The sequence below is a fragment of the Modestobacter excelsi genome (genome assembly GCF_005930495.1).
GTDB lineage: Bacteria > Actinomycetota > Actinomycetes > Mycobacteriales > Geodermatophilaceae > Modestobacter > Modestobacter excelsi.
On sequence record NZ_SJEX01000016.1, the window covers coordinates 1 to 55,256 of the forward strand.

66 protein-coding genes (1 of these 66 running past the window's edge) are annotated in these 55,256 nt (G+C 71.9%); 57 read left to right on the forward strand and 9 right to left on the reverse strand.

Annotated elements, in window-relative coordinates; translation table 11 throughout:
* Window positions 1–258: 258 nt before the first annotated feature.
* From rplJ to FHL80_RS07860, 5 genes are all read left to right on the forward strand, one after another.
* Window positions 259–888, forward strand: a complete 630-nt coding sequence (rplJ, locus tag FHL80_RS07840; RefSeq protein ID WP_138732892.1) for a 50S ribosomal protein L10 — start codon at window positions 259–261, stop codon at window positions 886–888.
* Between the two features lie 16 nt (window positions 889–904).
* A complete protein-coding gene (gene rplL / locus FHL80_RS07845; protein ID WP_138732893.1) occupies window positions 905–1,294 on the forward strand; it encodes a 50S ribosomal protein L7/L12 in 390 nt (129 codons plus the stop codon).
* 522 nt (window positions 1,295–1,816) lie between these two features.
* Window positions 1,817–5,311 carry a DNA-directed RNA polymerase subunit beta gene (gene rpoB / locus FHL80_RS07850; protein ID WP_216870524.1) on the forward strand — a complete coding sequence of 1,165 codons (3,495 nt, stop codon included), beginning with the start codon at window positions 1,817–1,819 and terminating at the stop codon, window positions 5,309–5,311.
* A gap of 94 nt (window positions 5,312–5,405) precedes the next feature.
* The gene (locus FHL80_RS07855) at window positions 5,406–9,305 is read left to right on the forward strand and encodes a DNA-directed RNA polymerase subunit beta' (protein ID WP_138732894.1); all 3,900 of its coding nucleotides are present in this window, start codon (window positions 5,406–5,408) and stop codon (window positions 9,303–9,305) included.
* Window positions 9,306–9,443: 138 nt separating this feature from the next.
* The gene (locus tag FHL80_RS07860; RefSeq protein WP_246078535.1) at window positions 9,444–10,631 is read left to right on the forward strand and encodes an IS30 family transposase; all 1,188 of its coding nucleotides are present in this window, start codon (window positions 9,444–9,446) and stop codon (window positions 10,629–10,631) included.
* 142 nt (window positions 10,632–10,773) lie between these two features.
* Here FHL80_RS07860 and FHL80_RS07865 read toward each other — a convergent pair whose 3' ends face one another.
* The 3 genes from FHL80_RS07865 to FHL80_RS07875 all read right to left on the reverse strand — a co-directional run bounded on the left by FHL80_RS07865 (window position 10,774) and on the right by FHL80_RS07875 (window position 13,120).
* Complete coding sequence (locus FHL80_RS07865) at window positions 10,774–11,817, reverse strand: LLM class F420-dependent oxidoreductase (RefSeq protein ID WP_138732896.1); 1,044 nt, start codon at window positions 11,815–11,817, stop codon at window positions 10,774–10,776.
* A gap of 79 nt (window positions 11,818–11,896) precedes the next feature.
* A complete protein-coding gene (locus FHL80_RS07870) occupies window positions 11,897–12,112 on the reverse strand; it encodes a hypothetical protein (protein ID WP_138732897.1) in 216 nt (71 codons plus the stop codon).
* 18 nt (window positions 12,113–12,130) lie between these two features.
* On the reverse strand, window positions 12,131–13,120 hold the full coding sequence (locus FHL80_RS07875; protein ID WP_138732898.1) for a chymotrypsin family serine protease: 990 nt from the start codon (window positions 13,118–13,120) through the stop codon (window positions 12,131–12,133).
* 633 nt (window positions 13,121–13,753) lie between these two features.
* Between FHL80_RS07875 and rpsL the strand changes: the two genes are divergently transcribed.
* From rpsL to truA, 36 genes are all read left to right on the forward strand, one after another.
* Entirely contained in the window at window positions 13,754–14,128 is a 375-nt protein-coding gene (gene rpsL, locus FHL80_RS07880) for a 30S ribosomal protein S12 (RefSeq protein ID WP_012950487.1), read from the forward strand.
* A gap of 1 nt (window position 14,129) precedes the next feature.
* On the forward strand, window positions 14,130–14,600 hold the full coding sequence (rpsG, locus tag FHL80_RS07885) for a 30S ribosomal protein S7 (RefSeq protein WP_026844857.1): 471 nt from the start codon (window positions 14,130–14,132) through the stop codon (window positions 14,598–14,600).
* An 87-nt stretch (window positions 14,601–14,687) separates the two neighbouring features.
* A complete protein-coding gene (fusA, locus tag FHL80_RS07890; RefSeq protein WP_138732899.1) occupies window positions 14,688–16,787 on the forward strand; it encodes an elongation factor G in 2,100 nt (699 codons plus the stop codon).
* Window positions 16,788–16,883: 96 nt separating this feature from the next.
* Entirely contained in the window at window positions 16,884–18,077 is a 1,194-nt protein-coding gene (tuf, locus tag FHL80_RS07895) for an elongation factor Tu (protein WP_014742860.1), read from the forward strand.
* A 122-nt stretch (window positions 18,078–18,199) separates the two neighbouring features.
* On the forward strand, window positions 18,200–18,505 hold the full coding sequence (rpsJ, locus tag FHL80_RS07900) for a 30S ribosomal protein S10 (RefSeq protein ID WP_014742859.1): 306 nt from the start codon (window positions 18,200–18,202) through the stop codon (window positions 18,503–18,505).
* A 14-nt stretch (window positions 18,506–18,519) separates the two neighbouring features.
* On the forward strand, window positions 18,520–19,185 hold the full coding sequence (gene rplC, locus FHL80_RS07905) for a 50S ribosomal protein L3 (protein WP_138732900.1): 666 nt from the start codon (window positions 18,520–18,522) through the stop codon (window positions 19,183–19,185).
* Window positions 19,182–19,982, forward strand: a complete 801-nt coding sequence (gene rplD / locus FHL80_RS07910; protein ID WP_246078536.1) for a 50S ribosomal protein L4 — start codon at window positions 19,182–19,184, stop codon at window positions 19,980–19,982. The genes rplC and rplD overlap by 4 nt, the downstream gene beginning before the upstream one ends.
* Complete coding sequence (rplW, locus tag FHL80_RS07915) at window positions 19,979–20,281, forward strand: 50S ribosomal protein L23 (protein ID WP_014742856.1); 303 nt, start codon at window positions 19,979–19,981, stop codon at window positions 20,279–20,281. Before rplD ends, rplW begins: the two co-directional genes overlap by 4 nt.
* Window positions 20,282–20,350: 69 nt before the next feature.
* Window positions 20,351–21,184 (forward strand): 50S ribosomal protein L2, encoded by an 834-nt coding sequence (gene rplB / locus FHL80_RS07920; RefSeq protein WP_138732901.1) that lies wholly within the window; start codon window positions 20,351–20,353, stop codon window positions 21,182–21,184.
* A 23-nt stretch (window positions 21,185–21,207) separates the two neighbouring features.
* Window positions 21,208–21,489, forward strand: a complete 282-nt coding sequence (gene rpsS / locus FHL80_RS07925) for a 30S ribosomal protein S19 (RefSeq protein WP_014742854.1) — start codon at window positions 21,208–21,210, stop codon at window positions 21,487–21,489.
* Window positions 21,490–21,512: 23 nt separating this feature from the next.
* Window positions 21,513–21,977, forward strand: coding sequence for a 50S ribosomal protein L22 (rplV, locus tag FHL80_RS07930; RefSeq protein WP_138732902.1), 465 nt, complete (start codon window positions 21,513–21,515; stop codon window positions 21,975–21,977).
* Window positions 21,977–22,891, forward strand: a complete 915-nt coding sequence (rpsC, locus tag FHL80_RS07935) for a 30S ribosomal protein S3 (RefSeq protein WP_138732903.1) — start codon at window positions 21,977–21,979, stop codon at window positions 22,889–22,891. The genes rplV and rpsC overlap by 1 nt, the downstream gene beginning before the upstream one ends.
* 4 nt (window positions 22,892–22,895) lie before the next feature.
* Window positions 22,896–23,312 (forward strand): 50S ribosomal protein L16, encoded by a 417-nt coding sequence (gene rplP / locus FHL80_RS07940; protein WP_138732904.1) that lies wholly within the window; start codon window positions 22,896–22,898, stop codon window positions 23,310–23,312.
* Window positions 23,312–23,545, forward strand: coding sequence for a 50S ribosomal protein L29 (gene rpmC, locus FHL80_RS07945; protein ID WP_014742850.1), 234 nt, complete (start codon window positions 23,312–23,314; stop codon window positions 23,543–23,545). The genes rplP and rpmC overlap by 1 nt, the downstream gene beginning before the upstream one ends.
* Window positions 23,542–23,832, forward strand: coding sequence for a 30S ribosomal protein S17 (gene rpsQ / locus FHL80_RS07950; RefSeq protein WP_138732905.1), 291 nt, complete (start codon window positions 23,542–23,544; stop codon window positions 23,830–23,832). Before rpmC ends, rpsQ begins: the two co-directional genes overlap by 4 nt.
* A 199-nt stretch (window positions 23,833–24,031) precedes the next feature.
* Window positions 24,032–24,400, forward strand: a complete 369-nt coding sequence (gene rplN / locus FHL80_RS07955; RefSeq protein ID WP_026844850.1) for a 50S ribosomal protein L14 — start codon at window positions 24,032–24,034, stop codon at window positions 24,398–24,400.
* A 2-nt stretch (window positions 24,401–24,402) separates the two neighbouring features.
* Window positions 24,403–24,750, forward strand: a complete 348-nt coding sequence (gene rplX / locus FHL80_RS07960; protein ID WP_246078537.1) for a 50S ribosomal protein L24 — start codon at window positions 24,403–24,405, stop codon at window positions 24,748–24,750.
* A 5-nt stretch (window positions 24,751–24,755) separates the two neighbouring features.
* Window positions 24,756–25,340: a 50S ribosomal protein L5 gene (gene rplE, locus FHL80_RS07965; RefSeq protein WP_138732906.1), complete on the forward strand. Its 585-nt coding sequence runs from the start codon at window positions 24,756–24,758 to the stop codon at window positions 25,338–25,340.
* Window positions 25,341–25,376: 36 nt separating this feature from the next.
* Entirely contained in the window at window positions 25,377–25,562 is a 186-nt protein-coding gene (locus tag FHL80_RS07970) for a type Z 30S ribosomal protein S14 (protein ID WP_014742845.1), read from the forward strand.
* 202 nt (window positions 25,563–25,764) lie between these two features.
* A complete protein-coding gene (gene rpsH / locus FHL80_RS07975) occupies window positions 25,765–26,175 on the forward strand; it encodes a 30S ribosomal protein S8 (RefSeq protein WP_014742844.1) in 411 nt (136 codons plus the stop codon).
* Window positions 26,176–26,190: 15 nt separating this feature from the next.
* Window positions 26,191–26,730 carry a 50S ribosomal protein L6 gene (rplF, locus tag FHL80_RS07980; RefSeq protein ID WP_138732907.1) on the forward strand — a complete coding sequence of 180 codons (540 nt, stop codon included), beginning with the start codon at window positions 26,191–26,193 and terminating at the stop codon, window positions 26,728–26,730.
* The gene (gene rplR / locus FHL80_RS07985; protein ID WP_138732908.1) at window positions 26,730–27,146 is read left to right on the forward strand and encodes a 50S ribosomal protein L18; all 417 of its coding nucleotides are present in this window, start codon (window positions 26,730–26,732) and stop codon (window positions 27,144–27,146) included. The genes rplF and rplR overlap by 1 nt, the downstream gene beginning before the upstream one ends.
* Before the next feature lie 52 nt (window positions 27,147–27,198).
* Complete coding sequence (gene rpsE, locus FHL80_RS07990; protein ID WP_014742841.1) at window positions 27,199–27,837, forward strand: 30S ribosomal protein S5; 639 nt, start codon at window positions 27,199–27,201, stop codon at window positions 27,835–27,837.
* Window position 27,838: 1 nt separating this feature from the next.
* Window positions 27,839–28,021: a 50S ribosomal protein L30 gene (gene rpmD / locus FHL80_RS07995; protein WP_138732909.1), complete on the forward strand. Its 183-nt coding sequence runs from the start codon at window positions 27,839–27,841 to the stop codon at window positions 28,019–28,021.
* Window positions 28,022–28,037: 16 nt separating this feature from the next.
* On the forward strand, window positions 28,038–28,484 hold the full coding sequence (gene rplO, locus FHL80_RS08000; RefSeq protein WP_138732910.1) for a 50S ribosomal protein L15: 447 nt from the start codon (window positions 28,038–28,040) through the stop codon (window positions 28,482–28,484).
* 143 nt (window positions 28,485–28,627) lie between these two features.
* Complete coding sequence (gene secY, locus FHL80_RS08005) at window positions 28,628–29,938, forward strand: preprotein translocase subunit SecY (RefSeq protein WP_138732911.1); 1,311 nt, start codon at window positions 28,628–28,630, stop codon at window positions 29,936–29,938.
* A complete protein-coding gene (locus FHL80_RS08010; protein ID WP_138732912.1) occupies window positions 29,938–30,561 on the forward strand; it encodes an adenylate kinase in 624 nt (207 codons plus the stop codon). Before secY ends, FHL80_RS08010 begins: the two co-directional genes overlap by 1 nt.
* A gap of 82 nt (window positions 30,562–30,643) precedes the next feature.
* Window positions 30,644–31,450: a type I methionyl aminopeptidase gene (gene map, locus FHL80_RS08015; RefSeq protein ID WP_138732913.1), complete on the forward strand. Its 807-nt coding sequence runs from the start codon at window positions 30,644–30,646 to the stop codon at window positions 31,448–31,450.
* A gap of 292 nt (window positions 31,451–31,742) precedes the next feature.
* Complete coding sequence (infA, locus tag FHL80_RS08020) at window positions 31,743–31,964, forward strand: translation initiation factor IF-1 (RefSeq protein ID WP_012950459.1); 222 nt, start codon at window positions 31,743–31,745, stop codon at window positions 31,962–31,964.
* 67 nt (window positions 31,965–32,031) lie between these two features.
* The gene (gene rpmJ, locus FHL80_RS08025; RefSeq protein WP_014742835.1) at window positions 32,032–32,145 is read left to right on the forward strand and encodes a 50S ribosomal protein L36; all 114 of its coding nucleotides are present in this window, start codon (window positions 32,032–32,034) and stop codon (window positions 32,143–32,145) included.
* Between the two features lie 14 nt (window positions 32,146–32,159).
* Window positions 32,160–32,534 carry a 30S ribosomal protein S13 gene (gene rpsM / locus FHL80_RS08030; RefSeq protein WP_026844841.1) on the forward strand — a complete coding sequence of 125 codons (375 nt, stop codon included), beginning with the start codon at window positions 32,160–32,162 and terminating at the stop codon, window positions 32,532–32,534.
* A gap of 125 nt (window positions 32,535–32,659) precedes the next feature.
* Window positions 32,660–33,067 (forward strand): 30S ribosomal protein S11, encoded by a 408-nt coding sequence (gene rpsK / locus FHL80_RS08035; RefSeq protein ID WP_026844840.1) that lies wholly within the window; start codon window positions 32,660–32,662, stop codon window positions 33,065–33,067.
* A gap of 35 nt (window positions 33,068–33,102) precedes the next feature.
* Window positions 33,103–33,729, forward strand: a complete 627-nt coding sequence (gene rpsD / locus FHL80_RS08040; protein WP_138732914.1) for a 30S ribosomal protein S4 — start codon at window positions 33,103–33,105, stop codon at window positions 33,727–33,729.
* Window positions 33,730–33,873: 144 nt separating this feature from the next.
* The gene (locus FHL80_RS08045; RefSeq protein ID WP_014742831.1) at window positions 33,874–34,941 is read left to right on the forward strand and encodes a DNA-directed RNA polymerase subunit alpha; all 1,068 of its coding nucleotides are present in this window, start codon (window positions 33,874–33,876) and stop codon (window positions 34,939–34,941) included.
* Window positions 34,942–35,119: 178 nt separating this feature from the next.
* Entirely contained in the window at window positions 35,120–35,914 is a 795-nt protein-coding gene (rplQ, locus tag FHL80_RS27050) for a 50S ribosomal protein L17 (RefSeq protein WP_138732915.1), read from the forward strand.
* A gap of 28 nt (window positions 35,915–35,942) precedes the next feature.
* A complete protein-coding gene (truA, locus tag FHL80_RS08055; protein ID WP_138732916.1) occupies window positions 35,943–36,788 on the forward strand; it encodes a tRNA pseudouridine(38-40) synthase TruA in 846 nt (281 codons plus the stop codon).
* 30 nt (window positions 36,789–36,818) lie between these two features.
* On the opposite strand, the gene FHL80_RS08060 is transcribed toward truA, so the two are convergent.
* Entirely contained in the window at window positions 36,819–37,481 is a 663-nt protein-coding gene (locus FHL80_RS08060) for an SDR family oxidoreductase (protein ID WP_138732917.1), read from the reverse strand.
* 9 nt (window positions 37,482–37,490) lie between these two features.
* Entirely contained in the window at window positions 37,491–38,099 is a 609-nt protein-coding gene (gene mobA, locus FHL80_RS08065) for a molybdenum cofactor guanylyltransferase (RefSeq protein WP_138732918.1), read from the reverse strand.
* Between the two features lie 23 nt (window positions 38,100–38,122).
* On the opposite strand from mobA, the gene fdhD reads away from it, so the two are divergent.
* Entirely contained in the window at window positions 38,123–38,971 is an 849-nt protein-coding gene (gene fdhD / locus FHL80_RS08070; RefSeq protein ID WP_246078538.1) for a formate dehydrogenase accessory sulfurtransferase FdhD, read from the forward strand.
* Window positions 38,972–39,148: 177 nt separating this feature from the next.
* Here fdhD and FHL80_RS08075 read toward each other — a convergent pair whose 3' ends face one another.
* The 3 genes from FHL80_RS08075 to moeA are packed head-to-tail and all read right to left on the reverse strand — an operon-like array spanning window position 39,149 to window position 41,330.
* Window positions 39,149–39,643 (reverse strand): MogA/MoaB family molybdenum cofactor biosynthesis protein, encoded by a 495-nt coding sequence (locus FHL80_RS08075; RefSeq protein WP_138732920.1) that lies wholly within the window; start codon window positions 39,641–39,643, stop codon window positions 39,149–39,151.
* Window positions 39,640–40,128 (reverse strand): cyclic pyranopterin monophosphate synthase MoaC, encoded by a 489-nt coding sequence (gene moaC, locus FHL80_RS08080; RefSeq protein ID WP_138732921.1) that lies wholly within the window; start codon window positions 40,126–40,128, stop codon window positions 39,640–39,642. Before moaC ends, FHL80_RS08075 begins: the two co-directional genes overlap by 4 nt.
* On the reverse strand, window positions 40,125–41,330 hold the full coding sequence (moeA, locus tag FHL80_RS08085; protein WP_138732922.1) for a molybdopterin molybdotransferase MoeA: 1,206 nt from the start codon (window positions 41,328–41,330) through the stop codon (window positions 40,125–40,127). Before moeA ends, moaC begins: the two co-directional genes overlap by 4 nt.
* Window positions 41,331–41,413: 83 nt before the next feature.
* Here moeA and FHL80_RS08090 point away from each other — a divergent pair, with 83 nt between their 5' ends.
* The 14 genes from FHL80_RS08090 (at window position 41,414) to tsaD (ending at window position 53,732) form a co-directional block, all read left to right on the forward strand.
* The gene (locus FHL80_RS08090) at window positions 41,414–41,899 is read left to right on the forward strand and encodes a beta-class carbonic anhydrase (protein ID WP_138732923.1); all 486 of its coding nucleotides are present in this window, start codon (window positions 41,414–41,416) and stop codon (window positions 41,897–41,899) included.
* Between the two features lie 175 nt (window positions 41,900–42,074).
* Entirely contained in the window at window positions 42,075–42,518 is a 444-nt protein-coding gene (gene rplM, locus FHL80_RS08095) for a 50S ribosomal protein L13 (RefSeq protein ID WP_138732924.1), read from the forward strand.
* Window positions 42,515–42,934: a 30S ribosomal protein S9 gene (rpsI, locus tag FHL80_RS08100; RefSeq protein WP_138732925.1), complete on the forward strand. Its 420-nt coding sequence runs from the start codon at window positions 42,515–42,517 to the stop codon at window positions 42,932–42,934. The genes rplM and rpsI overlap by 4 nt, the downstream gene beginning before the upstream one ends.
* Window positions 42,935–42,945: 11 nt before the next feature.
* The gene (glmM, locus tag FHL80_RS08105; RefSeq protein WP_138732926.1) at window positions 42,946–44,289 is read left to right on the forward strand and encodes a phosphoglucosamine mutase; all 1,344 of its coding nucleotides are present in this window, start codon (window positions 42,946–42,948) and stop codon (window positions 44,287–44,289) included.
* A 58-nt stretch (window positions 44,290–44,347) separates the two neighbouring features.
* A complete protein-coding gene (gene glmS / locus FHL80_RS08110; protein ID WP_138732927.1) occupies window positions 44,348–46,210 on the forward strand; it encodes a glutamine--fructose-6-phosphate transaminase (isomerizing) in 1,863 nt (620 codons plus the stop codon).
* A gap of 122 nt (window positions 46,211–46,332) precedes the next feature.
* Window positions 46,333–46,710 carry a holo-ACP synthase gene (locus FHL80_RS08115; protein WP_138732928.1) on the forward strand — a complete coding sequence of 126 codons (378 nt, stop codon included), beginning with the start codon at window positions 46,333–46,335 and terminating at the stop codon, window positions 46,708–46,710.
* Window positions 46,707–48,137, forward strand: a complete 1,431-nt coding sequence (locus FHL80_RS08120; RefSeq protein WP_138732929.1) for an NAD(P)H-hydrate dehydratase — start codon at window positions 46,707–46,709, stop codon at window positions 48,135–48,137. Before FHL80_RS08115 ends, FHL80_RS08120 begins: the two co-directional genes overlap by 4 nt.
* 26 nt (window positions 48,138–48,163) lie before the next feature.
* Window positions 48,164–49,315, forward strand: coding sequence for an alanine racemase (gene alr / locus FHL80_RS08125; protein ID WP_138732930.1), 1,152 nt, complete (start codon window positions 48,164–48,166; stop codon window positions 49,313–49,315).
* The gene (locus tag FHL80_RS08130) at window positions 49,315–50,517 is read left to right on the forward strand and encodes an alpha/beta fold hydrolase (RefSeq protein WP_138732931.1); all 1,203 of its coding nucleotides are present in this window, start codon (window positions 49,315–49,317) and stop codon (window positions 50,515–50,517) included. The genes alr and FHL80_RS08130 overlap by 1 nt, the downstream gene beginning before the upstream one ends.
* Window positions 50,518–50,535: 18 nt before the next feature.
* Window positions 50,536–51,162 carry a uracil-DNA glycosylase gene (locus FHL80_RS08135; protein WP_138732932.1) on the forward strand — a complete coding sequence of 209 codons (627 nt, stop codon included), beginning with the start codon at window positions 50,536–50,538 and terminating at the stop codon, window positions 51,160–51,162.
* Complete coding sequence (gene tsaE, locus FHL80_RS08140; protein WP_138732933.1) at window positions 51,159–51,614, forward strand: tRNA (adenosine(37)-N6)-threonylcarbamoyltransferase complex ATPase subunit type 1 TsaE; 456 nt, start codon at window positions 51,159–51,161, stop codon at window positions 51,612–51,614. The genes FHL80_RS08135 and tsaE overlap by 4 nt, the downstream gene beginning before the upstream one ends.
* 11 nt (window positions 51,615–51,625) lie before the next feature.
* Window positions 51,626–52,252 carry a tRNA (adenosine(37)-N6)-threonylcarbamoyltransferase complex dimerization subunit type 1 TsaB gene (tsaB, locus tag FHL80_RS08145; RefSeq protein WP_138732934.1) on the forward strand — a complete coding sequence of 209 codons (627 nt, stop codon included), beginning with the start codon at window positions 51,626–51,628 and terminating at the stop codon, window positions 52,250–52,252.
* Window positions 52,253–52,254: 2 nt separating this feature from the next.
* On the forward strand, window positions 52,255–52,701 hold the full coding sequence (gene rimI, locus FHL80_RS08150) for a ribosomal protein S18-alanine N-acetyltransferase (RefSeq protein ID WP_342777328.1): 447 nt from the start codon (window positions 52,255–52,257) through the stop codon (window positions 52,699–52,701).
* On the forward strand, window positions 52,698–53,732 hold the full coding sequence (gene tsaD / locus FHL80_RS08155) for a tRNA (adenosine(37)-N6)-threonylcarbamoyltransferase complex transferase subunit TsaD (protein WP_138732936.1): 1,035 nt from the start codon (window positions 52,698–52,700) through the stop codon (window positions 53,730–53,732). Before rimI ends, tsaD begins: the two co-directional genes overlap by 4 nt.
* A gap of 17 nt (window positions 53,733–53,749) precedes the next feature.
* Here tsaD and FHL80_RS08160 read toward each other — a convergent pair whose 3' ends face one another.
* Window positions 53,750–55,102, reverse strand: coding sequence for a THUMP-like domain-containing protein (locus FHL80_RS08160; protein WP_246078540.1), 1,353 nt, complete (start codon window positions 55,100–55,102; stop codon window positions 53,750–53,752).
* 104 nt (window positions 55,103–55,206) lie between these two features.
* Between FHL80_RS08160 and groES the strand changes: the two genes are divergently transcribed.
* Window positions 55,207–55,256: the start of a co-chaperone GroES gene (groES, locus tag FHL80_RS08165; protein ID WP_014742799.1), read on the forward strand. 259 nt of this gene lie beyond the right edge of the window; only the first 50 of its 309 coding nucleotides appear in the window; it begins with the start codon at window positions 55,207–55,209; its stop codon lies beyond the right edge, outside the window.

The following is a 55,256-nucleotide window of genomic DNA, read 5'->3' on the forward strand; positions in this document are numbered from 1 at the left end:
ACGGGGGATGGCGTACCCTGGGCGCTGTTCCCCCCAAGACCGCATGGTCGTCGCACGCCCGCGTGCGATCGAAGGTCCGGAGTTCCGGACGACCCGCGCAGGTGGACGGTACGACGAACGCGTCGTGGCCCGGGCTCGCCCCGGAACCCGGCCCGTCCTTCGCCCCGTGCGCTCTGCGCCGGGGCGTTCCTCGTCTCCGGGCCCTGATCGCCCCGGGCGCACGCCGCCGGTGGTCGCCCGACAGACGAGAGGAGGCCCATGCCCACGCAGGCGAAGGCCGCGGTGATCGAGGAGATCACCGAGCGGTTCAACAACTCCAGCGCGGCCGTGCTCACCGAGTACCGCGGGCTGACCGTGGCGCAGCTGACCCAGCTGCGCCGTTCCCTCGGTGCGGGCAGCAGCTACGCCGTCGTCAAGAACACCTTGACGAAGCGGGCCGCGGACTCGGTCGGTCACACCGACCTGGCTCCGCTGCTCACCGGTCCCACCGCGATCGCCTTCATCGAGGGCGACCCGGTCGAGGCCGCGAAGGCCATCCGCGACTTCAGCCGCGCCCACCCCCTGCTCGTCATCAAGGGTGGCGTGGTCGAGGGCCGCACGGTCGACGCAGCCGAGGTCTCGCGCCTCGCCGACGTCGAGCCCCGTGAGGTCCTGCTGGCCAAGCTGGCCGGCGCGATGAAGGGCAACCTCACCAAGGCCGCCGGGCTGTTCCAGGCCCCGCTGTCGCAGGTCGCCCGGCTGGCCGCCGCGCTGCAGGAGAAGAAGGAGTCCTCCGAGGGCGCCTCTGCTCCGGCCGCCGGGGACGCCCCGACCGGCGATGTTGCTGCTGCTGACACCACCCCCAACACGACCGATGCTGCCGCGGACACCGCGGTCAGCACCGACTGACCCCCAAGGAGACACCATGGCCAAGCTCTCTTCCGACGAGTTGCTCGACGCCTTCAAGGAGATGACCCTCCTGGAGCTGTCCGACTTCGTGAAGCAGTTCGAGGAGACCTTCGACGTCACCGCCGCTGCCCCCGTCGCCGTCGCGGCCGCCGGCCCCGCCGGTGGCGGCCCGGCTGATGAGGCCCCGGCCGAGCAGGACGAGTTCGACGTCGTCCTCGAGGCTGCCGGCGACAAGAAGATCCAGGTCATCAAGGAGGTGCGCACGCTGACCTCGCTCGGCCTCAAGGAGGCCAAGGACCTGGTCGACAACGCGCCCAAGCCGGTGCTGGAGAAGGTCGCCAAGGACGCCGCCGAGAAGGCCAAGGCCTCCCTCGAGGGCGCCGGCGCGACCGTCACCGTCAAGTGACCCCCTGCCCGGCTCACTGAGCCGGGCACCGCACCACCCCGCACGTCGACAGGGGCCGTCCTCCTCCCGGAGGGCGGCCCCTGTCGCGTGCCGCACCACCGCCGCGCGAGCCGGGACCGGCGACACCCGCGCGGCGCGACTGTCCGTACGAGCAGCGCACTGGCATCATCTGCTGCGACCGACCTCGCTCCGTCCGCTCCTGGCGGCCCGGCCCTCCTCGCGGAGGTGTCCGCCCGCCCCGGTGCCGGTGGGCGCCGGCCACCCGCCAGGGCGGGTCCCGGGCCGCTCCGGCAGCCGACGTGGACACCGGCGCGCAGCAGGGGTAGGGTTTCCTGTTGCGCTGCCCTCTGACTGCCAACCCGCCGACACGGGTCACCAGGGGTGCCCGGGAACGGCTCCGGGTCACCTCGTGTTGACGCCTCTGGCGGGACTGGCATCCGCGGTCAGCCTCGCCGATACCGACGACGACCCAGGACGAAAAGCACCCGCCCGCACGTCGTGAGGTCCTTGGAAGGACGCATCTTGGCAGGCTCTCGCCCCACCAGCACCACCACCACTGATCCCAGCACCACCCCGGTCGACGTCCAGCCCGGTCCCCGCACCGGCGGCGCCGACCAGCAGAAGATCCCCGGCGCCCCGCTCCGCGTCTCGTTCGCCAAGATCCGCGAGCCCCTCGAGGTCCCCGACCTCCTGGCCCTGCAGACGGCCTCCTTCGACTGGCTGGTCGGCAGCCCGCAGTGGAAGGCCACCCTCGCCCCCGAGGAGCAGGCCGACGCCGTCGGCGGTCTGGCCGAGATCCTCGAGGAGATCTCGCCGATCGAGGACTTCAGCGGCTCGATGTCGCTGTCCTTCTCCAACCCGCGCTTCGAGGACGTCAAGGCGTCCCTCGAGGAGTGCAAGGACAAGGACATGACCTACGCGGCGCCGCTGTTCGTCACCGCCGAGTTCATGAACAACACCACCGGTGAGATCAAGAGCCAGACGGTGTTCATGGGCGACTTCCCGATCATGACGAGCAAGGGCACGTTCGTCATCAACGGGACCGAGCGCGTGGTCGTCTCCCAGCTGGTCCGCAGCCCGGGCGTCTACTTCGACAAGACCCTGGACAAGACCTCGGACAAGGACGTCTACAGCGCCAAGGTCATCCCAAGCCGCGGTGCGTGGCTGGAGTTCGACGTCGACAAGCGCGACACGGTCGGCGTCCGGATCGACCGCAAGCGCCGTCAGCCGGTCAGCGTCCTGCTCAAGGCCCTCGGCTGGACCGAGGACCGCATCCGCGAGCACTTCCAGTGGTCGCCCACGATGCTGGCCACCCTGGAGAAGGACCACATCGCCGGCCAGGACGAGGCGCTGCTGGACATCTACCGCAAGCTGCGCCCGGGCGAGCCGCCGACGCGTGAGTCGGCACAGGCGCTGCTGGAGAACCTCTTCTTCAACCCCAAGCGCTACGACCTGGCCAAGGTCGGCCGCTACAAGGTGAACAAGAAGCTCGGTGTGGAGGTCCCGCAGGGCACCTCCACGCTGACCGAGGACGACATCGTCGCCACCATCGAGTACGTCGTGCGTCTGCACGCCGGCGAGCCCGAGCACGGCGTCGACGACATCGACCACTTCGGCAACCGTCGCCTCCGCACGGTCGGCGAGCTGATCCAGAACCAGATCCGGGTCGGCCTGTCCCGCATGGAGCGCGTCGTCCGCGAGCGGATGACCACCCAGGACGTCGAGGCGATCACGCCGCAGACCCTGATCAACATCCGGCCGGTCGTCGCCTCCATCAAGGAGTTCTTCGGCACCAGCCAGCTCTCGCAGTTCATGGACCAGACCAACCCGCTCGCGGGTCTGACCCACAAGCGCCGCCTGTCGGCGCTGGGTCCGGGCGGTCTGTCCCGTGAGCGCGCGGGCATGGAGGTCCGCGACGTGCACCCGAGCCACTACGGCCGGATGTGCCCGATCGAGACCCCTGAGGGCCCGAACATCGGCCTGATCGGCTCGCTGTCCTCGTTCGGCCGGGTGAACCCCTTCGGGTTCATCGAGACGCCGTACCGCAAGGTGGAGAACGGTCAGGTCACCGACCAGATCGACTACCTCACCGCGGACGAGGAGGACCGGTTCGTCGTCGCCCAGGCCAACTCCCCGCTGGACGCGCAGGGCCGCCTCGCCGAGGAGCGGGTCCTGGTCCGTACCAAGGGCGGTGAGGTCGACTACCTCGCTCCCGAGAACGTCGACTACATGGACGTCTCGCCGCGGCAGATGACCTCGGTCGCGACGGCGATGATCCCGTTCCTCGAGCACGACGACGCCAACCGCGCCCTGATGGGCGCGAACATGCAGCGTCAGGCCGTCCCGCTGCTGCGCAGCGAGGCGCCGCTGGTCGGCACCGGCATGGAGCTGCGTGCCGCCGTGGACGCCGGCGACGTCGTGGTGGCCGAGAAGGCCGGTGTGGTCGAGGACTCCACCGCCGACTACGTCACCGTGATGGCCGACGACGGGACCCGGCAGACCTACCGGCTGCTGAAGTTCCGTCGCTCGAACCAGGGCACCTCGATCAACCAGAGCCCGGTCGTCCAGGAGGGCCAGCGGGTCGAGGTCGGTCAGGTCGTCGCCGACGGTCCGTGCACCGACGAGGGCGAGATGGCGCTGGGCAAGAACCTGCTCGTCGCCTTCATGCCGTGGGAGGGCCACAACTACGAGGACGCGATCATCCTGTCGCAGCGCCTTGTGCAGGACGACGTCCTGTCCTCGATCCACATCGAGGAGTTCGAGGTCGACGCCCGCGACACCAAGCTCGGTGCCGAGGAGATCACCCGGGACATCCCGAACGTCTCCGAGGAGGTCCTCGCCGACCTCGACGAGCGCGGGATCATCCGGATCGGTGCCGAGGTCGTCCCCGGCGACATCCTCGTCGGCAAGGTCACGCCCAAGGGCGAGACCGAGCTGACCCCCGAGGAGCGGCTGCTGCGGGCGATCTTCGGTGAGAAGGCCCGCGAGGTCCGCGACACCAGCCTGAAGGTCAAGCACGGTGAGTCCGGCAAGGTCATCGGCGTCCGGGTCTTCTCCCGCGAGGACGGCGACGAGCTGCCCGCCGGCGTGAACGAGCTCATCCGGGTCTACGTGGCCCAGATGCGCAAGATCAGCGATGGCGACAAGCTGGCCGGCCGCCACGGCAACAAGGGCGTCATCTCCAAGATCCTCCCGCAGGAGGACATGCCGTTCCTCGAGGACGGCACGCCGGTCGACATCGTGCTCAACCCGCTGGGCGTGCCCGGCCGGATGAACGTCGGCCAGGTCCTGGAGACCCACCTCGGGTGGATCGCCAAGCAGGGCTGGCAGGTCGAGGGGACGCCGGAGTGGGCGGCCAAGCTGCCGGGCGCTGCGCGCCAGGCCGCTCCGGGCACCCGCACCGCCACGCCGGTCTTCGACGGTGCCAAGGAGGACGAGATCATCGGCCTGCTCGGCTCGACGATCCCGAACCGCGACGGCGACCGGATGGTCAAGGAGACCGGCAAGGCGCGGCTGTTCGACGGCCGTTCCGGGGAGCCCTTCCCCGAGCCGATCTCGGTGGGCTACGTCTACATCCTGAAGCTGCTGCACCTGGTCGACGACAAGATCCACGCCCGTTCGACCGGGCCGTACTCGATGATCACGCAGCAGCCGCTGGGTGGTAAGGCGCAGTTCGGTGGCCAGCGCTTCGGTGAGATGGAGTGCTGGGCGATGCAGGCCTACGGCGCCGCGTACGCGCTGCAGGAGCTGCTCACCATCAAGTCCGACGACATCCTCGGCCGGGTCAAGGTCTACGAGGCGATCGTCAAGGGCGAGAACATCCCCGAGCCGGGCATCCCGGAGTCGTTCAAGGTGTTGCTCAAGGAGCTCCAGTCGCTCTGCCTGAACGTGGAGGTCCTCTCCGGCGACGGCCAGGCGATCGAGCTGCGCGACACCGACGACGAGGTCTTCCGGGCCGCGGAGGAGCTGGGCATCGACCTGTCCCGCCGCGAGCCGTCGTCCGTCGAAGACGTCTGATCGGCGGCCGGCCGGCCCTGGGCGACCAGGGCCGGCCGGCACCACACCTTTTCGAAACGAAGCGAAGAACTAGCCCCGGAAAGGGGTACATCGAGTGCTCGACGTCAACTTCTTCGACGAACTGCGCATTGGTCTGGCCAGCGGAGACGACATCCGCCAGTGGTCGCACGGTGAGGTGAAGAAGCCCGAGACCATCAACTACCGCACCCTCCGTCCGGAGAAGGACGGTCTCTTCTGCGAGAAGATCTTCGGTCCCACCCGGGACTGGGAGTGCTACTGCGGCAAGTACAAGCGCGTCCGCTTCAAGGGCATCATCTGCGAGCGCTGCGGCGTCGAGGTCACCCGCGCCAAGGTGCGTCGTGAGCGGATGGGCCACATCGAGCTGGCCGCGCCGGTCACCCACATCTGGTTCTTCAAGGGCGTCCCCTCGCGTCTGGGCTACCTGCTCGACCTGGCGCCCAAGGACCTCGAGAAGATCATCTACTTCGCTGCGTACATGATCACCTCCGTCGACGACGAGGCGCGTCACCGCGACCTGCCGACCGTCGAGGCCGAGATCAGCGCGGAGAAGCACAACCTCGAGTCCCGCCGCGACGCCGACGTGGAGGCCCGCCAGCAGAAGCTGGAGGCCGACCTCGCCGAGCTCGAGGCCGAGGGTGCCAAGTCCGACGTCCGCCGCAAGGTGCGCGAGGGCGGCGAGCGCGAGATGCGCCAGCTGCGCGACCGCGCCCAGCGGGAGATCGACCGCCTCGAAGAGGTGATGGACACCTTCCGCAAGCTCGAGGTCAAGCAGCTCATCGCCGACGAGGGCCTCTACCGCGAGCTGCGCGACCGCTTCGGTGAGTACTTCGAGGGCGGCATGGGCGCCGCGGCGCTGCAGAAGCTGCTCGCCGGCTTCGACCTCGACGCCGAGGCCGTCTCGCTGCGCGAGACGATCCGCAGCGGCAAGGGCCAGCGCAAGCTGCGGGCCCTCAAGCGGCTCAAGGTCGTCGCGGCGTTCCAGCAGACCCAGAACTCGCCCATGGGCATGGTGCTGGACTGCGTGCCGGTCATCCCGCCGGACCTGCGCCCGATGGTGCAGCTCGACGGTGGCCGCTTCGCCACCAGCGACATGAACGACCTGTACCGCCGGGTGATCAACCGGAACAACCGGCTCAAGCGACTGCTCGACCTGGGCGCGCCGGAGATCATCGTCAACAACGAGAAGCGGATGCTCCAGGAGTCCGTGGACGCGCTGTTCGACAACGGTCGGCGCGGCCGTCCGGTCACCGGTCCGGGCAACCGCCCGCTGAAGTCCCTGAGCGACCTGCTCAAGGGCAAGCAGGGCCGGTTCCGGCAGAACCTGCTGGGCAAGCGGGTCGACTACTCCGGCCGTTCGGTCATCGTCGTCGGCCCGCAGCTCAAGCTGCACCAGTGCGGTCTGCCCAAGCAGATGGCCCTGGAGCTGTTCAAGCCCTTCGTGATGAAGCGGCTGGTGGACCTCAACCACGCGCAGAACATCAAGTCCGCCAAGCGGATGGTGGAGCGCGCGCGGCCGGTCGTGTGGGACGTGCTCGAGGAGGTCATCACCGAGCACCCGGTGCTGCTGAACCGTGCACCGACGCTGCACCGTCTGGGCATCCAGGCCTTCGAGCCGCAGCTGGTCGAGGGCAAGGCCATCCAGATCCACCCGCTGGTCTGCACCGCCTTCAACGCGGACTTCGACGGCGACCAGATGGCGGTGCACCTGCCGCTGTCGGCCGAGGCGCAGGCCGAGGCCCGCGTCCTCATGCTGTCCAGCAACAACATCCTGAGCCCGGCCGACGGTCGTCCGATCACCGCGCCGACCCAGGACATGGTGCTCGGCCTCTACCACCTCACGACCCTCACCGGGTCGGCCGAGCTGGCCGAGGGCGAGCGGGCCCGGGCCTACGCCACGACCGCCGAGGCGATCATGGCGTTCGACCAGGGCGCGCTGGGCCTGCAGGAGCGGGTCACCATCCGGCTGGACGAGGTCTTCGGCGTCGACAACGGGCCCAACGACCCGTGGGTCGCCCCCGAGGACTGGGAGCCCGGTCAGCCGGCGCTCATCTCGACCAGCCTGGGCCGGGTCCTGTTCAACGAGGCCCTGCCCGAGGACTACCCGTTCGTCAACTACCAGGTGCCGAAGAAGGCGCTGGGCGCGATCGTCAACGACCTCGCCGAGCGCTACCCCAAGGTGCAGGTGGCGGCGACGCTGGACGCCCTCAAGTCGGCCGGCTTCCGCTGGGCGACCCGGTCGGGCGTCACGATCGCCATCGACGACGTCGTGACCCCGCCGGTCAAGCAGTCGATCCTGGACCGGCACGAGGACGAGGCCCGCAAGATCGAGCGCCAGTACGAGCGCGGCGTCATCACCGACGCCGAGCGTCGCTCCGAGCTCATCGAGATCTGGACCCGCGCCCGGGCCGAGGTCAGCCAGGCCATGGTGGACAACTTCCCCACCACCAACCCGGTCTGGGTCATGGTCAACTCCGGCGCCCGCGGCAACATGATGCAGATCAGCCAGATCGCCGGCATGCGCGGCCTGGTGGCCAACCCGAAGGGCGAGATCATCCCGCGGCCGATCAAGGCCAACTTCCGGGAGGGTCTGTCCGTGCTGGAGTACTTCATCTCCACGCACGGTGCCCGCAAGGGCCTGGCGGACACCGCGCTGCGGACCGCCGACTCCGGGTACCTCACCCGCCGGCTGGTCGACGTCTCGCAGGACGTCATCATCCGCGAGGAGGACTGCGGCACCGAGCGTGGCGTGATCATGCCGATCGGCACCGTGCTCGACGGCAAGGTCACCCGCGATGCCCACGTGGAGACCAGCGTGTACGCCCGTGCGCTGGCCGCCGACGTGGTCGCCGCCGACGGCACGCTGATCGCGCAGGCCGGCGCCGACCTGGGCGACGTCCTCATCGCCCAGCTGGTCGACGCCGGGGTGTCCGAGGTCAAGGTCCGCTGCGTGCTCACCTGTGAGTCGCTGCTGGGCACCTGCGCCACCTGCTACGGCCGCTCCCTCGCGTCCGGCAAGCTGGTGGACGTCGGCGAGGCGGTCGGCATCATCGCCGCCCAGTCGATCGGTGAGCCCGGGACCCAGCTGACGATGCGCACCTTCCACACCGGTGGTGTGGCCGGTGCGGACATCACGCACGGTCTGCCGCGTGTGGTGGAGCTCTTCGAGGCCCGCGTCCCCAAGGGCAAGGCCCCGATCGCCGAGCTCGCCGGCACCGTCCGGATCGAGGACGGCGACCAGTTCCGGAAGCTGACCATCACCCCGGACGACGGCTCCGACGAGGTCGTCTACGACAAGCTGTCGCGTCGCTCGCGGCTGCGGGTCGAGGACGGCGGCCACGTCGAGGTCGGCGAGCAGCTGACCGAGGGTGCGGTCGACCCGCACGAGGTGCTGCGGATCATGGGCCCGCGCGAGGTGCAGCTGCACCTCGTCCGCGAGGTCCAGGAGGTATACCGCAGCCAGGGTGTGTCGATCCACGACAAGCACATCGAGGTGATCATCCGGCAGATGCTGAAGCGGGTGACCATCATCGACTCGGGTGCGACGGAGTTCCTGCCCGGTGCGCTGGTCGAGCGGACGATCTTCGAGACCGAGAACCGTCGGGTCGTCTCCGAGGGTGGCGAGCCGGCCTCGGCCCGCCCCGTCCTGATGGGGATCACCAAGGCGTCGCTGGCGACGGAGTCGTGGCTGTCCGCGGCCTCGTTCCAGGAGACGACCAAGGTGCTCACCGACGCCGCGATCCAGGGCAAGAGCGACAGCCTGCTCGGGCTCAAGGAGAACGTGATCATCGGCAAGCTGATCCCGGCCGGTACCGGGATCAGCCGCTACCGGAACATCACGGTCGAGCCCACCGAGGAGGCTCGCGCCGCCGTCTACACCATGGCCGGCTACGACGACGGGCAGTACTACAGCCCAGACGTCTTCGGTCAGGGCACCGGCGAGGCCGTCCGGCTCGAGGAGTACGACTGGCGCTGATGCGCTGAGTGAGTGACAGAAGGGCCCCGCACGCGCTGGCGTGCGGGGCCCTTCTGCGTTCCCGCCGTGCCCCAGGTTTGGATCAGGTCACTCGATGTCAGGCGGTCGTCGCATCACCCCGGCTGCGGGATGTGATGCGTGGTTGCGACACGGGCGAATCAGCGGGTGTTCTGGGCGGGGATCGCTGAGGGGTTGCCGACGGCGGCGGCCTCTGCGCGGGCCCGGGTAGGTGGGCAGCGCGGTAGGCGGTGGTTCCGGGAAGCTGGTGGAGTGCCACCGCTGGAGATCACTGAACCCTCGGGCCGGTTCCTGTCGTTGAGCGAGCGTGAGGAGATCGCGGTCGGGCTGGCCGCCGGCCGCAGCGCCAGGCAGATAGCCGAGCAGATCGGACGGGCTCCCTCCACGGTCAGCCGGGAGCTGGCCTCATGGGAGCAGGCCCATCCCGACCGGCCCTACCGGGCGGTGCCGGCCCAGACCGATGCCGAGGCCCGCGGGGCACGGCCCAAGCCGTTCAAGCTCGCCCACGAGCCGCTGCGGGAGCGGGTGCAGGCCGATCTGGAGCGCCGGTACTCACCGCGGCAGATCGCGATGCGGCTGGCCGCGGAGTTCCCCGACGAGCCGGCGATGCGCCCCTCGCACGAGGCGATCTACCAGGCGCTGTACGTGCAGGGCCGGGGTCTGCTGCGCCGGGAGTTGACCGCGTGCCTACGCACCGGGCGGGCGATCCGCCGCCCCCGCCACCGGGTCGATGGGCGCTCCGATCCCGACCGCCGCATCCCCGGCAAGATCATGATCAGTGAGCGGCCGGCCGAGGTCGCCGACCGGGCGGTGCCCGGGCACTGGGAAGGCGACCTGATCGCCGGTGCCGCCAACAAGTCCTTCATCGGGACCCTGGTGGAGCGCACCACCCGCTTCTGCCTGCTGCTGCACCTGCCCGGCCGCAAGGTCGACCCCCTGGCCCTGCAGGAGGCCATCGTGGCCGGCATCGGCCAGCTGCCCAAGCACCTGCGGCTGTCCCTGACCTGGGACCAAGGCCTGGAGATGCGCCGGCACGCCGAGATCACCCTCGCCGCGGACCTGCCGATCTACTTCTGCGACCCGCACTCACCCTGGCAACGCGGCAGCAACGAGAACACCAACGGACTGCTCCGCCAGTACTTCCCCAAAGGCACCGACCTGTCGGTGCACACCCCCACCGACCTGGCCGTGGTCGCCGCCGAACTCAACGGCCGACCCCGCCAGACCCTCGGCTGGCGGACCCCCGCCGAGGCCCTCAACGACCTACTCTCACCACCTCAACCAACCGGTGATGCAACGACCACCTGAACTCACCTCACCTGATCAAAGGGCGTCCTCCCGCACCAACGCCGGTGCAGGGGGACGGGCGGTGATCAGGTCACCTGATCACTGCCGACCGACGACCGCCCACCCTGCCGTCACGTGACGCAAGGGCCGGCGGCGGGCGCGATCAGCGGTCGGCGAGCTCGCGCATCTTCTCGACGGTGCGCAGCCGGTTCTCCGGGCTGTCGTCCATCGGCTGCAGGTTGATGGTGGTGACCCCGGCCGCGGCGAAGGCCGCGATCCGCTCGGCGACGTGGGACTCCGGGCCGATGAGCGAGGTGGCCCGCACCAGGTCCTCGGGGACGGCGGCCGCGGCCTCGTCCTTGCGCCCGGCGAGGTAGAGCTCCTGGATGGTCTCCGCCTCGGCCTCGTAGCCGTAGCGGCGGGCGAGGTCGTTGTAGAAGTTCTTGCCCTTGGCGCCCATGCCACCCACGTAGAGGGCGATCCCCGGGCGGACGGCGTCGAGGAGGTGCTCGACGTCCTCGCCGATCGCGACCGGCACGCCGACGACGACGTCGAGCGCGCCCAGTGCCGCGTCCCGCTTGGCGGTCCCCGCCGCGATCGACGCGCCCCAGACGTCGGCCGCCCGCTCGGGGTGGAAGAAGATCGGCTCCCACTTCTCGGCGATCTCGGCGGCCAGTTCGACGTTCTTCGGCCCGAGCGCGGCCAGCAGCACCGGGATCCGCTCGCGGACCGGGGTGTTGATCAGCTTCAGTGGCTTGCCCAGCCCGGTGCCCCGGTCGGCCGGCAGCGGCACCGTGTACTTCGCGCCCTCGTGGACCAGCCGTTCCCGGCGCCACACCTGCCGGCAGATCTCCACGATCTCCCGGGTGCGCTGCAGCGGGGCGTCGTAGGGGACGCCGTGCCAGCCCTCGATGACCTGCGGGCCCGACGCCCCCAGGCCCAGGGTGAAGCGGCCACCGGAGACGAAGTCCAACCCGGCGGCGGTCATCGCGATCAGCGCCGGAGTGCGGCTGTAGATCGGGAAGATGCCGCTCATCAGCTCCACCCGCTCGGTGACGGCCGCGAGGTAGCCCAGCTGGCTCACCGAGTCGAACGTGTAGACCTCGGCGACCATCGCGACGTCGAGCCCGGCGGACTCCAGGTCGCGGATCTCCGCCGCGGTCTCCTTGAAGTCCCCGCTGTAACTGGCCTGGATCCCGATGCGCATCAGCGGAGGTTACCGGTCTGCCGGCCCCCTGCAGAGGCCCGCCGCCAGCCTGCGAGCGGTGGCGGCAGGGGATCCTCCGTCAGAGGGGGCGGACCGTGCCGATCACGTGCGTCACGACGCGGACGCCGTCGACGTCCCGGGGGACCCGGGTGCCGACGCCGGCCTCGGTGAGGTCCACCCGCACCACGTACTCCGCGTCCTGCCGTGCCAGACCCACGGCGGCGACGCCGGGATCGGTGGCGAGGCGCTGGGCCAGGGCGGACTTGGCGGCCCGGGCAGCGGCACGGTCGGTCATGGCCCCATGATGCGCCCCTCAGCCCGCGCTGGACACCCACTCCACCCCGAGCTCGCGCAGCACCGTGGCCAGCGGGTTGGCGAAGGTGACCCCGCCGCCGGCGCTGCCGCCCTCGGTGGAGCCGGCGAACAGCAGGCCCAGGGGTGCGCGGTCGCGGCTGCGCCAGATCACCGAGCCGCTGTCCCCGCCGGCGCTGAAGGCCCCGGTGAGGCCCTCGATCTCCACCTGGTCGTCGAAGGTGTGCACGCCGTCGTCGTACTGCACGCCCACGCCGTCGACCTCGACGGCGGTGATCCGGCCGCGGGTGTGGCCGGTCGTCCGCCCCAGCTTCTCCACCAGCTCGTCGGGGTCCACGTCGTCCGGGACGGCGACGTCGGCCAGCAGGGCGCCACCGGGGTAGTCGGAGGGGTCGCCGTCGACGCCGGGGTCCAGCGCGGCGACCGCGGCGTCCACCAGGTTGCCGGGGTCGGCGCTGAGCCGGACGAAGGCCGCCAGCGTCCCGATCCGGTCCGTGGGTGTCCCGCCGTCGGCCACGCCCGGCTGCAGCACCGGGTCGCCCTCGGTCGCCGCGTCGCTGACGGCCAGCACGTGGTTGTTGGACAGGACCAGCAGGCCGTCGGTGCCCGGCCGGCGGACGAACCCGCCCAGGGTGCCCGCCGTGACGTCCGGGTGGCTGACCGACAGGCCTGGTCGCAGAGGGCGCACCCGCTGCTGGAGCTCGGCCGGGGTGTACCCGGTGGGGGAGGTGAACGGGCGCACGGGCCCTATCACCCGGACGTCGACCTCCTCCCGGGCAGCAGCGTCCAGGCCGCCCAGCACGACGTCGGCGTCCGCCTGCTCGATCAGCCGGATGGCCAGGTGCACCTGGCCGCGACCCACCGGCGCGAGGCCCAGCGCGACGCCGCTCCACCTGGTGGCCCCGCCGAGGGAGCTGACGACCGCGGTGGGCGCCTCGGTCAGCCGCTGGGACAGTCGGGCCTTCAGTTCGCGGGCGGAGTCGGGGAGCACGGCGGTACCTCCGGGCAGCTGGGCGTGGTCACGGCCTGGGAGCGGGTCGTGAGCGGTTCGACACCGACGGTAGGGCCGGGGTCCGACAGGAGCGACGGGAGCGCGAGGCAGCCCGACCGGCGGGCGTGCGCGTGGTGCTCCTCACCGCGGACGTCGTCCGGTACGTTCCCGACAGGGACCTCCCGCGTGGCGACGACCCACCCGGGAATGGCCCACCGCCGGTCGTGGTTGGTACGCGACAGACCGGCTGGTCCGGTGCGCGGCCACACCTCGACCCGGCTTTGACCGGGTCGAGAGGGCCGGGTACTGTGGTCAGCTGTGCCCAGGGTGTCCTGGGCCTGCTCCTGCTCGCGGTGCACCTCGACGCTCACCGGTCCTCGCGACCGGCCGGCCGACAGGGGCCACGCCCGTCCACGACGGGGCCACTGCAAGGTGGTGTGGCCGCGCCGAGTGGCGAGGGGTGACGAGTCCGGCTCGATCAGCTGGCCGGTTCTCGCGAGGGGCGACACGCCCGAGCGCGGGGGCCGGACGGTGGGTCACGGCCAGAATCGGACGGGCCGGGCGACCGGGCACACACAGGCACGCACCACATCCACAGCACGACCCAGCGCAGGTAGGAGATCCAGGCCACCCATGCCCACGATCAACCAGCTGGTCCGCAAGGGCCGCGAGGACAAGGTCGAGAAGACCAAGACCCCGGCGCTCAAGGGTTCTCCCCAGCGCCGCGGGGTGTGCACCCGCGTGTACACCACGACCCCGAAGAAGCCGAACTCGGCGCTGCGCAAGGTCGCCCGCGTCCGGCTGACCAGCGGCATCGAGGTGACCGCCTACATCCCGGGCGTCGGCCACAACCTGCAGGAGCACTCCATGGTGCTCGTGCGCGGCGGCCGCGTGAAGGACCTGCCGGGCGTGCGCTACAAGATCATCCGTGGCTCGCTGGACACCCAGGGCGTCCGCAACCGCAAGCAGGCTCGCAGCCGGTACGGCGCGAAGAAGGAGAAGAGCTGACATGCCTCGCAAGGGACCCGCTCCCCGTCGTCCGCTCGTCGCCGACCCGGTGTACCAGTCGCCGCTGGTGACCCAGCTGGTGAACAAGGTGCTCGTCGACGGCAAGCGCTCGGTCGCCGAGGCGATCGTCTACGGCGCCCTCGAGGGCGTCCGTGCCAAGAACGACACCGACCCGGTCGTCACGCTCAAGCGCGCGCTGGACAACGTCAAGCCGGCCCTCGAGGTCCGCAGCCGCCGTGTCGGTGGTGCGACCTACCAGGTGCCGATCGAGGTCCGCGCCTCCCGCAGCACGACCCTCGGCCTGCGCTGGCTGATCCAGTACAGCCGCGGCCGTCGCGAGAAGACGATGACCGAGCGCCTCATGAACGAGCTGCTGGACGCCAGCAACGGTCTGGGCGCCGCGGTCAAGCGTCGCGAGGACACCCACAAGATGGCCGAGTCCAACAAGGCCTTCGCGCACTACCGCTGGTGACCTCAGTCCACCAGCAGCCGCTGCCCGCGGTGACCCCGGGCGATCCCCGAGCACCGCGCGCGGACGAGAAAGAAGAGGAGTGACGTAATGGCCCAGAACGAGGCCCAACTCGCCAAGACCCGCAACATCGGGATCATGGCGCACATCGACGCCGGCAAGACGACGACGACCGAGCGGATCCTCTTCTACACCGGTATCAACTACAAGATCGGTGAAGTCCACGACGGCGCGGCCACGATGGACTGGATGGAGCAGGAGCAGGAGCGCGGCATCACCATCACGTCGGCCGCGACGAAGTGCTCGTGGAACGGCCACGACATCAACATCATCGACACCCCCGGGCACGTCGACTTCACCGTCGAGGTCGAGCGGTCGCTGCGGGTGCTCGACGGTGCGGTCGCGGTCTACGACGGTGTCGCCGGTGTCGAGCCGCAGACCGAGCAGGTGTGGCGTCAGGCCGAGAAGTACGGCGTCCCGCGCATGTGCTTCGTCAACAAGCTGGACCGCACCGGTGCTGACTTCTTCCGCTGCGTGGACATGATGGTCGAGCGGCTCGCCGCCAACCCCCTGGTCCTGCAGCTGCCGATCGGCGCCGAGGCCGACTTCATCGGTGTCGTGGACCTCGTCCAGATGCGCGCCCTCACCTGGCGCGGCGAGACCGCGATGGGCGAGGACTACGCGATCGAGGAGATCCCGGCCGAGCTCGCCGACCAGGCCGCCGAGTACCGCGAGAAGCTGCTCGAGAACATCGCGGACTTCGACGACTCGCTCATGGAGGACTACCTCGGTGGCGAGGAGATCGGCGTCGACCGGCTGAAGGCGGCCATCCGCAAGGCCACCATCGCCGGCCAGGTCAACCCGGTCCTCACCGGCACCGCCTTCAAGAACAAGGGCGTGCAGCCCCTGCTCGACGGTGTCGTGGACTACCTGCCCAGCCCGCTGGACATCGAGGCGATCGTCGGCACCGCGCTCGACGGCGAGACCGAGGTCCTGCGGCACGCCGACGAGAACGAGCCGTTCTCGGCGCTGGCCTTCAAGATCCAGACGGACCAGCACCTGGGCAAGCTCACCTACATCCGGGTCTACTCCGGCAAGCTCGACGCGGGTTCCCCGGTGCTGAACAGCACCAAGGACCGCAAGGAGCGGGTCGGCAAGATCTACCAGATGCACGCGAACAAGCGCGAAGAGCGTGCGGGCGTGGGCGCCGGCGAGATCGTGGCCGTCAACGGGATGAAGCAGACGACGACGGGTGACACCCTCTGCGACCCGCAGAGCCCGGTGATCCTCGAGTCGATGACCTTCCCGGCGCCGGTCATCTCGGTGGCCATCGAGCCGAAGACCAAGGGCGACCAGGAGAAGCTGGGCACCGCGATCCAGAAGCTCGCCGAGGAGGACCCGACGTTCCAGGTCCGCCTGGACGAGGAGACCGGTCAGACCGTCATCTCCGGCATGGGCGAGCTCCACCTGGAGATCCTGGTCGACCGGATGCGTCGCGAGTTCCGCGTCGAGGCCAACGTCGGCAAGCCGCAGGTCGCCTACCGCGAGACGATCCGCAAGCGGGTCGAGAAGGTCGACTACACCCACAAGAAGCAGACCGGTGGGTCCGGCCAGTTCGCGAAGGTCCAGGTCACGATCGAGCCCCTCGAGGTCGCGGCCGACGGCCCGACCTACGAGTTCGTCAACGCCGTCACCGGTGGTCGCATCCCGCGGGAGTACATCCCCTCGGTCGACGCCGGCATGCAGGACGCCATGCAGTTCGGCATCCTGGCCGGGTACCCGCTGGTCGGCGTGAAGGCGACGCTGGTCGACGGTCAGTACCACGAGGTCGACTCCTCGGAGATGGCCTTCAAGATCGCCGGCTCGATGGTCTTCAAGGAGGCCGCACGCAAGGCCAGCCCGGCCCTGCTCGAGCCGCTGATGGCCGTCGAGGTCGTCACCCCCGAGGACTACATGGGTGACGTGATCGGCGACCTGAACTCCCGCCGCGGGACCATCCAGGCGATGGAGGAGCGCTCCGGCGCCCGCGTCGTCCGGGCCCTGGTGCCGCTGTCGGAGATGTTCGGCTACGTGGGCGACCTGCGCAGCCGCACCCAGGGACGGGCGAGCTACACCATGGTGTTCGACTCGTACGCCGAGGTCCCGGCCAACGTCGCCAAGGAGATCATCGCCAAGGCGACTGGCGAGTAACCACCAGTCGGCCGCGGGCCCAGCCCGCGGCCGGCCAGCACCGCCCGCACCCTCAGACTCGCGCACGACTGCGAACCACACGAAGAGAGGAACCCAGTGGCCAAGGCCAAGTTCGAGCGGACCAAGCCGCACGTCAACATCGGCACCATCGGGCACATCGACCACGGGAAGACGACGCTGACGGCGGCGATCACCAAGGTCCTGCACGACAAGTACCCGAACCTCAACGAGGCGTCCGCGTTCGACCAGATCGACAAGGCGCCCGAGGAGAAGGCCCGTGGGATCACGATCTCGATCGCCCACGTGGAGTACCAGACCGAGAACCGGCACTACGCGCACGTCGACTGCCCCGGGCACGCCGACTACATCAAGAACATGATCACCGGTGCCGCGCAGATGGACGGCGCGATCCTGGTGGTCGCGGCGACCGACGGCCCGATGCCGCAGACCAAGGAGCACGTCCTCCTGGCCCGCCAGGTCGGCGTCCCCTACATCGTCGTGGCGCTCAACAAGGCCGACATGGTCGACGACGAGGAGATCCTCGAGCTCGTCGAGCTCGAGGTCCGTGAGCTCCTCAGCGAGTACGAGTTCCCGGGCGACGACGTCCCCGTGGTCCGCGTCTCCGCGCTGAAGGCCCTCGAGGGCGACGCCGAGTGGGGCGACAAGCTCATGGAGCTCATGGACGCCGTCGACTCGGCCATCCCCGAGCCCGAGCGCGAGATCGACAAGCCGTTCCTCATGCCCGTCGAGGACGTCTTCACCATCACCGGCCGCGGCACCGTCGTGACCGGTCGCGTGGAGCGCGGCATCGTCAAGGTCTCCGAGGAGATCGAGATCGTCGGCATCCGCCCGACCTCGTCGAAGACGACGGTCACCGGTGTCGAGATGTTCCGCAAGCTGCTCGACCAGGGCCAGGCCGGTGACAACGTCGGTCTGCTGCTGCGCGGCATCAAGCGCGAGGACGTCGAGCGCGGTCAGGTCGTCGTGAAGCCGGGCTCCATCACCCCGCACACGAACTTCGAGGGCTCGGTCTACATCCTCTCGAAGGACGAGGGCGGCCGGCACACGCCGTTCTTCAACAACTACCGCCCGCAGTTCTACTTCCGCACCACGGACGTCACCGGCGTCGTCACGCTGCCCTCGGGCACCGAGATGGTCATGCCCGGCGACAACACCGAGATGACGGTCGAGCTGATCCAGCCCATCGCCATGGAGGAGGGCCTCCGGTTCGCCATCCGTGAGGGTGGCCGCACCGTCGGCGCCGGCCGGGTCGTCAAGATCAACAAGTGACACCCTGACGGGCGGCGGCCGCTGGTCGGCCGCCGCCCGTCACCCGGGTCGGGAGACCCGACCCCCGGGTCAACAGACCCACACGTACTTTCACAACCGATCGGCAGGAGCGAAGACAACCGATGGCGGGACAGAAGATCCGCATCCGGCTGAAGGCCTACGACCACGAGGCGATCGATGCCTCGGCGCGGCGCATCGTGGACACGGTGACGAAGACCGGAGCGCGCGTCGTCGGCCCCGTGCCGCTGCCGACGGAGAAGAACGTGTACTGCGTCATCCGCTCGCCGCACAAGTACAAGGACTCGCGCGAGCACTTCGAGATGCGTACGCACAAGCGGCTCATCGACATCCTCGACCCGACGCCGAAGACGGTCGACGCGCTCATGCGCATCGACCTGCCGGCCTCGGTCGACGTCAACATCCAGTAAGGGCTGTCCCAGACATGGCGAGCACATTCCGTGGTCTCCTCGGCGAGAAGCTGGGGATGACCCAGGTCTTCGACGAGAACAACCGCATCGTGCCGGTGACCGTCGTCAAGGCGGGCCCGTGCGTGGTCACGCAGGTCCGCACCCCGGAGAAGGACGGCTACTCCGCCGTCCAGCTCGGGTTCGGCGCGATCGACCCCCGCAAGGTGAACAAGCCCGAGGGTGGGCACTTCGCCAAGGCGGGCGTCACGCCCCGGCGGCACGTGGTCGAGCTGCGCACCGAGGACGCCGGCGACTACACGGTCGGCCAGGAGCTGACCACCGAGGTGTTCGACGGCGTGACCAAGGTCGACGTCATCGGCACCAGCAAGGGCAAGGGCACCGCCGGTGTCATGAAGCGTCACGGGTTCAAGGGCCTGGGCGCCGGACACGGCACGCACCGCAAGCACCGTGCCCCCGGCTCGATCGGCGGGGCCTCGACCCCGGGTCGGGTCTTCAAGGGCATGCGCATGGCCGGCCGGATGGGCACGGCCACCACGACCACGCTGTCTCTGAAGGTGCACGCGGTCGACGCCGAGAAGGGCCTCGTGCTGATCAAGGGCGCCGTTCCCGGCCCGCGCGGAGGGCTGCTGCTCGTCCGTTCCGCGGTCAAGGGCGGCCCCGTGGGGAGTGACACCAAGTGAGCCAGTCGATCGCCGCGCAGAAGGCGCAGTCCCGGGCCGACCGCGAGGTCGCCGTCCGGACCCCGTCCGGTGAGAACGCCGGGAGCGTCACGCTCCCCGGCGACCTCTTCGACGCCAACGCCAACGTGTCGCTGATGCACCAGGTCGTGGTGGCCCAGCTGGCCGCGGCCCGCCAGGGCACGCACTCGACGAAGACGCGCGCCCAGGTCAGCGGTACGGGCGCCAAGCCCTACCGGCAGAAGGGCACCGGCCGCGCCCGTCAGGGCTCGCTGCGCTCGCCGCAGTTCGTCGGCGGTGGCATCTCGCACGGCCCCGTGCCGCGCAACTACGAGCAGAAGACCCCGAAGAAGATGAAGGCCGCCGCCCTGCGCGGTGCCCTCTCCGACCGGGCCCGCGAGGACCGCGTCCACGTGGTCTCCGCCTTCGTCGAGGGCGACGCCCCGTCGACCAAGGCCGCCCTCAAGGTCCTGGACGCCGTCACCGCCGCCAAGCGCGTGCTCGTCGTCCTCGACCGCGACGACGTCCTGAACTGGGTGAGCCTGCGCAACGTGCCGCGGGTCCACCTGATCGAGGCCGGCCAGCTCAACACCTACGACGTGCTCTGCGCCGACGAGGTGGTCTTCACCGAGACCGCGCTGGCCGAGTACGTGTCGGGTCCGGGCACGGTCCAGGACGCCGGCGTCGAGCAGCCGGACCTGACCACGCCGGACATCCCGGGTGCGATCCCGTCGATCGAGCCCGTCGTGGGCACGACCGACCTCGACCTCACGACCGATGACACCGAGGAGAAGGCATGAGCGTCCGCGACCCCCGGGACGTCCTGCTGTCCCCGGTCATCTCCGAGAAGAGCTACGGCCTCCTCGACGAGAACAAGTACACGTTCATCGTGCGGCCCGACGCCAACAAGACCCAGATCAAGATCGCTGTGCAGCAGGTCTTCAACGTGAAGGTCCTCGCCGTCAACACGATCAACCGTCAGGGGAAGAGGAAGCGCTCGAAGGGCGCTGTGATGGGGAAGCGCAAGGACACCAAGCGCGCCATCGTCTCCGTGGCCCCCGGCGACCGCATCGAGCTCTTCGGGGGCCCGGGCGCGTGACGGCTGGGCATCCGCCCACCCCACCACCCCGGACACACCCCCGATCGGACCAGAGGACTCTGAGGAACCATGGCCATCCGTAAGTACAAGCCGACGACGCCGGGCCGCCGCGGCTCGTCCGTCGCCGACTTCGCCGAGGTCACCCGCGACCACCCCGAGAAGTCGCTGGTCCGGCCGCTGCACGGCCGCGGCGGGCGCAACGTCCACGGCCGCGTGACCGCTCGGCACCAGGGCGGCGGGCACAAGCGCGCCTACCGGCTGATCGACTTCCGCCGGGCGGACAAGGACGGTGTGCCGGCCAAGGTCGCGCACATCGAGTACGACCCCAACCGCACCTCGCGGATCGCGCTGCTGCACTTCGCCGACGGGGAGAAGCGCTACATCCTCGCCCCGGCGAAGCTGAAGCAGGGCGACTCGGTCGAGTGCGGCCCTGCGGCCGACATCAAGCCCGGCAACAACCTGCCGCTGCGCAACATCCCGGTCGGCACCGTCGTGCACGCCATCGAGCTGCGGCCCGGTGGCGGGGCGAAGATCGCCCGCTCCGCCGGCACCAGCGTCCAGTTGGTCGCCCGTGAGGGCCGCTTCGCCCAGCTGCGCATGCCCTCCGGCGAGATCCGCAACGTCGACGTGCGCTGCCGCGCCACCATCGGCGAGGTCGGCAACGCCGAGCAGTCGAACATCAACTGGGGCAAGGCCGGCCGCATGCGGTGGAAGGGCAAGCGCCCCACCGTCCGCGGTGTCGCCATGAACCCGGTGGACCACCCGCACGGTGGTGGTGAGGGCAAGACCTCCGGTGGTCGCCACCCGGTGAACCCCAAGGGCAAGCCGGAAGGCCGGACGCGCAAGCGGAAGGCCAGTGACGCCATGATCGTGCGCCGCCGGCGTGCGAACAAGAAGCGCTGAGCGGGTAGAGGAGTCCGACAGACATGCCACGCAGCCTCAAGAAGGGCCCGTTCGTCGACGACCACCTGCTCGCCAAGGTGGACGCCCAGAACGACAAGGGCACCAAGACCGTCATCCGCACCTGGTCGCGGCGCTCGACGATCATCCCCGACATGCTCGGGCACACGATCGCCGTGCACGACGGCCGCAAGCACGTCCCGGTGTTCGTCACCGAGGCGATGGTCGGGCACAAGCTCGGCGAGTTCGCGCCCACGCGCACCTTCCGTGGGCACATCAAGGACGACCGCCGGTCGCGGCGCGGCTGACCCGGTAGAGAAGAGATCCTCACATGACTTCCCAGTTGGGACAGGAGACGCCGACCGCCCGGGCCACCGCCCGGTTCGTCAGCGTCACCCCCATGAAGGCCCGCCGGGTGGTGGACATGATCCGCTACCTGCCGACCGACGAGGCCCTCGCTCTGCTGCGTTTCGCGCCGCAGACCGCGAGCGAGCCGGTGGCCAAGGTCGTCGGCAGCGCCGTCGCCAACGCAGAGCACAACCTGCGTCTGGACCCGGCCGCGCTCGTCATCAGTGCCGCCTTCGTCGACGAGGGCCCCACGCTCAAGCGGATCCGTCCGCGTGCGCAGGGCCGGGCGTTCCGCATCAACAAGCGGACCAGCCACATCACCGTCGAGGTGTCGGAGGTGAGCTCGAGCGCCGAGCTCGCCCAGCGTTCCCGCAGGGCACGTCGGGACACGGGCCAGTCCGGCCCGGCGACCCAGCAGAAGAGCAACACGAGGGGAGGGACCCGCTAGTGGGTCAGAAGGTCAACCCGCACGGGTTCCGGCTCGGCATCACCACCGACTACAAGTCCCGGTGGTACGCGGACAAGCTGTACGCGGACTACGTCAAGGAGGACGTGGCGATCCGCAAGCTCATGAGCAAGGGCATGGAGCGTGCCGGCATCTCGAAGGTGGAGATCGAGCGCACCCGTGACCGCGTCCGCGTGGACATCCACACCGCCCGCCCGGGGATCGTCATCGGCCGCCGTGGCGCCGAGGCCGACCGCATCCGTGGCGAGCTCGAGAAGCTCACCGGCAAGCAGGTGCAGCTGAACATCCTCGAGGTCAAGAACCCCGAGTCCGATGCGCAGCTGGTCGCCCAGGGCGTCGCCGAGCAGCTCTCCAGCCGCGTCAGCTTCCGCCGTGCCATGCGCAAGGCGATGCAGTCGGCGCAGCGCTCGCCGCAGGTCAAGGGCATCCGGGTGCAGTGCTCCGGTCGCCTGGGCGGCACCGAGATGAGCCGGTCGGAGTTCTACCGCGAGGGCCGGGTGCCGCTGCACACGCTCCGCGCGAACATCGACTACGGCATCTACGAGGCCCGCACGACCTTCGGCCGCATCGGCGTCAAGGTGTGGATCTACAAGGGCGACGCCAGCGGCTCCCGCGCCGAGCGGGAGGCCCTCGAGGCCCTGGCCCAGCGTCAGCAGCGTCGCGAGCGGGCCCAGCGCCCGCAGCGCCGTTCGGGCTCGTCGGGCACCACCGCCGGCGGGACCGAGGCCGGGCGCGCTGCGGCCGAGGGCACCACCGCTCCGGCGGAGGACGTCGTCGCCGTCACCTCGGGTGACGTCCCCGTGGAGCAGACCGTCGCCCAGGCTGCCGGTGCCGAGGGCACCGCGACCGCCGAGGCGGCCGGTACCGAGAACACCGCGCCAGAGCAGGGGGCCTGACACCATGCTGATCCCTCGCCGGGTCAAGCACCGCAAGCAGCACCACCCGAGCCGGTCGGGTGCCGCCAAGGGCGGCACCGCGATCAACTTCGGTGACTACGCGATCCAGGCTCTCGAGCCCGCGTACGTCACGAACCGGCAGATCGAGTCCGCTCGTATCGCCATGACCCGTCACATCAAGCGTGGCGGCAAGGTGTGGATCTCGATCTACCCCGACCGCCCGCTGACCAAGAAGCCGGCCGAGACCCGCATGGGCTCCGGCAAGGGCTCGCCCGAGTGGTGGGTGGCCAACGTGAAGCCGGGCCGGATCATGTTCGAGCTGTCCGGTGTCGCCGAGCCGGTGGCTCGCGAGGCCATGCGCCGCGCGATCCACAAGCTGCCCATGAAGTGCCGCTTCATCACTCGTGAAGGAGAGGTGTGATGGCCGCCGGACTGACTGCCCCCGAGCTGCGCGAGCTGTCCGCCGACGAACTGGCCACCCGGCTGCGTGAGTCGCGCGAAGAGCTGTTCAACCTGCGCTTCCAGGTGGCCACCGGCCAGCTGGACAACAACCGGCGACTGCAGACCGTCCGCCGCGACATCGCTCGGATCTACACGATCATGCGCGAGCGCGAGCTGGGTCTCTCGGTCGCCCCGAACGAGGGTGTGGCATGAGCGAACCCAGCACCACCAGCAGCCCCGTCGACGGCAAGCGCAACGACCGCAAGGTCCGTGAGGGCCTGGTCGTCAGCGACAAGATGGAGAAGACCATCGTCGTCGAGGTCGAGGACCGCGTGAAGCACGGCCTGTACGGCAAGGTCCTGCGCCGCACCAGCAAGCTGAAGGCGCACGACGAGCAGAACACCGCCGGCATCGGCGACCGGGTGCAGATCATGGAGACGCGCCCGACCTCCGCCACCAAGCGGTGGCGGCTGGTCTCGGTCGTCGAGCGGGCCAAGTAGGCAGTTCGACACCGGCCTCTCCAGGTCGGTCGACCAGGAGTACTCTGGACCACTGGCGCGCCCTCCGGGTGCGTGCCGCATCCCGGTACCCGTGCTCGGACGCACCGGCAGCATGCTGCCGGTGCGTCCGCACGTGGGTGCCGGACAGCCGGTTCACCGATCCGGTCCGGCTGTCGCCACTCAGATTCAGGAGCAGGAAGTGATCCAGCAGGAGTCGCGACTGCGAGTCGCCGACAACACGGGTGCCAAGGAGATCTTGTGCATCCGCGTGCTCGGCGGGTCGGGGCGGCGCTACGCGGGCATCGGTGACGTCATCGTCGCCACCGTCAAGGACGCCCTGCCCGGCGCCGGCGTCAAGAAGGGCGACGTGGTCAAGGCCGTCATCGTCCGCACGGTCAAGGAGCGCCGTCGTCCCGACGGTTCCTACATCCGCTTCGACGAGAACGCCGCCGTGATCATCCGTGACAGCGGCGACCCGCGCGGCACGCGCATCTTCGGCCCGGTGGGCCGGGAGCTCCGTGACAAGCGCTTCATGCGGATCATCTCGCTCGCTCCGGAGGTGTTGTGATCATGGTTCAGCCGACGAGCGGGAAGACCCCGTCGATGAAGGTCAAGAAGGGCGACCAGGTCGTCGTCCTGTCCGGCAAGGACAAGGGCGCCAAGGGCCGCGTCATCGCTGCCTTCCCGAAGACCCAGAAGGTCCTGGTCGAGGGCATCGGCCGGGTGAAGAAGCACACGCGGATCAGCACCTCCCAGCGCGGTGCCCAGCAGGGCGGGATCGTCACGCAGGAGGCGGCCGTGCACGTGAGCAACGTGATGGTCATCGACTCCGAGGACAAGCCGACCCGGGTCGGCTACCGCAAGGACGAGGAAGGCCGCAGCATCCGGGTCTCGCGGCGAACCGGTAAGGACCTCTGAGCATCATGAGCGCACCCACCCGCGAGCTGCCCCGCATGCTGGCCCGCTACCGCGAGGACATCGCTCCCGCGCTGCAGTCCGAGTTCGGCTACCCGAACGTCATGCAGATCCCCGGTCTGGTCAAGATCGTCGTCAACATGGGCGTCGGCGAGGCCACCCGGGACGCCAAGCTGATGGACGGCGCGGTCCGTGACCTCACCGCCATCACCGGCCAGAAGCCGGCCGTCGTCCGGGCCCGCAAGTCCATCGCCCAGTTCAAGCTGCGCGAGGGCATGCCGATCGGCGCGAAGGTCACCCTCCGCGGTGACCGCATGTGGGAGTTCCTGGACCGGCTGCTGTCGCTGGCCCTGCCCCGCATCCGCGACTTCCGCGGCCTGAACCCCAAGCAGTTCGACGGTCACGGCAACTACACGTTCGGTCTGACCGAGCAGTCGATGTTCCGCGAGATCGACGTCGACAAGATCGACCGGCCGCGTGGCATGGACATCACGCTGGTCACCACCGCCACCACCGACGAGGAGGGTCGCGAGCTGCTCACGCTGCTCGGCTTCCCCTTCGCCGGCCAGACCGTCGTGAACGCGACCCGCTGACCGCGGTCTGCGTAGAAGCTCCAGGAGACCCAAGAGATGGCCAAGAAGGCTCTTGTCAACAAGGCGGCACGCACGCCGAAGTTCAAGGTGCGCGGCTACACCCGCTGCCAGCGCTGCGGTCGCCCGCACGCCGTCTTCCGCAAGTTCGGCCTGTGCCGGATCTGCGTCCGCGAGATGGCCCACGCCGGCGAGCTGCCCGGCGTGACCAAGTCCAGCTGGTAGGAGGACCCCGCTGCCCCCCACGCCTCGCGAGCTCGGCGCGGGACCCTGCAGCGGGGCCGTTCCAGGCCCTCACCTCCGGGCCGTTCCAGCCGCACCAGCCGCACCACCCGACCACGAGGTCACCCCAGGTAGCACCACCGATCACCGAGAGGCCCGCGCCGATGAGCGTGCGGAACCGCGGTGAGAGAGGCAACACCGACACATGACGATGACCGACCCGATCGCGGACATGCTCACGCGGCTGCGGAACGCCAACCAGGCGTACCACGACGCAGCTGCCATGCCGTCGTCGAAGCTCAAGACGCACATCGCCGAGATCCTCCAGAAGGAGGGTTACATCGGCGGGTGGACCGTCAATGACGTCGAGGTGGACGGCCACATCCGCAAGGAGCTCGTGGTCTCCCTCAAGTACGGCCCCAACCGCGAGCGCAGCATCGCCGGCGTCCGACGGGTGTCCAAGCCCGGCCTGCGGGTCTACGCGAAGTCGACCGCCCTGCCCAAGGTGCTCGGCGGCCTCGGGGTGGCGATCATCTCCACCTCCACCGGGCTGCTGACCGACAAGCAGGCGACCAAGAAGGGCGTGGGTGGGGAAGTCCTCGCCTACGTCTGGTAAGAGGAGCGAGCAGACATGTCACGGATCGGACGACTCCCGATTCCGGTGCCCAGCGGTGTGGACGTCGCCATCGACGGGCGCACGGTCAACGTCTCGGGCCCGAAGGGGAAGCTCAGCCACACGGTGGCTGCTCCCATCACCGTCGAGCGCGCTGAGGACGGCACGCTGCTGGTGCAGCGGCCGAACGACGAGCGCGAGAGCCGGGCCCTGCACGGCCTGTCCCGCACGCTCATCGCGAACATGATCACCGGCGTGACCCAGGGCTACGACAAGACCCTGGAGATCGTCGGCGTCGGTTACCGCGTGCAGGCCCGTGGGGCGGACCTCGAGTTCGCCCTGGGCTTCAGCCACCCGGTCGTGGTGAAGGCCCCCGAGGGGATCTCCTTCACCGTCGAGGCCCCCACCCGCCTGCGGGTGACCGGCATCGACAAGCAGCAGGTCGGCGAGGTCTCAGCCAAGATCCGCAAGATCCGCAGGCCTGACCCGTACAAGGGCAAGGGCGTGCGGTACCAGGGCGAGGTCATCAAGCGCAAGGTCGGGAAGACGGGCAAGTGATGGCACAGGCAGCGAACACGAAGAGCGGTGCCCGGGTGCACAAGCCCGTGGGTACCGACGTCAGCACCGCGCGCCGCGTCTCGCGGCTCCGCCGTCACAACCGCCTGCGCAAGCGGGTGGGCGGCACGCCGGAGCGCCCGCGCCTGGTCGTCAAGCGCAGCTCCCGGCACATCCACGTCCAGGTGGTCGACGACACGGTCGGCCGCACGCTGGCCAGTGCGTCGACGATGGACGCCAGCCTCAAGGGCAGCGAGGGCGACAAGTCCGCGCTGGCCCGGCGGGTCGGTGCCCTGGTCGCCGAGCGCGCCAAGGCCGCCGGCATCGACGCGGTCGTCTTCGACCGCGGCGGCAACCGGTACGCCGGTCGCATCGCGGCGCTCGCCGACGGTGCCCGCGAGGGTGGGCTGGACTTCTGATGACGACCATCCCGCGGACGGACAACACTGAACTGATCGAGAGGGACGTCTGATGCCAGGACCACAGCGACGCGGCGGTGGCGCCGGCGGGACCGGTGGCCCCGGCGGCGCAGGCGGCGGCAACGACCGCCGGGACCGTCGTGACGGCGGCCGCGGCCCGGGCGGTGCCGCGGAGAAGAGCCAGTTCATCGAGCGGGTCGTCGCGATCAACCGCGTGTCCAAGGTCGTCAAGGGCGGTCGGCGCTTCAGCTTCACCGCCCTGGTGATCGTGGGCGACGGCGACGGCAAGGTCGGCGTGGGCTACGGCAAGGCCAAGGAGGTGCCCGCGGCGATCGCCAAGGGCGTCGAGGAGGCCAAGAAGCACTTCTACAACGTGCCGCGCATCGCCAGCACCATCCCGCACCCGGTGCAGGGTGAGGCGGCGGCCGGTGTCGTGCTGCTCAAGCCGGCCAGCCCTGGTACCGGTGTAATCGCCGGTGGCCCGGTGCGCGCCGTCCTCGAGTGCGCCGGCATCCACGACGTGCTCTCCAAGAGCCTCGGGTCCTCCAACCCGATCAACATCGTCCACGCGACCATGCAGGCGCTGAAGGACCTCGTCCGTCCCGAGGAGATCGCGGCCCGCCGCGGTCTGCCCCTGGAGGACGTCGCCCCGGCCGCCATGCTGCGCGCGCGGGCCGGTCAGGGGGTCTGAGATGGCTCAGCTGAAGGTCACGCAGATCAAGTCGACCATCGGCACCAAGCCGAACCAGCGTCAGACGCTGCGTTCGCTGGGGCTGAAGCGGATCAGCGACTCGGTCGTCCAGGAGGACCGTCCCGAGATCCGCGGGATGGTCGCGACGGTGCCGCACCTGGTCACCGTCGAAGAGATCGTCTGAGCAGGGGAACGCTGACATGACTCTCAAGGTCCACCACCTGCGTCCGGCGCCGGGTGCCCACACCAGGAAGATCCGTGTGGGTCGTGGTGAGGGCGGCAAGCGCGGGAAGACCGCCGGTCGCGGCACCAAGGGCTCCGGCGCCCGCGTGCAGGTCTCGGCCCGCTTCGAGGGCGGCCAGACCCCGCTCTTCATGCGGCTGCCGAAGCTCTCGGGCTTCACCAACAACAACAAGGTCGTCTTCCAGGTCGTGAACCTGGACCGGATCGCCTCCCTGTTCCCGCAGGGCGGCTCGATCAACCCGGACACGCTGGCCGACGCCGGCGCCGTCCGGCGCGGTCAGCCGGTCAAGGTGCTCGGCACGGGCGAGCTGGGCGGGGTGCAGGTGCAGGTGCACGCGCACGCCTTCTCGAAGTCCGCCCAGGAGAAGATCGGCGCTGCCGGGGGCAGCACCACCCAGATCTAGTCCCACTCTCCCCGGGGCGCTCAGCGCTCCGGGGAGAGTGCTATCCGGCCCCCTTGCAGGTCCCGCCGCGAGCGTGCGAGTGGCGGGGGGCAAGGGGGTCCTTCGACGTTGATAGATTCACTCGACCGACTCGGGGAGGGCACGTGCTGCAGGCGTTCGCCGCGGCGTTCCGGACGCCAGACCTCCGGCGCAAGCTGCTGTTCTCCCTGGCGCTGATCGCCGTCTACCGGCTGGGCGCCAGCGTGCCCGGCCCCGGCGTCTCGATCGAGGCGATCAACAGCTGTCTCGACCAGGCCAACGCCTCCGACCAGCGCGACGTCTACTCGCTGGTCAACCTCTTCTCCGGCGGCGCGCTGCTGCGGCTGTCGGTGTTCGCGCTCGGGATCATGCCGTACATCACGGCGAGCATCATCGTGCAGCTGCTGGTCGTGGTCATCCCGCGGTTCGAGCAGCTGAAGAAGGAAGGGCAGTCCGGGCAGCAGAAGCTGACCCAGTACACCCGGTACCTCACGATCGCGCTCGCCGTCCTGCAGAGCACCGGGATCATCGCCCTGGCCCGCAGCGGCCAGCTGTTCCCCAGCTGCTCCCAGGACATCATCCCGTCGGACTCGGTGTGGACCACCGTCGTCCTCGTCGTGACCCTGACCGCCGGCACCGCCGTCATCATGTGGCTGGGCGAGCTGCTGACCGAGAAGGGGATCGGCAACGGCATGTCCGTGCTGATCTTCACCTCGATCGCCGCCCGGATCCCCGCCGAGGGCGGGGCGATCCTGCAGAGCCGCGGCGGCTTCGTCTTCGCGCTCATCTGCGTGCTCGCCGTGCTGGTGATCGCCTCGGTGGTCTACGTGGAACAGGCGCAGCGCCGCATCCCCGTGCAGTACGCCAAGCGGATGGTCGGCCGGCGGATGTACGGCGGCACGTCGACCTACCTGCCGCTGAAGGTCAACCAGGCCGGCGTCATCCCGGTCATCTTCGCCTCCTCCCTGCTGTACCTGCCCCAGCTGATCACCCAGCTCCAGGGCGACTCGACCGGGCCGGTCCGCCGGTTCGTCGAGAACTACCTGGTCGACCAGAGCAGCCCGGTGCACATCGCGGTCTACTTCGCGCTGATCATCTTCTTCACGTACTTCTACGTGTCGATCACGTTCAACCCGGAGGAGCGGGCCGACGACATGAAGCGCTACGGCGGCTTCATCCCCGGCATCCGCCCCGGCCGCCCGACCGCGGAGTACCTGCAGTACGTGCTGTCCCGGATCACCCTCCCGGGGTCGATCTACCTCGGGCTGGTGGCCGTGCTGCCCAACCTGTTCCTGTCGATCACGCAGGAAGGGCAGAACCAGAACTTCCCGTTCGGCGGGACCGCGGTGCTGATCATGGTGGGAGTGGGCTTGGAGACGGTGAAGCAGATCGAGACGCAGCTCAACCAGCGCAGCTACGAAGGGTTCCTCCGCTAGTGCGCGTCGTGCTGCTGGGCCCTCCCGGAGCCGGCAAGGGGACCCAGGCCCAGGTCATCGCCGGTCGTCTCGGTGTGCCGGCCATCTCCACCGGCGACATCTTCCGGGCCAACGTGAGCGGGCAGACCGAGCTGGGCCAGCAGGCGAAGGCCTACATGGACGCCGGCGACCTGGTGCCCGACGAGATCACCGTGGCGATGGTCTCCGACCGGCTCGCCGAGCCCGACGCCAAGGCCGGCTTCCTGCTCGACGGCTTCCCGCGCACCATCGCGCAGGCCGACCAGCTGCGCGACTCGCTCGCCGAGACGGGGCACGCGCTGGACTGCTGCCTCGAGCTCGTCGTCGACGAGGACGAGCTGGTCCGCCGGCTGTCCGGGCGGCGGATGCTGGTCGACGGCGTGTGGGTGCAGCGCGACGACGACAAGCCCGAGACCGTCCGGCACCGGCTGGAGGTCTACCGGGAACAGACGGCGCCGCTGTCGGGGTTCTACGAGCAAGCCGGACTGCTGGCCCGCATCGACGCGATCGGTGAGATCGACGAGGTGACCCGCCGCGCCCTCGAGGCGCTGGGGGCCGACCAGGCCCTGGCCCAGGACGCGGCCGGCGACCGGGCCGAGGACTGAGAGCGCGGGTCGCCCGGTGCACGGTGAGCGCGTCGACGCGTGGGCGTCCCGGTTGCCGTTCCTGGCGAAGTGGAGTGGACGCATGATCCAGATCAAGACCGCGCACGAGATCGAGCTGATGCGCGCCTCCGGGCTCGTCACGGCCGGGGCCATTAGGGCCGTCCGGGCCGCGGTCCGCCCGGGGGTGAGCACCGGCGAGCTCGACGCCATCGCCGAGGACCACATCCGGTCGGCCGGCGCCGTGCCGAACTTCCTCGGCTACCACGGGTTCACCGGGACCATCTGCGCCTCGATCAACGACGAGGTCGTGCACGGCATCCCGAGCCCGGACCGCACGCTGGCCGAGGGTGACAACATCTCCATCGACTGCGGCGCCGTCCTGGCCGGCTGGCACAGCGACTCGGCGGTCACCGTGACGGTGGGGGAGGCCTCCGCCGGAGACGCCGAGCTCCTCGCGGTGACCGAGCAGTCGATGTGGGCCGGGCTGGCCAAGGCGATCGCCGGCGGGCGGCTGACCGACATCAGCCACGCCGTCGAGGAGTCGATCGTGGCGCACGAGCACCGGTACGGCATCGTCGACCACTACGGCGGGCACGGCATCGGCACCGAGATGCACCAGGACCCGCACGTGCTCAACTACGGCCGGGCGGGCCGCGGCCCCAAGCTGGTGCCGGGGCTGGTGCTGGCGATCGAGCCGATGGTGACCATCGGGGACCCCGCGACCGCAGAGCTCGACGACGGGTGGACCGTCGTCACCAAGGACGGGTCGCGCGCCGCCCACTTCGAGCACAGCGTCGCCATCACCCCCGAGGGCCCCTGGGTCCTCACCGCGGAGGACGGCGGCGTCGCCGGCCTCGCGCCGTTCGGCGTCACGGCTCGCAGCCAGTAGCAGGACCCCGTCGCCCCCAGCACTCGCTCCGCGCGCGCCGCGACAGGGTGTGGTGGGGCCGTGGTGGTGGTCACCCGGGGCGGGTTGGAGAGCTCGTCGTCCTGGGAGTACAGTGGCCGGTGGCGTTCGCGCCGTCCGTCGTCCTGCTGTGGCCGCAGGAAGCCGGGCGCCCTCTGCGAGATCGCCCGCACCACCCATCCAGTGCCGTCTCCGGCGCTGAACCCAGCACCACCGCCCTGCCGGTTCCGGCATGGGCGCGAGCAGGTCGATCGAACGAGGAGGCCGTGTAGGCGTGGCAAAGAAGGACGGGGCCATCGAGGTCGAGGGTCGTGTCGTCGAGCCACTTCCCAACGCGATGTTCCGGGTCGAACTGCAGAACGGGCACCGGGTGCTCGCCCACATCAGCGGCAAGATGCGGCAGCACTACATCCGCATCCTGCCCGAGGACCGCGTGGTCGTGGAGCTCTCGCCCTACGACCTGACCCGCGGTCGCATCGTCTACCGCTACAAGTAACCCACCGCCGGACGTGCCCCGCGGGGCCGGAGCCGGCGCTCGATCTACAGGAATGAGGGCGGCACCGGTGAAGGTCCAGCCGTCGGTGAAGAAGATCTGTGACAAGTGCAAGGTGATCCGCCGGCACGGCCGGGTCATGGTCATCTGCGAGAACGCCCGGCACAAGCAGCGCCAGGGCTGAGGGAGTACCTGAACATGGCACGTCTGGCTGGCGTCGACCTCCCCCGCGAGAAGCGGATGGAGATCGCACTCACCTACATCTACGGGATCGGGCCGACCTCGGCCAAGGCGACCCTGGCCGCGACGGGCGTCAGCCCGGACCTGCGCGCCAAGGACCTGTCCGACGAGGACCTGCTCAAGCTGCGCGACTACATCGACGAGCACTTCCGCGTCGAGGGCGACCTGCGCCGCGAGGTGGCCGCCGACATCCGCCGCAAGGTGGAGATCGGTTGCTACCAGGGGATCCGGCACCGCCGTGGTCTCCCGGTGCACGGGCAGCGCACCAAGACGAACGCGCGCTCGAGCAAGGGCCCGCGCAAGACCATCGCGGGCAAGAAGAAGGCCCGCTGACCTCAGCACGACAGCGCGCCGCCGCCCACTGAGTCCGAGAGGGCCGGACCGGCGGTGCGCCCGCGCACGGCAGTGCGCACCCCAGCACCACCCAGGCCACGAACACAGACTCAGACCGGAGAGAGATGCCTCCCAGGGCTCGCGCGGCAGCTGGCACCAAGAAGGTGCGCCGCAAGGAGAAGAAGAACGTCGCTCACGGCGCGGCGCACATCAAGAGCACCTTCAACAACACGATCGTGTCGATCACCGACCCCACGGGCAACGTGATCAGCTGGGCGTCCGCCGGGCACGTCGGGTTCAAGGGCTCCCGCAAGTCCACGCCGTTCGCGGCGCAGATGGCTGCCGAGAACGCCGCGCGCAAGGCCCAGGAGCACGGCATGCGCAAGGTCGACGTCTTCGTGAAGGGCCCGGGGTCCGGTCGCGAGACCGCGATCCGCTCCCTGCAGGCCACCGGCCTCGAGGTCGGGCAGATCCAGGACGTGACGCCGCAGCCGCACAACGGCTGCCGCCCCAAGAAGCGCCGCCGGGTCTGACCGGTCACTGACGAGACGAAACAGGAGTATTTGACGTGGCCCGTTACACCGGAGCCGACTGCCGCATGTGCCGGCGCGAGAAGATGAAGCTGTTCCTCAAGGGCAGCAAGTGCGAGTCCCCGAAGTGCCCGATCGAGATCCGGCCCTACCCGCCGGGCGAGCACGGCCGGGGTCGCACCAAGGACAGCGAGTACCTGCTCCAGCTCCGCGAGAAGCAGAAGGCCCGCCGCATCTACGGCGTGCTGGAGAAGCAGTTCCGCGGCTACTACGAAGAGGCGAACAAGAAGTCGGGCAAGACCGGTGAGGTCCTGCTGCAGATCCTCGAGTCCCGCCTCGACAACGTGGTCTACCGGGCCGGCTTCGCCGAGTCCCGCGACATGTCGCGCCAGCTGGTGCGGCACGGCCACATCAAGGTCAACGGCCGCAAGGTGGACATCCCGTCCTACCGCGTGACCGCGAACGACATCGTCGAGGTCGCCGCGAAGTCGGCCGAGATGGTCCCGTTCCAGGTGGCCCAGGCCAAGGCCGGCTCCCGTCCGGTGCCGCCGTGGCTCGAGGTCATCAGCACCCAGCTGCGCGTGCTGGTGCACAACATCCCGGCGCGCCAGGTGATCGACACCCCGGTGCAGGAGCAGTTGATCGTCGAGCTCTACTCCAAGTAGGCCTCCCCGTTCGGCCAGGATGGCCATCGTGGCCGAACGGCAGGACAGCACGACGGCGGGACGGGCGGACGGATGTCCGTCCCGCCGGCACCACCCCTCACGGCGTCATATGGCGGGTGCCGGAGGACCTGGAGGAGAACCACCATGCTCATCGCACAGCGTCCGACCCTCACCGAGGAGACGATCGACGCCCAGCGCTCACGGTTCGTCATCGAGCCGCTCGAGCCGGGCTTCGGCTACACCCTCGGCAACTCCCTGCGTCGCACCCTGCTGTCCTCGATCCCCGGCGCTGCTGTCACCAGCATCCGCATCGAGGGCACCCTGCACGAGTTCACCACCGTGCCGGGCGTCAAGGAGGACGTCACCGAGATCATCCTGAACCTCAAGGGCCTCGTGGTCAGCTCCGACTCCGACGAGCCGGTCACCATGTACCTGCGCAAGCAGGGCCCGGGTGAGGTCACCGCCGCCGACATCGCGCCCCCGGCCGGTGTCGAGGTGCACAACCCCGACCTGCACATCGCCACGCTGAACGCGAAGGGCCGGCTCGAGATCGAGCTGGTCGTCGAGCGCGGTCGCGGCTACGTGCCGGCCACCCAGAACAAGCAGCCCGGCCAGGAGATCGGTCGCATCCCCGTCGACTCGATCTACTCCCCGGTGCTGAAGGTGACCTACGCGGTCGAGGCAACCCGTGTCGAGCAGCGCACCGACTTCGACCGCCTGGTCGTCGACGTCGAGACCAAGCCGTCGATGGAGCCCCGGGACGCGATCGCCAGCGCCGGGTCCACCCTCGTCGAGCTGTTCGGCCTGCTGCGCGAGCTGAACGTCGACGCCGAGGGCATCGAGGTCGGGCCCAGCCCGTCCGAGGCCGCCGACATCGCGAACTTCTCGATGCCGATCGAGGACATGGACCTCACCGTCCGGTCCTACAACTGCCTCAAGCGCGAGGGCGTGCACACCGTCGGGGAGCTCGTCACCCGCTCGGAGGCCGACCTGCTCGACATCCGCAACTTCGGTGCCAAGTCGATCGACGAGGTCAAGCTGAAGCTCGCGGCGATGGGCCTGGCGCTCAAGGACAGCCCGCCCGGATTCGTCCCCACCTCGGTGGAGAGCTACGACGAGGGGTACGAGACCGACGCGTACCAGGGCGACGCCAGCTACGGCGACCCGGCCACGTACGACGAGACCGCGTACCAGGAGACCGAGCAGCTCTGAGCAGGACCCTCGCTGCACCCCCCTGCAGCGGGGCCGAGCCGGACGGCGGGCAACCCGCCGTCCGGCTCCGCTCCCGGACCAGCCACACTGGCCCGGACGCGGAACCGCATGACGCACAGCACCGCGATGGACGACGCAGCCGGCACACGCCCGCCCGGCCGCCTGAGGAAGGACCGACATGCCCACCCCCACCAAGGGTCCCCGTCTCGGCGGGTCCCCGTCGCACGAGCGGCTGATGCTGGCCAACCTGGCCACCTCGCTGTTCGAGCACGGGCGGATCACCACCACCGAGGCCAAGGCCAAGCGGCTCCGCCCGTACGCCGAGAAGCTGGTGACCTTCGCCAAGCGCGGCGACCTGCACGCCCGCCGGCAGGTGATGACGGTGATCCACGACAAGGACGTCGTCCACCACCTGTTCGCCGAGATCGGCCCGCGCTACGAGAACCGGCCCGGTGGCTACACGCGCATCGTCAAGGTCGGTCCCCGCAAGGGCGACAACGCGCCCATGGCCGTCATCGAGCTCGTCGAGGCCCACACCGTGGCCCAGCAGGCCGTCGGTGAGGCCGAGCGCGCCCGTGGCACCCGGTTCGCCGGGGCGTCCGCCGTCGGTGCCGGTGCGGCCTCCGCCGCCGGTGAGGTCACCGCCGACGTGACCGAGCCCGGCCTGGTCGACACCGACGTCACCACCGGTCCGGGCGGCGACACCAGCCCGGCCGTCGTGGCCGACGCCGAGGGGCTCGCGGAGGGGCAGGCCGTCGTCACCGACGTCTACAACCCCGACGGTGACCGTCAGGACGACGGCAACGTCACCCCGGAGCCGTCCGCCGAGAACCTGGCCGTCGTCGACGACCCCACCCTCAGCCCGGACGTGGCCGCTGCTGCCGCGGCCGAGGTCGAGGCCGCCGAGCTCAGCGACGCCGCGACCGCCGGCGTCCAGGCTCCCGGTGGGGAGCCCGAGGTCGACCCCAAGTGACCTCGACCGTCTCCTGACGGTCAGCTCCGTGGAGCACCCGCACGTCGACGAGCCCGCCACCGGTACCGGTGGCGGGCTCGTCCGCGTCCGGCTGGAGGTCAGCTACGACGGCACGGCGCTGCACGGCTGGGCCCGCCAGCCCGGACAGCGCACCGTCCAGGGCGAGCTGGAGCTGGGTCTGGCGACGGTGCTGCGGCACGACGTGGACCTCACCGTCGCCGGGCGCACCGACGCCGGGGTCCACGCCGTCGGTCAGGTCGCGCACGCGGACCTCCCGACCGAGCTGTTCGCGGCGCACGAGAGCCGGTTGCTGAGGCGGCTGCGCGGCGTCCTGCCGCCGGACGTGGCCGTCACCGGCGCCCGGGTGGTCCGCCCGGAGTTCGACGCCCGCTTCGCCGCCCTCGCCCGGCACTACGTCTACCGGCTGACCGACGCCGACTCCGGGCCGCCGCCCCTCCGCCGGGCGGACACGGCTGCCTGGCCGCGCCGGCTGGACGCCTCGGCGATGCGGGTGGCCGCGGCGCTGCTGCTCGGCCAGCACGACTTCGCCGCCTTCTGCCGCCGGCGGGAGGGGGCCACCACCATCCGCACCCTGCTCGACCTGGACGTGCGCCGGGAGGATGCGGTGATCGAGGTGCGGGCCTCGGCCGACGCGTTCTGCCACTCGATGGTGCGCAGCCTGGTGGGGGCGCTCATCGCGGTCGGCGAGGGGCGCCGTCCGGCCGGCTGGCCCGCCTCGCTGCTGACCATGACCTCCCGCGCCAACGACGTCCCGGTCGCGCCGGCCGGCGGACTCACCCTCGTCCGGGTCGACTACCCGCCGGACGACGAACTGGCCGCCCGCTCCCTGGTCACCCGCGCCAAGCGAGCGTGACCCCCCGGGCCATGTTGGCCGACACGGCGATCAGGGGAGGGCGGCGACGGCCTCGGCGACGGGGGTGTCCCCGCTGACCAGCTCGACGACCTCGCCCCACTTCCCGGCGGTGAGGATCTCGGCCAGCACGGCAGCCACGTCGTCCCGCGGCACCTGCCCGCGCTCCACGCCGTGCCGCAGCGTCACCCGGCCCGTGCCCGGGTCGTCGGTCAGCCCGCCCGGGCGCACGATGGTCGTGTCGAGAGCGGGGCGCGGCAGGATGTGGTCCTCCGCGGCCAGCTTGGCCTGCAGGTAGGCGGCGAACTGCGGGTCCATGCCCCGCGGCGTGCCCTGGCGGGCCTGCTCGACGCCCATGGAGGAGACCAGCAGGTACGGGCGGACACCGGCGGCCTCCGCCGCGTCGGCCAGCAGCAGCGCCGCGCCGCGGTCGACGGTGTGCTTGCGCTCGATCCCGCTGCTGGGTCCGCCGCCCGCCGCGAAGACCACCGCGTCGGCTCCCCGGACGGCGGCGGCCACGTCCTCGACCGACGCCTGCTCCAGGTCCAGCACGACCGGTTCGACGCCGTCGGACTCCAGGTCCGCGCGGTGCTCGGGGTTCCGGACGATGCCGGCGACGGAGTCGCCCCGGCTGCTGAGCAACCGGCCCAACCGGCGGGCGACCTGGCCATGAGCTCCTGCGATGACGACGCGCATGGGGGCTGTCTACTCCTGTGCGCGCCCGGGCAGTCGGGCGGTGGCCGCCGCCCGCGCGCGGGCGAGCTCCGCCGGGGTGTCGCAGTCGGTCCACGGCGCGGGCACGCCGGCCCGCACCGCGGGCCGGTAGCGGCGGACCGCCAGCGGGGCGAGGACGCCGCGCAGCGGAGCGTGCGGGCGCGCGCCGGCGGTCGCGGCGCGGAGCACGGCGGTGCGCCAGACGCCGAGCAGCAGCTGGTCCCGGCCGGTGTCGTCGACGACCAGCACGCCGTCGCCGGTCAGCCGCTCGCGCAGGGCCGTCACCACGTCGAGGGTCACGAACGGGAGGTCGGCGGCGAGCACCGCGACGACCTCGGCGTCCCCGGCGGCGGCCAGACCCGCGGCCAGCGCCGGCACCGGCCCGCCGCCGGGCGGGGACTCCCGGACCAGCAGCACGCCCGCCGGCAGCGGCTGCGGCGGGCCGACGACGACGCGGGGCCCGGCGCCGTCCAGGGCGGCCAGCACGCTGCTGAGCATGGTGCGGTCGCCGACCTCCAGCTGGGGCTTCGGCCGGCCGCCCAGCCGGGCTGCCCGGCCGCCGGCCAGGACGACCGCGGCGAACGGCGGCAGCGAGCTCATGCCGGAACGGTAGGGCGCTACCGGTGAGTACCGTCAGCGACGTGGGAAGAGTCACCAGCCGCACCCCGGTGCTGCGCATCCGTGGGCCCGTGCACACCCGACGTCCGGACACGGTCGCCGCCGAGGAGCCGCTGGAGATCCGGCTCGGCGGCACGCCGCTCGCCGTCACGATGCGCACCCCGGGTGACGACTTCGACCTGGTGCACGGCTTCCTGGCCACCGAGGGGGTGATCGCCTCGGCCGCCGACATCGCCGGGCTGCGGTACTGCAACTCGGTCGACGACGAGGGCCGCAACACCTACAACGTGGTCGACGTCGACCTGGCCCCCGGCGTCGAGGCCCCGGACACCGCGCTGGACCGGAACTTCTACACCTCCAGCTCCTGCGGGGTGTGCGGCAAGGCGAGCATCGACGCGATCCGCACCAGGACCGCCTACGACGTCCGGGCGGACGACACCCGGCTCTCGCTGGAGACGCTGCTCGCGCTGCCCGACCGGTTGCGCGCCGCCCAGCAGGTCTTCGACAAGACCGGTGGGCTGCACGCCGCGGGCCTGTTCACCGCCGCCGGCGACCTCGTCGCGCTGCGGGAGGACGTCGGCCGGCACAACGCGGTGGACAAGGTCGTCGGCGACGCCGTCCGCGAGGGCCGGGTCCCGCTGGCCGGGCACGTGCTGATGGTGAGCGGGCGGTCGTCGTTCGAGCTGACCCAGAAGGCGGCGATGGCCGCGGTGCCGGTGCTGGCCGCGGTGTCCGCGCCCAGCTCGCTCGCGGTGGAGCTGGCCGCCGACGTCGGCATCACCCTCATCGGCTTCCTCCGCGGCGACGGCTGCAACGTCTACACCCACCCCGAACGCCTCGAGTTGCCCGAGTAGCGAGCCGGGAACGGACTGAGTGAGGGACGGGCTGAGCCGGGGACGAGTGCGGATCCCCGTCCGTCAGGACGGTCCGGGAGCGCAGCGCGGGGCCGGAGGCTCCCGCTGCGATCGCGGGCAACGGCTCAGCGCAGCACGGGACGGCACCTGGCCGCGCTGCGATCCGGAGGATCGCCATCAAGCATGATCGCCGCCGCGGAGCTGGCTTACCACGTGCGGGAGCAGCGGGCCGAGGACCGCCAGGCCGTCGCGGACGCCGCCGGTGGACCCGGGCAGGTTCACGATCAACGTCCGGCCCGCCGTCCCGGCCGTGCCGCGGGACAGCACCGACGTGGGCACCGTCGGCTCGCCGTACCGGCGCACGGCCTCGGCGATGCCGGGGGCCTCCCGCTCCAGCACGGCGCGGGTCGCCTCGGGCGTGACGTCGGTGGGGGAGAGCCCGGTGCCGCCGGTGGTGAGGACGACGTCCGCGCCGGACGCGACCGCCTCGCGCAGCACCTCGACCAGCGCGTCGACGTCGTCCCGGCACACGTGCGGGCCGTCGACGGTGAACCCCAGGGCCTGCAGCCCCCCGGCGAGCGCCTGCCCGCTGCGGTCGGGGTAGACCCCGGCCGAGGCGCGGTTGGAGGCGGTGACGACGACCGCGCGGGCGTCGGCGGGGAGCTCGCTCACCGGACCCAGTCGCCCTTCTTGCCGCCGGACTTGCTGAGCAGCCGGACGTCGGTGATGACCGCCCGCGGGTCGACGGCCTTGACCATGTCGATGACGGTGAGCCCGGCGACGGCGACCGAGGTCAGCGCCTCCATCTCCACCCCCGTGCGGTCGGCGGTCCGGGTGGTGGCGGTGATCTCCACGGCGTCGTCGGCGACCACGAGGTCCACGGTCACCCCGTGCAGGGCGATCGGGTGGCACAGCGGCACGAGGTCCGGCGTCCGCTTGGCGCCCATGATCCCGGCGATCCGGGCCACCGCGATCGCGTCGCCCTTGGGCACGCCCGCCCCGCGCAGCAACCCGATGACCTCCGGGCTCACCAGCACCCGGCCGGCCGCCGTCGCCACCCGCTCGGTCACCGCCTTGGCGGTGACGTCGACCATCCGGGCGGCGCCGGTCTCGTCCACGTGCGTCAGCCGTGCCTGGCCGTCGGGGGAGGTGGTCACTGGAGTGCTCCTTCGATCAGGACGACGACGACCTCGGCGCCCGCGGGCAGCTCGGTCACGTCCTCGGGGACGACGACCAGGCAGTTGGCGCGCGCCAGGTGGGCGACCAGGTGCGACCCCGGCCCGCCGACCTGGGTGACGACCTCGCCGTCGAAGCGGCCGCGCAGGAACTGCCGGCGGTCGGCGGGGGAGCGCAACGCCGTGGTCAGCCGTGCGGTGGTGCGCAGCCGGTCGGGGGAGGTGTGGCCCAGCGCGCGGCGCAGCGCCGGGCGCACGAACACCTCGAAGGAGACGAACGAGCTCACCGGGTTGCCCGGCAGGGTGACGACCGGGACCCCGTCGACGGTGCCCGCGCCCTGCGGTCCGCCCGGCTGCATCGCGACCTTGGTGAACTCCACGGTGCCCAGCTCGCGGAAGGCGTCCTTGACCACCTCGTAGGCGCCGGCGCTCACGCCGCCGCTGGTGACGAGCAGGTCGGCGCCGGCCAGCTCGGCGCGCACCGTGGCGAGGAACTGGTCGACGTCGTCGGGGACGAAGTGCAGCGTGCGGGCCTCGCCCCCGGCGTCGGCGACCGCGGCGGCGAGCAGCACCGAGTTCGACTCGTAGATCTGCCCGGGCTGCAGCAGCCGGCCGGGCTCGACCAGCTCGCTGCCGGTGGAGAGCACCAGCACCCGGGGGCGCCGGCGCACCGGCACCGACGCGTACCCCACGGCCGCAGCCAGGCCGAGCTGCGCAGCGCCCAGCGCGGTCCCGGCCGGCAGCGCCAGGTCACCGGCACGGATGTCCTCCCCGGCGTGCCGCAGGTGGGTGCCGACCTCCGGTGAGCCGGTGATGGTGACGACGTCGGTGCCCCCGTCGGTGCGCTCGACCGGGACGACGACGTCGGCGCCCTCGGGCAGCGGCGCGCCGGTCATGATCCGGTGCACCGTGCCGGGGAGCAGGGGAGGGACGTCGGTGCGCCCCGCGGGGAGGTCGGCGCCGACGGGCAGCCGGACGGGTGCTGCCTCGCTCGCCGTCCCGACCTCGGCGTGCCGGGCGGCGTAGCCGTCCATCGCGGAGTTGGCGAAGCCGGGCAGCGAGACCAGCGCGGGCAGGTCGGCGGCGACCACCCGCCCGGCCGCCGCCGCGAGCGGGACGTCCTGGACCGGCAGGGCGGCGAGCAGCCCGGTCACCACCGCCTGGTGTTCCTCGACCGTGCGCACGCCCCCATCCTGGCCGATCGGCCCGGGGTCGACCGCAGCCGCCCGTTAAGGTCCCCGCAGAACAGACACGGCGAGGAGGACACGTGGCCGAGATCGACAGGATGCTCGAGGCGAACGAGCGGTGGGCGGAGCAGTTCCCGGGCAGCAAGCCGGTCCGCCCGGCGCGGAAGGTCGCCGTGGTGGCGTGCATGGACTCCCGGATCCCGCTGTTCGGCGTGCTGGGTCTGGACATCGGCGACGCGCACGTCATCCGCAACGCCGGCGGCGTCATCACCGAGGACGTCATCCGGTCGCTGACCCTGAGCCAGCACGCACTCGGCACGCGCGAGATCGTCCTGGTCCACCACACCGACTGCGGGCTGCAGACCACCGACGACGTCTCCTTCGCCGACACGGTCGAGCGGGCCACCGGCCGCCGCCCGCCGTGGGCCACCCGCACCTTCACCGACGTGGACGCCGACGTCCGGGAGTCCATGCGGCTGGTCCGCGAGAGCCCCTACCTGCTGTCGCACGAGGTGCGCGGCACCGTCTACGACGTCGCCACCGGTCGGCTCCGAGAGATCGCCTGACGGGGCGCGGAGGACGCGGTCCCTCGACTGGTATCGTGCTCGGTTGGTGCGCGACGCCGGCTGGTGCGCGCGTGCCCGGGGCCCTCGATCTGATCGGGCTGCCTCACGTCTCCCGTGTTCGGTGAGGCGACTCCACCAGCCGCCCGCCAGACGACGACGAAGGACAGTGAGCCTCGTGCGCACGTACTCCCCCAAGCCCGGTGAGATCACCCGGGCCTGGCACGTCATCGACGCCACCGACGTGGTGCTCGGTCGACTCGCCAGCCAGACCGCGATCCTCCTGCGCGGCAAGCACAAGCCCCAGTTCGCGCCGCACGTCGACGCCGGCGACTTCGTCGTCGTCGTCAACGCGGGCAAGGTGGCCCTCACCGGCTCCAAGCGGGACGTCAAGGTCGCCTACCGCCACTCCGGCTACCCGGGTGGTCTGCGCGCGATCAACGTCGGCGACGAGCTGAAGACCCGCCCCGACCGCGTCGTCGAGCGCGCCGTCAAGGGGATGCTGCCGCACAACACGCTGGGCCGGCAGATGCTCTCCAAGCTCAAGGTCTACGCCGGGCCTGAGCACCCGCACGCCGCCCAGCAGCCCCAGACCTTCGAGATCAAGCAGGTGGCCCAGTGACCAGCGCACTGACCGTGACCGACGCCGACGGGCGTCCCATCCAGACCGTCGGCCGCCGCAAGGAGGCCATCGTGCGGGTGCGTCTCATCCCCGGCACCGGCCAGTTCACGCTGAACGGCCGCACCATCGAGGAGTACTTCCCCAACAAGGTGCACCAGCAGCTCATCCGTGAGCCGTTCGTGATCCTGGAGAAGGGCGAGCAGTACGACGTCGTCGGCATCCTGCACGGTGGCGGCGTCAGCGGCCAGGCCGGTGCGCTGCGCCTGGCGATCGCCCGCGCGCTCATCGAGGTCGAGCCCGACGACCGCCCGGCGCTGAAGAAGGCCGGCTTCCTGACTCGTGACCCCCGTGTCACCGAGCGCAAGAAGTACGGGCTGAAGAAGGCCCGCAAGGCGCCTCAGTACTCCAAGCGCTGACCGGTACGTCTGTGGGTCGCCTGTTCGGGACCGATGGCGTCCGTGGCCTGGCCAATGCCGACCTGACGCCGGAACTGGCGCTCTCGGTGGCCCGCGCGGCTGCCAGCGTGCTCGCCGACCGCGACGGGACCTCGCGTCCCGTCGCGGTCGTCGGCCGTGACCCCCGCGCCAGCGGGGAGATGCTCGAGGCGGCCGTCGTCGCCGGCCTCGCCAGCGCCGGGGCAGAGGTGCTGCGCGCCGGCGTGCTGCCCACGCCGGCCATCGCCCACCTCACCGGCCGCACCGAGGCCGACCTCGGCGTCATGATCTCGGCCAGCCACAACCCGATGCCCGACAACGGCATCAAGCTGTTCAGCCGGGGCGGGCACAAGCTGCCCGATGCCGTCGAGGCCGCGATCGAGCAGCGCATCGCCGGCCGCGAGGGCATCGACCACCGCCCGACCGGCGCGGGCATCGGCCGGGTCCGTGACCTGGACGGCGCCGCCGAGGACTACACCGCCCACGTGCTGTCGGCGCTGCGCGAGCCGCTGCGCGGGTTGCGCGTGGTCGTCGACTGCGCGCACGGTGCCGCCTTCCGCGCCGCCCCCGAGGTCTACCGCCGGGCCGGCGCCCAGGTGCACGTCATCGGCGGCGAGCCCGACGGCTGGAACATCAACGACGGCATCGGCTCGACCCACCTGGGTCCGCTGAAGGAGGCCGTCGCCCGGCACGGCGCGGACATCGGCATCGCCCACGACGGCGACGCCGACCGCTGCCTGGCCGTCACCGCCCAGGGCGACGTCGTCGACGGCGACGCGATCCTGGCCATCTGCGCGCTCGCACTGCACGAGAGCGGCAACCTCACCGACGACACCGTCGTCGCCACCGTGATGAGCAACCTCGGCTTCCACCACACGATGCGGCAGGCCGGCATCGCGGTGCAGACGACGGCGGTCGGCGACCGCTACGTGCTCGAGGCGCTGCACTCCCGCGGGCTGTCCCTCGGCGGCGAGCAGAGCGGTCACCTCGTCTTCCTGGACTGGGCCACCACCGGCGACGGGCTGCTCACCGGCCTGGCGCTGCTGTCCCGGATGAGCGCCACCGGCGCCTCGCTGGCCGAGCTCGCCTCGGTGGTGCACCGGCTGCCGCAGACGCTGGTCAACGTGCCGGTCACCGACCGGCTCGCGGTCGCCGCGAGCGACGAGGTCGCCGCGGCGGTCAACGACGTCGAGGCCGAGCTCGGGGACACCGGCCGGGTGCTGCTGCGCCCCTCGGGCACCGAGCAGCTGGTCCGGGTGATGGTCGAGGCCCCCACCCAGGAGCAGGCCGACGCCGTCGCCGCGCGGCTGGCCGAGGTCGTCGCCGCCACGAGGTGACCACCTCCACCCCATCGTGTGAGGCTGTGACCCCCCAACCGCCGGTATCGTCGGGCGAATGTGCGGCATCGTGGGTTACGTCGGTCCGCAGGACTCCCTGGACGTCGTCCTGGAGGGCCTGCGCCGACTGGAGTACCGGGGTTACGACTCGGCCGGCGTCGCCGTCCTGTCCGACGGACGGCTGAGCACCGCCAAGAAGGCCGGCAAGCTGGCCAACCTGGAGAAGGTGCTCGTCGAGGAGGCGCTGCCGGCCTCGACGATCGGGATCGGGCACACCCGCTGGGCGACCCACGGTGGCCCGACCGACCGGAACGCGCACCCGCACGTGTCGGCCGACGGTCAGGTCGCCGTCGTCCACAACGGGATCATCGAGAACTTCGTCCCGCTGCGCGCCGAGATCGAGGCGACCGGCGTCGAGTTCTCCTCCGAGACCGACACCGAGGTGGTCGCCCACCTGCTCGCGGCGGTGTACGCCGGGACGCCGGCCGGGCCGGGCCGGCTGGCCGAGGCGATGCGCGCGGTCAGCCGCCGCCTCGAGGGCGCCTTCACCCTGGTCGCCTCGCACGCCGCCGAGCCCGACACGCTGGTCGCCTCCCGGCGGAACAGCCCGCTGGTCGTCGGCGTGGGTGACGGCGAGTACTTCCTCGGCTCCGACGTCGCCGCGTTCATCGCGCACACCCGCAACGCCCTGGAGCTCGGCCAGGACCAGGTGGTCGAGCTGCACCGCGAGCGCGGGGTGACCGTCACCGACTTCACCGGCACCGTCGTGCAGCCCACGGCGTACAGCGTCGACTGGGACGCCGCGGCCGCCGAGAAGGACGGCTTCGACTGGTTCATGCTCAAGGAGATCGCCGAGCAGCCCAAGGCGGTCGCCGACACGCTGCTGGGCCGGCTCAGCGACACCGGCGCGCTCGTCCTGGACGAGCTGCGGCTGACCGAGCAGGAGCTGCGCGACGTCGACAAGGTCTTCGTCGTCGCCTGCGGCACGGCCTACCACGCCGGGCTGATCGCCAAGTACGCCATCGAGCACTGGACCCGGATCCCGGTCGAGGTCGAGCTGGCCAGCGAGTTCCGCTACCGCGACCCAGTGCTGGACCGGTCCACGCTGGTCGTGGTGGTCAGCCAGTCCGGCGAGACGATGGACACGCTGATGGCGCTGCGGCACGCCAAGGAGCAGAAGGCCAAGGTGCTGGCCATCTGCAACGCCAACGGCTCGACCATCCCGCGGGAGTCCGACGCCGTCCTGTACACCCACGCCGGTCCCGAGGTCGCCGTCGCCTCGACCAAGGGGTTCCTGACCCAGGTCGTCGCCTGCTACCTGGTCGGCGCCTTCCTCGCCCAGGTCCGCGGGGTCAAGTACGCCGACGAGGTCGCCGCGATCGTCGACGACCTGCGTGCGCTGCCCGAGCAGGTGACCGAGGTGCTCGGCACCATGGAGCCGGTCCGCGAGCTCGCCCGGTCCCTGGCGACCGAGGACACCCTGCTCTTCCTCGGCCGGCACGTCGGCTACCCGGTGGCCCTCGAGGGTGCGCTGAAGCTCAAGGAGCTGGCCTACATCCACGCGGAGGGCTTCGCCGCCGGCGAGCTCAAGCACGGGTCGATCGCGCTGATCGACCAGGGCACCCCGGTCGTGGTGGTCGTCCCGTCGCCGCTGAGCCGCGAGTCGGTGCACGGCAAGGTGGTCAGCAACATCCAGGAGGTGCGGGCGCGCGGGGCGCGCACCATCGTGATCGCCGAGGAGGGCGACGAGGACGTCGTGCCCTTCGCCGACCACCTCATCCGGGTGCCGCGGACGCCGACCCTGCTGGCCCCGGTGGTCACCACCGTTCCGCTGCAGGTGCTGGCCTGCGAGATCGCCGCCACCCGCGGCCTGGACGTCGACCAGCCGCGCAACCTGGCCAAGTCCGTCACCGTGGAATGAGCACGGCCCCGGCTTCGACCAGGTGACCTGATCACCGGCCGTCCCCCTGCACCAGCGTTGGTGCGGGAGGACGGTCGTTGGTGCGGGAGGACGGCGGGACGACGACCAGGCAGACTGGCGGCGTGATCATCGGGGTCGGGATCGACGTGTGCCCGGTCGAGCGGTTCGCTGCGTCGCTGGTCCGGACGCCGGGGCTGCGGGACCGGCTGTTCACCGCCACGGAGCAGCTCACCCCGTCGGGCAGCGAGCGCAGCGGTGAGTCGTTGGCCGCCCGGTTCGCGGCCAAGGAGGCACTGGCCAAGGCCCTCGGCGCGCCCGGCCGGCTGCTCTGGCACGACGCCGAGGTGGTCGTGGGGGAGCGGGGGCGGCCGCACCTGGAGGTCCGCGGCACCGTCGCCGAGCGGGCCGCCGAGCTCGGCGTCACCTCCTGGCACGTGTCCCTCAGCCACGACGGCGGCCTGGCCTCCGCCGTGGTGATCGCCGAGGGCGGCACACCGTGACCGGGCTGTTCACCGCCGCCCAGGTGCGCGGCGCCGAGCGGGCCGCGATGGCCGGGCTCCGCCCGGGCGTGCTCATGCAGCGGGCGGCCGCCGGGCTGGCCGCGGTCTGCCTGCAGCTGCTGGGCCGCGCGCACGGCGTCCGGGTGGTGCTGCTGGTCGGGTCCGGGGACAACGGCGGTGACGCGCTGTTCGCCGGCGCCGTCCTCGCCGCCCGCGGGGCGCACGTCACGGCCGTGCTGCTCGCCCCCGAGCGTGCGCACGCCGCCGGCGTGACCGCTCTCCGGCGGGCCGGTGGCCGGTTCGGCGGAGCCGAGGCCCTCGCCCGGGCCGACCTGGTCCTCGACGGGGTCGTCGGCATCGGCGGCTCCGGTGGGCTGCGGGACGACGCGGTGGCGCTGGTGCACGCCGCGGTGGCCGGGCCCGGCCTGCTGGTGGCGGTCGACGTCCCGAGCGGTGTCGCCGCCGACACCGGGGACGTGCCCGGCGAGGCGTTCCCCGCCCAGCACACGGTGACCTTCGGCGCGGTGAAGACCGGGCTCGTCGTCGGCGCGGGCCGCGGGTACGCCGGCACCGTGCACGTGGTCGACATCGGGCTGGGACCGCACCTGCCCGCGCCGGACGCCGAGCAGCTCACCGACGCCGGCGTCGCCGTCCACCTGGACCCACCCGGCGCCGGTGACGACAAGTACTCCCGCGGCGTCGTCGGCGTGGTCGCCGGCTCGGCCACCTACCCCGGCGCCGGCGTGCTCTGCACCGGCGCCGCGCTGCGCGCCCGCCCGGGCCTGGTCCGCTACGCCGGAACCGCCGCCGAGGGCGTCACGGCGGCCTGGCCCGAGGCGCTGGTCACCTCCGGGCGGCCGGGATCCGCCGGCCGCGTGCAGGCCTGGGTCGTCGGACCCGGGATGGGCACCGACGACGCCGCCCGCAGCGTGCTCGCCGAGGTGCTGGCCACCGACCTCCCGGTGGTCGTCGACGCCGACGCGCTGACCCTGGTCGCCCGGCACCCCGCGCTGGTGGGGGACCGGACGGCGCCGACCGTGCTCACCCCGCACGACCGGGAGTTCGCCCGGCTCTTCGGGGAGGTGGGCACCGACCGGGTCGCCGCCGCCCGCCGCGGGGCCGGCGCACTCGGCTGCACGGTGCTGCTCAAGGGCGACGCCACCGTGGTCGCCGACGCCGGGGGCAGCACCTACGTCAACGCCACCGGCACCTCGTGGCTGGCCACCGCCGGCACCGGCGACGTGCTCGCCGGCGTCCTCGGCGCGTTCCTGGCCGCCGGGCTGCACCCCGCGGAGGCGGCGGCGGTCGCCGCGCACGTCCACGGCAGGGCCGGGCAGCTGGCCGCCGAGCAGGGCCCGCTGATCGCCGGTGACCTGGTCCGGTCCCTGCCACGGACGCTCGCCCGGCTGCGCGGCGCCGCCGGCTGATCCCGGCCGCCTGGGAGAGTGGGGCCGTGACACAGGTGCAGCAGGGGCTCGACAGCCGGGCCGAGGTGGTCGTCGACCTGGACGCGATCGCGGCCAACACCGCCGCGCTCCGCGAACGCGTGGACCGCCCGCTGATGGCGGTCGTCAAGGCCGACGCCTACGGGCACGGCCTGCTCCCCGCCGCCCGGGCGGCGCTCGCCGGGGGCGCCGACGCCCTCGGGGTGACGGTGCTGGAGGAGGCCCTGGCGCTGCGCGCGGCCGGGGTCACCGCACCGCTGCTGTCCTGGCAGCACGCGCCGGGGGAGGACTACGCCGCCGGGCTGGCCGCGGACGTCGAGCTGTCGGTGAACGCCGAGTGGGCCCTCGCCGAGGTGGTCGACGCGGCGCGGGCCACCGGCCGCACCGCCCGGGTCCAGCTGTTCGCCGACACCGGGCTCTCCCGTGAGGGCGCCACCCCGGAGGCCTGGCCCGGCCTGGTGGCCGCAGCCGCCCGGGCCCAGTCCGGGGGTGAGGTCACCATCACCGGGTTGTGGAGCCACCTGGCCTACGCCGACGCCCCCACCCACCCGACCATCGGCGCCCAGGTGCGGGTGTTCGAGGAGGCGGTGGCGCTCGCCCGGCGGGCCGGCCTGACCGAGGCCCGCCGGCACCTGGCGAACTCCGCGGCCACCATCGCGCTGCCGGGGACCTGGTACGACATGGTGCGCCCGGGGGTCGCGGTCTACGGCCTGGACCCGCTGGGCGGCGACCCCGCGCAGTACGGCCTCCGCCCGGCGATGACCGTGCAGGCCCGGGTCGCGCTGACCAAGCGGGTGCCCGCCGGCACCGGCGTCTCCTACGGCCACACCTACGCGACGGGCGCGGGGACGACGCTCGCGCTGGTCCCGGTCGGCTACGCCGACGGCGTGCCCCGGGCCGCCGGCAACCGGGCCCCCGTGCTGGCCGCCGGTGCCCAGCGGACCATCGCCGGCCGGGTCTGCATGGACCAGTTCGTGCTCGACGTCGGCGACGACCCGATCGCGCCCGGCGACGCGGTCGTGCTGTGGGGCGCCGGTGACCACGGCGAGCCGACCGCCCAGCAGTGGGCCGACGTGCTGGACACCATCCACTACGAGCTCGTCACCCGGGTCGGTGGCCGCTTCCGCCGCCGCCACGTCGGCACGGCGGGGCTCGCCTGATGGCCCGCACGGGGAGCCGCGTCGACCACCACCTCGGCCGCACCGCCGGCCTGATCGGTGCCGCCGTCGGCCTGGCCGCCGCCGGCACGGCCGTCGGGGTGGCGGTCACCCGCTCGGCCACCTCCGCGGTGCGGGCCAACCAGCTCGCCGGACAGGAAGGGGACGACGGCCGGCCGATCGCCGCCGTGCCGGCCGGTGAGCTGCGCCAGCAGGACCCGCTGGGCACCGCGAGCCGCACCGCCGACCGGACGGCGCTGGTCCAGGCCGACGACGGGGTGCTGCTGTCGGTCGAGGAGATCGGGCCGCTCGACGCCCCGCTGACCGTCGTCTTCGTGCACGGCTACGCGCTGTCGATGGCGTCCTGGACGTTCCAGCGCCGCGACCTGGCCGCCGAGGTGGCCACCGCCAACGGCCACCGCCCCCGCGCCCGGCTGGTGTTCTACGACCACCGGGGGCACGGCGGCTCCGGCCGGGGCGACGCCGCGCACGCCACCATCGACCAGCTGGCCGCCGACCTGGAGACGGTGCTCGACGCGCGCGTGCCGCGCGGGCCGGTGGTGCTGGTCGGGCACTCGATGGGCGGCATGACCGTGCTGACCCTGGCGCAGCGGCGACCGGAGCTCTTCGGCACCCGGATCGCCGGCGTCGCGCTGGTCTCCACCTCCAGCGGCAACCTCGCCGACCTCGACTTCGGCCTCCCGCAGCTGCTGACCCGGTTGCGTGCCGCCGTGCTGCCGGTGGCCGCCTGGACCATGCGGCGCCGTCCGGTGTTCGCCGAGCACACCCGCAAGCTGGCCAAGGGGATCGTCTCGGCGGCCACCTGGTCGCTGTCGTTCTCCTCGACCGACGTCGACCCGGCGCTCGGGCGCTACGTCGACGCGATGATCGGCGGCACGCCGGTCGACGTCATCGCCGAGCTGTACCCGGCCATCGCCGGCCTGGACGCCAGCGGGGCGATCGAGCCGCTGCGCCGGGTGCCGACCCTGGTGCTCACCGGTGACGCGGACAAGATGATCCCGGCGGCGCACAGCGAGGAGCTGGTCGGTCAGTTGGGGCGGGCGGGGGACGCTCCGGTGGAGTTCGTCGTCGTCCCCGGCGCCGGGCACCTGGTGCTGCTGGAGAAGCCCGCCGAGGTCACCGCCGCGCTGTCGGAGCTGCTCCGCCGGGTCGCTGCTGAGCGGGGGTCCGTGCGGTCCAGCTGACCGCCGTAAGGTGCGGGGGTGGCCGCCCTCCGACCGCCCCCGCTCGACGCCGCCGCCGGCCAGGTCGCCCGGACCGCTGCCGCGGCACCGGACTGGGGCACGCTGGCCGGGGTCGCCCGGTCCTGCGTCGCCTGCCCGGAGCTCGCCGCGACCCGGCAGCACGTCGTCGTCGGCGACGTCCCGACCGGCGGCCGGCCCCGGCTGGTGCTGATCGGCGAGGCGCCGGGCGCCACCGAGGACGAGACCGGCCGGCCGTTCGTCGGCAGGTCCGGAGCGCTGCTGGACCAGCTGCTCGCCGAGGCGGGGCTGGACCGCGGTCAGGCCGCGGTCCTCAACATCGTGAAGTGCCGGCCGCCCGGCAACCGCACGCCGAAGACGCCCGAGGTGGCCCGGTGCAGCGGCTGGCTGCGCCGCCAGCTCGAGCTGCTGGACGCCCGGGTGGTGGTGGCGCTGGGGCTGTCCTCGGCGAAGTGGTTCCTGGGTCCGCGCACGAAGCTGGCCGAGGTGCGCGGCCGGCCGCACGAGGTCGACGGGCGGGCGGTCTGGGCGACCTACCACCCGTCGGCGGCGATCCGGTTCGGGCCGAACGGTGCCCCGCGCGCCGCCCTGCTCGCCGACCTGACCGCCGTGGCCGGGACGCTGTGAGGCGCGACCGCGAGCTGCCCACGATCGCCGACACCCAGGCGTTCGGCCGGGAGCTCGCCGCCCTGCTGCGCCCAGGTGACCTCGTCGTGCTGGCCGGTCCGCTGGGTGCCGGGAAGACGGCGCTGACCCAGGGCATCGGGGCCGGCCTGGGCGTGCGGGGGCCGGTCACCTCGCCGACGTTCGTGCTGGCCCGGGTGCACCGTGGTGGCCGGGTCCCGCTGGTGCACGTGGACGCCTACCGGCTGGCCGGCATGGCCGACGTCGACGACCTGGACCTCGACGCCACCACCGAGGAGGCGGTGACCGTCGTGGAGTGGGGGCACGGCCTGGTCGAGCAGCTCGCCGACGAGCACCTCGTGGTCGAGCTGGACCGGCGGGACGACGACGTCCGCACCGCCCGGCTCGTGCCCATGGGCCCCGGCTGGGAGCAGCGGCTGGCCGACGCGGCCTAGGCTGGGGAGTCGTGCTCGTCCTCGCCCTCGACACCGCCACCCCGACCCTCGTCGCCGGCGTGGCGCGCTGGTCGGCCGATCAGGGCGTGCAGGTGCTCGCCGAGCGCGCGCTCCCGTCGGGCAACCGGCACGCCGAGCTGCTCACGCCCACCATCCGCGAGGTGCTCGCCGAGGCCGGCGTGCGCACGCGCGACCTCGGCGCCCTGGTCGTGGGGCTGGGGCCCGGCCCCTTCACCGGCCTGCGGGTGGGCATCGTGACCGCCGCCGCCCTCGGGGACGTCGCCGGACCGGTCCACGGCGTCTGCTCGCTGGACGCGATCGGCGACGGCGCCCGCTCGGTGGTCACCGACGCCCGGCGCAAGGAGGTCCACTGGGCCGTCTACGACGCCGACGGCCAGCGGACCGCCGGACCGGGCGTCGACCGGCCCGAGGACGCCCCGGTGACCGAGCCGGTGGTGGGCGACGTCCGGTTCGCCGAGCGGCTGGGCCGCCCGGTGGCCGCGGCCGAGGTGACGACGGCGGGGCTGCTGCGCGCCGCGGCACCGCAGTTCGACCGGCCGCCCGCGCCGCTGGAGCCGCTGTACCTGCGCCGTCCGGACGCCGTCCCGCCGGCCGCGCGCAAGGCGGTGAGCCGGTGACCGTGACGCTGCGACCCATGACACGGGACGACCTCGGCACGGTGATGCGGCTCGAGGAGGAGCTCTTCGCACCCGACACCTGGACCCGGTCGATGTACCTGGAGGAGCTGGGGCTGCGGGACACCCGCCGCTACCTCGTCGCCGTCGACGGGGACGAGGTGGTCGGCTACGCCGGGCTCATCGCCTATCCGGACGAGGCGCACATCGCCACCATCGGCGTCACCACCGCCCGGCAGGGCGAGGGCATCGGCGGGACGCTGCTGGACGCGCTGCTGGCCGAGGCCGACCGGCGCACCCCGGTGGTGCTGCTGGAGGTCCGCGCCACCGACGAGGCCACCCAGCGCCTGTACCGGCGGCGCGGGTTCACCCCCATCGGCGTCCGTCCGAGCTACTACCCGCTGAGCGGCGAGGACGCCGTCGTGATGCGCCGGGAGGTGCTGCGGTCATGAGCCGGCCACTGGTGCTGGGGTTCGAGACCTCCTGCGACGAGACCGGGATCGGCCTGGTGCGCGGGCAGACGCTGCTGTCCGACGCGCTGGCGACGTCGATGGCCGAGCACGAGCGCTTCGGCGGCGTCGTCCCGGAGATCGCCAGCCGGGCGCACCTGGAGGCGATGGTCCCGACGGTGCACAAGGCGCTGTCCGACGCCGGGGTGGGCCTCGGCGACGTCGACGCGATCGCGGTGACCGCCGGACCGGGGCTCACCGGGGCGCTGCTGGTCGGCGTCGCGGCGGCCAAGGCCTACGCGCTCGCCCTCGACGTGCCGCTGTACGGGGTCAACCACCTCGCCGCGCACGTCGCCGTCGACGAGCTGGAGCACGGCCGGCTGGCCGAGCCCTCGATCGCCATGCTCGTCTCCGGTGGGCACAGCTCGCTGCTGCTGGTGCCGGACCTCGCCCAGGACGTGCAGGAGCTCGGCCGCACCATCGACGACGCCGCGGGGGAGGCCTTCGACAAGGTCGCCCGGGTGCTGGGGCTGCCCTTCCCGGGCGGCCCGCACATCGACCGCGCCGCCACCGAGGGCGACCCGGGTTCCATCGCCTTCCCCCGCGGCCTGACCGGCCCGCGGGACGCGACCTACGACTTCTCCTTCTCCGGCCTGAAGACGGCGGTCGCCCGCTGGGTCGAGGCCAGGGAGCGGGCCGGCGAGCCGGTGCCGGTGGCCGACGTGTCCGCGGCGTTCCAGGAGGCGGTCGTCGACGTGCTGACCGCCAAGGCGGTGCGGGCCTGCCGCGACCACGGCGTGGACCACCTCGTCATCGGCGGCGGGGTGGCGGCGAACTCGCGGCTGCGGGCGCTGGCGCAGGAACGCTGCGACGCCGCCGGCATCGTGCTGCGGGTGCCCAGCCGGCGGTTGTGCACCGACAACGGCGCCATGGTGGCTGCGCTGGGTTCCCGGCTGGTCGAGGCGGGCGTCGCGCCCTCGGACGTCGACCTGGGCGCGGACAGCTCTCTGCCGATCGAGGTCGTCTCCCGCTGAAGCAGGCCCCGTCCCCCTCACCCCTCGCAAGCTCGGGGCGAGCCTCTGGACGGGGCCTGGCAGAGCAGCACGGTGGGGGCGCCGGCGACGCGGGTGACGACCACGACCGCCGTCGCCCCGCCCGGGCCGCGGAGCTGCCGGGCCAGGGTCTCCGGCTCGATGGGGGAGCCCCGCTTCTTCACCGTCACCCGGCCGATGCCCCGGCTGCGGAGCAGCGCCTTGAGCTTCTTGAGGTTGAACGGGACGACGTCGGTGACCGGGTAGGAGGTCACCCACGGGGGGACGGCGGGGGAGTCGCCGGTCAGGTAGGCGATCGTCGGGTCGACCAGCGTCGCACCCAGCTCTACGGCCACGACGGCGACCAGGCCGGACCGGATCACCGCCGGGTCGGGCTCGTGCAGCCAGCCCCGCACCGGACCGACCGGGGCGCCACCCGGGTCGGCGTCGGCGGTCAGCTCGTGCACGACGCCGTCCCGGCCGACGACGGTCGCCCGGCGCCAGGTGGCCGACGGCGCGGAGCCCCACAGCAGCGCCTCGACGATCGAGCCGCCGACGGAGACCCACTCCGCCTCGACACCGGCCGGCACCCGGTCGTGGTCGAGCCCCGGCGCCACCTTGACCACGGTCTGCGGGACGGTGGCCAGCAGGTGCTGCACCGTCGACCACGGTGGTGACCACCGGTCCGGGTCCAGGAGGCGACGGCCGCCGGCGCGGCGGGCGGGGTCGAGGACGGCGGCGTCGCAGCCGGCCACCCGGCCGCCCTCGGCCGCGGCCACCAGGTCGACGACGTCGGCGTCGCGCACCTCGACGTCGGTGAACCCGAGTGCGGCGGTGTTGAGCCGGGTGAGCTCCCGGGCGACCGGGTCCCGGTCGACGGCCACCACCCGGGCGCCGGCCCGGGCCAGCGCCATCGTGTCGGTGCCCGCCGCGCACCCGAGGTCGGCGACCGACGCGGCACCGGCGGCGAGCAGCCGCGCGGCGCGCCGGTCGGCGAGGACGGGACGACCGGCCTGCTCGAGGGTGTCGCCGGTGAACAGCAGCCGGTCGGTGTCGGCGCCGAACGCCGGCCGGGCCTTCTCCCGCTGCCGGGCCGTGCCCCAGGCCGGACCGGCCAGCTCGACGCCGACCTCGCCGCGCAGCCGGGCCAGCGCCGTGACGGCGTCGGTGCGTGCCGCCAGCAGCTCCGCGGCCCGGGTCAGCGCCGCCCGGCCGGCGGGGGTGGCCAGCGCCTGCAGCTGGCGCACCGTCTCGGCGGCCTGCACAGGGGCTCCGGAGTCGGCGGCGGGCACCTGCACAGCCTGGCCCATCAGGTGGAGGACGGCGCCGGGGACCCGGTTGAGCAGCTGGCACTCACGTGGGTAGAGTGCCAATCGACACGGGTTGGACCTGACCCCCGCGACGGCAGGTCCGACCCCCGTGCCACAGCATCAGCACCACCTCACCAGTCCGTCGACACCGAAGGGGGCGTCACATCGTGACGACCGCTACCAAGGTCAACATCAAGCCGCTCGAGGACCGCGTCGT

Coding starts and splice junctions, on each gene's coding strand:
- rplJ (WP_138732892.1), top strand. CDS start 259: ATGCCCACGCAGGCGAAGGCCGCGGTGATCGAGGAGATCACCGAGCGG.
- rplL (WP_138732893.1), top strand. CDS start 905: ATGGCCAAGCTCTCTTCCGACGAGTTGCTCGACGCCTTCAAGGAGATG.
- FHL80_RS07865 (WP_138732896.1), bottom strand. CDS start 11,817: ATGCGCATCGGGATCCAGGCCAGTTACAGCGGGGACTTCAAGGAGACC.
- FHL80_RS07870 (WP_138732897.1), bottom strand. CDS start 12,112: ATGACCGACCGTGCCGCTGCCCGGGCCGCCAAGTCCGCCCTGGCCCAG.
- rpsL (WP_012950487.1), top strand. CDS start 13,754: ATGCCCACGATCAACCAGCTGGTCCGCAAGGGCCGCGAGGACAAGGTC.
- rpsG (WP_026844857.1), top strand. CDS start 14,130: ATGCCTCGCAAGGGACCCGCTCCCCGTCGTCCGCTCGTCGCCGACCCG.
- fusA (WP_138732899.1), top strand. CDS start 14,688: ATGGCCCAGAACGAGGCCCAACTCGCCAAGACCCGCAACATCGGGATC.
- rpsJ (WP_014742859.1), top strand. CDS start 18,200: ATGGCGGGACAGAAGATCCGCATCCGGCTGAAGGCCTACGACCACGAG.
- rplC (WP_138732900.1), top strand. CDS start 18,520: ATGGCGAGCACATTCCGTGGTCTCCTCGGCGAGAAGCTGGGGATGACC.
- rplW (WP_014742856.1), top strand. CDS start 19,979: ATGAGCGTCCGCGACCCCCGGGACGTCCTGCTGTCCCCGGTCATCTCC.
- rplB (WP_138732901.1), top strand. CDS start 20,351: ATGGCCATCCGTAAGTACAAGCCGACGACGCCGGGCCGCCGCGGCTCG.
- rpsS (WP_014742854.1), top strand. CDS start 21,208: ATGCCACGCAGCCTCAAGAAGGGCCCGTTCGTCGACGACCACCTGCTC.
- rplV (WP_138732902.1), top strand. CDS start 21,513: ATGACTTCCCAGTTGGGACAGGAGACGCCGACCGCCCGGGCCACCGCC.
- rplP (WP_138732904.1), top strand. CDS start 22,896: ATGCTGATCCCTCGCCGGGTCAAGCACCGCAAGCAGCACCACCCGAGC.
- rpmC (WP_014742850.1), top strand. CDS start 23,312: ATGGCCGCCGGACTGACTGCCCCCGAGCTGCGCGAGCTGTCCGCCGAC.
- rpsQ (WP_138732905.1), top strand. CDS start 23,542: ATGAGCGAACCCAGCACCACCAGCAGCCCCGTCGACGGCAAGCGCAAC.
- rplX (WP_246078537.1), top strand. CDS start 24,403: ATGGTTCAGCCGACGAGCGGGAAGACCCCGTCGATGAAGGTCAAGAAG.
- rplE (WP_138732906.1), top strand. CDS start 24,756: ATGAGCGCACCCACCCGCGAGCTGCCCCGCATGCTGGCCCGCTACCGC.
- FHL80_RS07970 (WP_014742845.1), top strand. CDS start 25,377: ATGGCCAAGAAGGCTCTTGTCAACAAGGCGGCACGCACGCCGAAGTTC.
- rpsH (WP_014742844.1), top strand. CDS start 25,765: ATGACGATGACCGACCCGATCGCGGACATGCTCACGCGGCTGCGGAAC.
- rplF (WP_138732907.1), top strand. CDS start 26,191: ATGTCACGGATCGGACGACTCCCGATTCCGGTGCCCAGCGGTGTGGAC.
- rplR (WP_138732908.1), top strand. CDS start 26,730: ATGGCACAGGCAGCGAACACGAAGAGCGGTGCCCGGGTGCACAAGCCC.
- rpsE (WP_014742841.1), top strand. CDS start 27,199: ATGCCAGGACCACAGCGACGCGGCGGTGGCGCCGGCGGGACCGGTGGC.
- rpmD (WP_138732909.1), top strand. CDS start 27,839: ATGGCTCAGCTGAAGGTCACGCAGATCAAGTCGACCATCGGCACCAAG.
- rplO (WP_138732910.1), top strand. CDS start 28,038: ATGACTCTCAAGGTCCACCACCTGCGTCCGGCGCCGGGTGCCCACACC.
- map (WP_138732913.1), top strand. CDS start 30,644: ATGATCCAGATCAAGACCGCGCACGAGATCGAGCTGATGCGCGCCTCC.
- rpsM (WP_026844841.1), top strand. CDS start 32,160: ATGGCACGTCTGGCTGGCGTCGACCTCCCCCGCGAGAAGCGGATGGAG.
- rpsK (WP_026844840.1), top strand. CDS start 32,660: ATGCCTCCCAGGGCTCGCGCGGCAGCTGGCACCAAGAAGGTGCGCCGC.
- FHL80_RS08045 (WP_014742831.1), top strand. CDS start 33,874: ATGCTCATCGCACAGCGTCCGACCCTCACCGAGGAGACGATCGACGCC.
- rplQ (WP_138732915.1), top strand. CDS start 35,120: ATGCCCACCCCCACCAAGGGTCCCCGTCTCGGCGGGTCCCCGTCGCAC.
- FHL80_RS08060 (WP_138732917.1), bottom strand. CDS start 37,481: ATGCGCGTCGTCATCGCAGGAGCTCATGGCCAGGTCGCCCGCCGGTTG.
- mobA (WP_138732918.1), bottom strand. CDS start 38,099: ATGAGCTCGCTGCCGCCGTTCGCCGCGGTCGTCCTGGCCGGCGGCCGG.
- glmS (WP_138732927.1), top strand. CDS start 44,348: ATGTGCGGCATCGTGGGTTACGTCGGTCCGCAGGACTCCCTGGACGTC.
- FHL80_RS08130 (WP_138732931.1), top strand. CDS start 49,315: ATGGCCCGCACGGGGAGCCGCGTCGACCACCACCTCGGCCGCACCGCC.
- tsaD (WP_138732936.1), top strand. CDS start 52,698: ATGAGCCGGCCACTGGTGCTGGGGTTCGAGACCTCCTGCGACGAGACC.